This window comes from Thermus brockianus, from assembly GCF_021462505.1.
Classification (GTDB): domain Bacteria; phylum Deinococcota; class Deinococci; order Deinococcales; family Thermaceae; genus Thermus; species Thermus hydrothermalis.
The window spans coordinates 1-57,316 of the sequence record NZ_JAKEDV010000008.1 but is presented as its reverse complement, the minus strand read 5'-3'; the positions used below and the strand labels follow the sequence as shown (position 1 = coordinate 57,316).

General features: G+C 67.0%; 47 protein-coding genes (1 of these 47 cut by a window edge). 28 read left to right on the top strand and 19 right to left on the bottom strand.

Annotated features, from left to right (window positions below; genetic code table 11):
• Both LXN00_RS10085 and LXN00_RS10080 read right to left on the bottom strand, forming a co-directional pair.
• A protein-coding gene (locus LXN00_RS10085; RefSeq protein WP_234507881.1) for a hypothetical protein crosses the window boundary here: on the bottom strand, window positions 1-582 show its beginning. It extends 597 nt beyond the left edge of the window; the window shows 582 of its 1,179 coding nt (coding positions 1-582); it begins with the start codon at window positions 580-582; its stop codon lies beyond the left edge, outside the window.
• 106 nt (window positions 583-688) lie between these two features.
• Entirely contained in the window at window positions 689-2,194 is a 1,506-nt protein-coding gene (locus tag LXN00_RS10080; protein WP_234507879.1) for an alkaline phosphatase, read from the bottom strand.
• A gap of 170 nt (window positions 2,195-2,364) precedes the next feature.
• Between LXN00_RS10080 and LXN00_RS10075 the strand changes: the two genes are divergently transcribed.
• The 8 genes from LXN00_RS10075 (at window position 2,365) to LXN00_RS10040 (ending at window position 10,423) form a co-directional block, all read left to right on the top strand.
• A complete protein-coding gene (locus LXN00_RS10075; RefSeq protein WP_234507878.1) occupies window positions 2,365-3,171 on the top strand; it encodes a carbohydrate ABC transporter permease in 807 nt (268 codons plus the stop codon).
• A 31-nt stretch (window positions 3,172-3,202) separates the two neighbouring features.
• On the top strand, window positions 3,203-4,018 hold the full coding sequence (locus LXN00_RS10070; RefSeq protein ID WP_326491138.1) for a carbohydrate ABC transporter permease: 816 nt from the start codon (window positions 3,203-3,205) through the stop codon (window positions 4,016-4,018).
• 12 nt (window positions 4,019-4,030) lie between these two features.
• The gene (locus LXN00_RS10065) at window positions 4,031-5,311 is read left to right on the top strand and encodes an ABC transporter substrate-binding protein (RefSeq protein WP_234507874.1); all 1,281 of its coding nucleotides are present in this window, start codon (window positions 4,031-4,033) and stop codon (window positions 5,309-5,311) included.
• A 76-nt stretch (window positions 5,312-5,387) separates the two neighbouring features.
• The gene (locus LXN00_RS10060; protein WP_234507872.1) at window positions 5,388-6,332 is read left to right on the top strand and encodes an ABC transporter substrate-binding protein; all 945 of its coding nucleotides are present in this window, start codon (window positions 5,388-5,390) and stop codon (window positions 6,330-6,332) included.
• Between the two features lie 2 nt (window positions 6,333-6,334).
• Window positions 6,335-7,297, top strand: coding sequence for an extracellular solute-binding protein (locus tag LXN00_RS10055; RefSeq protein WP_234507870.1), 963 nt, complete (start codon window positions 6,335-6,337; stop codon window positions 7,295-7,297).
• On the top strand, window positions 7,294-8,751 hold the full coding sequence (locus tag LXN00_RS10050; RefSeq protein WP_234507868.1) for an ABC transporter permease: 1,458 nt from the start codon (window positions 7,294-7,296) through the stop codon (window positions 8,749-8,751). Before LXN00_RS10055 ends, LXN00_RS10050 begins: the two co-directional genes overlap by 4 nt.
• Window positions 8,745-9,674 carry an ABC transporter ATP-binding protein gene (locus LXN00_RS10045; protein ID WP_234507865.1) on the top strand — a complete coding sequence of 310 codons (930 nt, stop codon included), beginning with the start codon at window positions 8,745-8,747 and terminating at the stop codon, window positions 9,672-9,674. Before LXN00_RS10050 ends, LXN00_RS10045 begins: the two co-directional genes overlap by 7 nt.
• Window positions 9,675-9,697: 23 nt before the next feature.
• Complete coding sequence (locus tag LXN00_RS10040; RefSeq protein ID WP_234507863.1) at window positions 9,698-10,423, top strand: MIP/aquaporin family protein; 726 nt, start codon at window positions 9,698-9,700, stop codon at window positions 10,421-10,423.
• A gap of 15 nt (window positions 10,424-10,438) precedes the next feature.
• Here LXN00_RS10040 and LXN00_RS10035 read toward each other — a convergent pair whose 3' ends face one another.
• Genes LXN00_RS10035 through LXN00_RS10025 form a run of 3 tightly spaced genes read right to left on the bottom strand, consistent with a single transcriptional unit; the run spans window position 10,439 to window position 12,748 of the window.
• Window positions 10,439-11,323: a complex I NDUFA9 subunit family protein gene (locus LXN00_RS10035; protein WP_234507861.1), complete on the bottom strand. Its 885-nt coding sequence runs from the start codon at window positions 11,321-11,323 to the stop codon at window positions 10,439-10,441.
• 1 nt (window position 11,324) lies between these two features.
• The gene (locus LXN00_RS10030; protein ID WP_234507857.1) at window positions 11,325-11,912 is read right to left on the bottom strand and encodes a helix-turn-helix domain-containing protein; all 588 of its coding nucleotides are present in this window, start codon (window positions 11,910-11,912) and stop codon (window positions 11,325-11,327) included.
• Window positions 11,909-12,748, bottom strand: coding sequence for a MerR family transcriptional regulator (locus LXN00_RS10025; RefSeq protein WP_234507855.1), 840 nt, complete (start codon window positions 12,746-12,748; stop codon window positions 11,909-11,911). The genes LXN00_RS10030 and LXN00_RS10025 overlap by 4 nt, the downstream gene beginning before the upstream one ends.
• Window positions 12,749-13,954: 1,206 nt before the next feature.
• On the opposite strand from LXN00_RS10025, the gene LXN00_RS10020 reads away from it, so the two are divergent.
• The 15 genes from LXN00_RS10020 (at window position 13,955) to LXN00_RS09945 (ending at window position 37,215) form a co-directional block, all read left to right on the top strand.
• Window positions 13,955-14,785, top strand: a complete 831-nt coding sequence (locus LXN00_RS10020) for a phytoene/squalene synthase family protein (RefSeq protein WP_234507854.1) — start codon at window positions 13,955-13,957, stop codon at window positions 14,783-14,785.
• Complete coding sequence (phr, locus tag LXN00_RS10015) at window positions 14,785-16,041, top strand: deoxyribodipyrimidine photo-lyase (protein ID WP_234507851.1); 1,257 nt, start codon at window positions 14,785-14,787, stop codon at window positions 16,039-16,041. Before LXN00_RS10020 ends, phr begins: the two co-directional genes overlap by 1 nt.
• 43 nt (window positions 16,042-16,084) lie before the next feature.
• Window positions 16,085-17,248 (top strand): cytochrome P450, encoded by a 1,164-nt coding sequence (locus tag LXN00_RS10010; protein ID WP_234507850.1) that lies wholly within the window; start codon window positions 16,085-16,087, stop codon window positions 17,246-17,248.
• Complete coding sequence (locus LXN00_RS10005) at window positions 17,245-17,943, top strand: lycopene cyclase domain-containing protein (RefSeq protein WP_234507848.1); 699 nt, start codon at window positions 17,245-17,247, stop codon at window positions 17,941-17,943. The genes LXN00_RS10010 and LXN00_RS10005 overlap by 4 nt, the downstream gene beginning before the upstream one ends.
• Window positions 17,943-18,602: a lysophospholipid acyltransferase family protein gene (locus LXN00_RS10000; protein WP_234507846.1), complete on the top strand. Its 660-nt coding sequence runs from the start codon at window positions 17,943-17,945 to the stop codon at window positions 18,600-18,602. The genes LXN00_RS10005 and LXN00_RS10000 overlap by 1 nt, the downstream gene beginning before the upstream one ends.
• A complete protein-coding gene (locus tag LXN00_RS09995; RefSeq protein ID WP_234507844.1) occupies window positions 18,599-19,630 on the top strand; it encodes a glycosyltransferase in 1,032 nt (343 codons plus the stop codon). The genes LXN00_RS10000 and LXN00_RS09995 overlap by 4 nt, the downstream gene beginning before the upstream one ends.
• A 90-nt stretch (window positions 19,631-19,720) precedes the next feature.
• A complete protein-coding gene (locus tag LXN00_RS09990; protein ID WP_234507842.1) occupies window positions 19,721-19,951 on the top strand; it encodes an AbrB/MazE/SpoVT family DNA-binding domain-containing protein in 231 nt (76 codons plus the stop codon).
• Between the two features lie 87 nt (window positions 19,952-20,038).
• Complete coding sequence (locus LXN00_RS09985; protein ID WP_234507840.1) at window positions 20,039-20,269, top strand: type II toxin-antitoxin system PemK/MazF family toxin; 231 nt, start codon at window positions 20,039-20,041, stop codon at window positions 20,267-20,269.
• 43 nt (window positions 20,270-20,312) lie between these two features.
• Window positions 20,313-21,881, top strand: a complete 1,569-nt coding sequence (crtI, locus tag LXN00_RS09980) for a phytoene desaturase family protein (protein ID WP_234507838.1) — start codon at window positions 20,313-20,315, stop codon at window positions 21,879-21,881.
• Window positions 21,878-22,876 (top strand): type 2 isopentenyl-diphosphate Delta-isomerase, encoded by a 999-nt coding sequence (fni, locus tag LXN00_RS09975; RefSeq protein WP_234507836.1) that lies wholly within the window; start codon window positions 21,878-21,880, stop codon window positions 22,874-22,876. The genes crtI and fni overlap by 4 nt, the downstream gene beginning before the upstream one ends.
• 88 nt (window positions 22,877-22,964) lie before the next feature.
• Window positions 22,965-23,453 carry a hypothetical protein gene (locus tag LXN00_RS09970; protein WP_234507834.1) on the top strand — a complete coding sequence of 163 codons (489 nt, stop codon included), beginning with the start codon at window positions 22,965-22,967 and terminating at the stop codon, window positions 23,451-23,453.
• A gap of 13 nt (window positions 23,454-23,466) precedes the next feature.
• On the top strand, window positions 23,467-26,106 hold the full coding sequence (locus tag LXN00_RS09965; protein WP_418952992.1) for a hypothetical protein: 2,640 nt from the start codon (window positions 23,467-23,469) through the stop codon (window positions 26,104-26,106).
• A gap of 47 nt (window positions 26,107-26,153) precedes the next feature.
• Window positions 26,154-28,832 carry a hypothetical protein gene (locus LXN00_RS12645; RefSeq protein ID WP_267962790.1) on the top strand — a complete coding sequence of 893 codons (2,679 nt, stop codon included), beginning with the start codon at window positions 26,154-26,156 and terminating at the stop codon, window positions 28,830-28,832.
• Window positions 28,829-34,222 carry a hypothetical protein gene (locus tag LXN00_RS09950; protein WP_234507832.1) on the top strand — a complete coding sequence of 1,798 codons (5,394 nt, stop codon included), beginning with the start codon at window positions 28,829-28,831 and terminating at the stop codon, window positions 34,220-34,222. Before LXN00_RS12645 ends, LXN00_RS09950 begins: the two co-directional genes overlap by 4 nt.
• Before the next feature lie 1,475 nt (window positions 34,223-35,697).
• A complete protein-coding gene (locus LXN00_RS09945) occupies window positions 35,698-37,215 on the top strand; it encodes a hypothetical protein (RefSeq protein WP_234507830.1) in 1,518 nt (505 codons plus the stop codon).
• Here LXN00_RS09945 and LXN00_RS09940 read toward each other — a convergent pair.
• From LXN00_RS09940 to LXN00_RS09930, 3 genes are all read right to left on the bottom strand, one after another.
• Window positions 37,212-38,156 carry a YbgA family protein gene (locus tag LXN00_RS09940; protein ID WP_234507828.1) on the bottom strand — a complete coding sequence of 315 codons (945 nt, stop codon included), beginning with the start codon at window positions 38,154-38,156 and terminating at the stop codon, window positions 37,212-37,214. The two genes, LXN00_RS09945 and LXN00_RS09940, sit on opposite strands and share 4 nt — an antisense overlap.
• A gap of 88 nt (window positions 38,157-38,244) precedes the next feature.
• Window positions 38,245-40,830: an arsenate reductase (azurin) large subunit gene (locus tag LXN00_RS09935; protein WP_234507826.1), complete on the bottom strand. Its 2,586-nt coding sequence runs from the start codon at window positions 40,828-40,830 to the stop codon at window positions 38,245-38,247.
• A gap of 10 nt (window positions 40,831-40,840) precedes the next feature.
• Window positions 40,841-41,323, bottom strand: coding sequence for an arsenate reductase (azurin) small subunit (locus tag LXN00_RS09930; RefSeq protein WP_234507824.1), 483 nt, complete (start codon window positions 41,321-41,323; stop codon window positions 40,841-40,843).
• A 186-nt stretch (window positions 41,324-41,509) separates the two neighbouring features.
• Here LXN00_RS09930 and LXN00_RS09925 point away from each other — a divergent pair, with 186 nt between their 5' ends.
• Window positions 41,510-41,857, top strand: coding sequence for an ArsR/SmtB family transcription factor (locus LXN00_RS09925; protein ID WP_234507823.1), 348 nt, complete (start codon window positions 41,510-41,512; stop codon window positions 41,855-41,857).
• Window positions 41,858-41,901: 44 nt separating this feature from the next.
• Here LXN00_RS09925 and LXN00_RS09920 read toward each other — a convergent pair whose 3' ends face one another.
• The 10 genes from LXN00_RS09920 to LXN00_RS09875 all read right to left on the bottom strand — a co-directional run bounded on the left by LXN00_RS09920 (window position 41,902) and on the right by LXN00_RS09875 (window position 50,412).
• Window positions 41,902-42,747: a hypothetical protein gene (locus tag LXN00_RS09920; RefSeq protein WP_234507821.1), complete on the bottom strand. Its 846-nt coding sequence runs from the start codon at window positions 42,745-42,747 to the stop codon at window positions 41,902-41,904.
• Window positions 42,748-42,752: 5 nt separating this feature from the next.
• Window positions 42,753-44,285, bottom strand: coding sequence for a hypothetical protein (locus tag LXN00_RS09915; protein WP_234507819.1), 1,533 nt, complete (start codon window positions 44,283-44,285; stop codon window positions 42,753-42,755).
• A 110-nt stretch (window positions 44,286-44,395) separates the two neighbouring features.
• The gene (locus LXN00_RS09910) at window positions 44,396-44,881 is read right to left on the bottom strand and encodes a YbjN domain-containing protein (RefSeq protein WP_234507817.1); all 486 of its coding nucleotides are present in this window, start codon (window positions 44,879-44,881) and stop codon (window positions 44,396-44,398) included.
• Between the two features lie 160 nt (window positions 44,882-45,041).
• On the bottom strand, window positions 45,042-45,596 hold the full coding sequence (locus LXN00_RS09905; protein ID WP_234507815.1) for a hypothetical protein: 555 nt from the start codon (window positions 45,594-45,596) through the stop codon (window positions 45,042-45,044).
• A 39-nt stretch (window positions 45,597-45,635) separates the two neighbouring features.
• Window positions 45,636-46,058 (bottom strand): hypothetical protein, encoded by a 423-nt coding sequence (locus LXN00_RS09900; RefSeq protein WP_234507814.1) that lies wholly within the window; start codon window positions 46,056-46,058, stop codon window positions 45,636-45,638.
• A complete protein-coding gene (locus LXN00_RS09895; RefSeq protein ID WP_234507812.1) occupies window positions 46,028-46,432 on the bottom strand; it encodes a hypothetical protein in 405 nt (134 codons plus the stop codon). The genes LXN00_RS09900 and LXN00_RS09895 overlap by 31 nt, the downstream gene beginning before the upstream one ends.
• Before the next feature lie 357 nt (window positions 46,433-46,789).
• Complete coding sequence (locus LXN00_RS09890) at window positions 46,790-47,287, bottom strand: SixA phosphatase family protein (RefSeq protein ID WP_234507810.1); 498 nt, start codon at window positions 47,285-47,287, stop codon at window positions 46,790-46,792.
• A gap of 8 nt (window positions 47,288-47,295) precedes the next feature.
• Window positions 47,296-47,481, bottom strand: coding sequence for a polyphosphate kinase (locus tag LXN00_RS09885; protein ID WP_234507808.1), 186 nt, complete (start codon window positions 47,479-47,481; stop codon window positions 47,296-47,298).
• Window positions 47,474-48,637 (bottom strand): RNA-guided endonuclease InsQ/TnpB family protein, encoded by a 1,164-nt coding sequence (locus tag LXN00_RS09880; protein ID WP_234507806.1) that lies wholly within the window; start codon window positions 48,635-48,637, stop codon window positions 47,474-47,476. Before LXN00_RS09880 ends, LXN00_RS09885 begins: the two co-directional genes overlap by 8 nt.
• Window positions 48,526-50,412 carry a phospholipase D-like domain-containing protein gene (locus tag LXN00_RS09875; RefSeq protein WP_234507804.1) on the bottom strand — a complete coding sequence of 629 codons (1,887 nt, stop codon included), beginning with the start codon at window positions 50,410-50,412 and terminating at the stop codon, window positions 48,526-48,528. Before LXN00_RS09875 ends, LXN00_RS09880 begins: the two co-directional genes overlap by 112 nt.
• Here LXN00_RS09875 and LXN00_RS09870 point away from each other — a divergent pair, their 5' ends adjacent.
• The 3 genes from LXN00_RS09870 (at window position 50,413) to LXN00_RS09860 (ending at window position 53,058) form a co-directional block, all read left to right on the top strand.
• On the top strand, window positions 50,413-51,945 hold the full coding sequence (locus LXN00_RS09870) for a Ppx/GppA family phosphatase (protein WP_234507803.1): 1,533 nt from the start codon (window positions 50,413-50,415) through the stop codon (window positions 51,943-51,945). It abuts the gene before it with no gap.
• A gap of 356 nt (window positions 51,946-52,301) precedes the next feature.
• Entirely contained in the window at window positions 52,302-52,550 is a 249-nt protein-coding gene (locus tag LXN00_RS09865; RefSeq protein ID WP_326491141.1) for a type II toxin-antitoxin system HicA family toxin, read from the top strand.
• Between the two features lie 67 nt (window positions 52,551-52,617).
• Complete coding sequence (locus LXN00_RS09860; RefSeq protein WP_234507801.1) at window positions 52,618-53,058, top strand: type II toxin-antitoxin system HicB family antitoxin; 441 nt, start codon at window positions 52,618-52,620, stop codon at window positions 53,056-53,058.
• 503 nt (window positions 53,059-53,561) lie between these two features.
• Here LXN00_RS09860 and LXN00_RS09855 read toward each other — a convergent pair.
• Window positions 53,562-53,750 carry a hypothetical protein gene (locus LXN00_RS09855; protein ID WP_234507800.1) on the bottom strand — a complete coding sequence of 63 codons (189 nt, stop codon included), beginning with the start codon at window positions 53,748-53,750 and terminating at the stop codon, window positions 53,562-53,564.
• Between the two features lie 139 nt (window positions 53,751-53,889).
• On the opposite strand from LXN00_RS09855, the gene LXN00_RS09850 reads away from it, so the two are divergent.
• Complete coding sequence (locus LXN00_RS09850; protein WP_234507799.1) at window positions 53,890-57,279, top strand: helicase-related protein; 3,390 nt, start codon at window positions 53,890-53,892, stop codon at window positions 57,277-57,279.
• Window positions 57,280-57,316: the final 37 nt, after the last annotated feature.

The window sequence follows — 57,316 nt, the reverse complement described above, 5'->3', positions numbered from 1 at the left end:
GACCACCTGCCCCCGGGCCAAGAGGGTGAGGTACGTACCTTCCGGGGCCTCCACCACGTGGTAGTGGTCGGGGTTGGGGAGCCTCAGGGTCTCCGCCTGGAAGGCCGCCTTCGGGTCCAAAGCCTCCTCATCAAAACGGAAGGCCAGGGCGTCCCGCTCGGCGAAGGCGAGGAGCTTGCCCCCCAAGGTGTAGGCCTCCGAGCCGTGGCCGATGTTCCACCCCCGTCCCAGAAGGAAGCTCTTGGCGATCACGGGCCGGCTCCAACGCCCCTCCTCCTTCCCCGTCCAGACCACGGTGAGCCACTGCCGGTCCGTATCCCGACCCCGGGACACCAGAAGGTAGCGGCCCGAGGGCGTGGCCACCAGGCTCATGCCCCGGGGAGGCAGGGAGAGCTCCGCCACCGCCTGGCCCCCGGGCAGGTCCAAGGCGAGGAGACGGCTATACCCCGGCCGGTTGTCCAGGACGAAGAGCCGGGCCTCCGCCTCAAAGGCCTCCGGCCTCTCAGGTACGGCGGCGTGGCCCAGGGCCTGGGAGAGGAAAAGGAGGGTAAACCCGAGGAAGATCTTGGTCCACTCGCGCACGGCGCACCTCCTCAAGTGACTGATATTGACAATGCAATCTCAAAAAGTCAAGCCCCAGAGAAGGACCCGCCCCCTGCGGGGGCGGGCGGAAGGAGGAGCCCCTCGCCTAGGCCCAAACGTCCTCAGGGTGACGCACGCTTTGGGGCCGCGCCTTAAGCGCCTCCAAGGCCTCTTCCTCGCTCATCACCGGGTTCTGGTAGCGGATGCCCAGGGCCTCCCCCATGAGGCGGAAAACGTGGGTGTTGTCCACAAGCCCCAGGTTCAAGAAGCGGAGGCCCTGCCCGTAGAGGGCGAGAACCACGGGGCTTGCCGTGTGCTGCCCAGAGCTATAGCCGATGTTGGGCCGGTCAGGCTTAGCTGCGTTGCGCTGAACCATGGCCCAAGCCATGGTGTTGTCCGGCTGCACCCCTTGGCGCACGCCCTCCGGCCAGTAGACCCGTTCGCGGATGGCCCGCACCACCCGTTCCGCCTCCTCGTCCGTGAGGGCCACGCCCTTCATGGACCGGTAGGCTTCCTTCACCTGGGCGGCGTCGGGGTTGTTGCCAAGCTGGCGACGCATGTGCTCAAAGCTCGCCTTTTGTGCCTCGAGGAGGTCAATCCCGGTGGAGCTCTCCAAATAGCTCCGCCCCGCCCCGTAAAGCGCCCCGACCCCGGTGGCGTGGTCGGAAACCAAGAGGAGGAGGGTGTCGGGGTTGCGGTCCACGAAGGCGGTGAGAAGCTCTAGCGTTTCATCGGCGGCAAGGACATCCCAGAGGGTAGCCGCGGCATCGTTCAGATGGTTGGCGTGGTCAATCCGGCCCGCCTCCACCTGGAGGACGAAGCCGTTGCGATAGGAGGCCAAGCGGGGCAAGGCCGCCTGGACCATCTCCTTTAGGCTCGGCACCCGCACCCCCTGGAAGCGCCGGTCCACCTCGTAAGGGACGTGGCTATCGGAAAAGACCCCAAGAAGCTTGCTGGCGTTGGTGCGGGCGAGCTCCTCCGGGGTCTTCACCACCCCGTAACCCGCCTGGGCGAAGGCGGCGTAGAGGTCCTTTTTGTCCTGTCGCCTTTCCGGGTTGAAGAACCGGTCCCCACCGCCCAGGTAAACCTCGGCCCCAAACGCCAAGTACTGCTCGGCAATCCGCTCCTCGGCGTTGCGGTCGGGGTTGGACACCACAAACCCTGCGGGTGTGGCGTGGGTGACGGTGGTGGTGGTGACCAGGCCCACCGCCTTCCCCGCCTCCTTGGCGGCGGCGAAGAAGGGCTTGAGGGGCGTGCCATCCGCATGGATGGCCAGGCCCCCGTTTACGGTCTTCACCCCGCAGGACATGGCGTTGGCCGCGGCGCTGGACTCGGTGACGTAACTGGTGAGGCTATAGGTGTTCACCAAGCCGTTAGGGTAGCGGGCAAGAAGCCTTTCCAGGGCGAGGACCCGCCCCTGGCGCCTTCTGGCGTAGGCCTGGGCCACGGCGTAGTCCTCCCAGGAAAAGCCATCGTAGACGAAGACGATGAGGTTCCGGTACCGCCGCCCTAGGGAAGGAGCGTTCTGGGGAGCCCCCTGGGCCCTTCCCCTGGGCATAAGGGCCAGGGCCCCCGCCATGAGGCCGCCTTTTAAAAGGTCACGCCTTTTCACGGCATATCACCTCCAGGACCAAAACTATAGGTGCCTTTTCAGGAGCGTGTCATGGCCGGGCCCTAACGCCGGTTTTCCCCTCCGCTACCGCCGGAAGGCCGCAAGGTACCCACCAGGCCCAACCCGAGCTGACCCTGTCCTGACAGGACGCAGGTAACGTCTTCTCAGGCATGAAGGGACCCTGGGCTTTGCTCCTCCTCCCCACCCTCATCTTTCTGGCAGCCTTTACTTACCTCCCCTTTGCGGTGGCGGCTAAGGAGGGCATTCCCGCACTCCCTAAGCTGCTTGCCCCGGAGAACCTCAACGCCCTCAGGGTTACCGCCCTTTACACGCTCCTCACGGTACCCTTGTCCGTAGCCTTGGGCCTGTTGGCCGCCGTGGCGGTGGAGGGGGACGGCCGGCTAAGGCTGCTTGCCCGGCTTCTTATCTTTCACCCCGTCATCCTGCCCACGGTGGCCTTTGCCGCTGTCTTCCTCTACCTGCTCAACCCCTTGGGTCCCCTTCGCAACCTCCTCCAGGCACTAGGGCTACAAAACCCCTTAGGGGAACCCCTTAGCGCCTTCTTGAGCGTGGCCCTGGTGGGCATCCTGAAGGATGCGGGCCTGTACATGCTCTACTACCTGGCTGGGCTCCAGGCAATTCCCAGGGAGCTCCTCGAGGCCGCCCGGGTTGACGGGGCCGGGCGGGTCGCCACCTTCTTGCGGATTTCCCTGCCCCTGCTCTCCCCCACCACCTTTTTCGTGGGGGTAATGGCCGTGCTGGGGGCCCTGAGGAACGTGGACCACATCTTCGTGCTCACGAAAGGGGGCCCTATGGGCGCCACGGACCATCTTCTTTACCGCATTTACACCCTAGGATTTGAGTACTTTGACTTTTCCCAAGCGGGGGCCCTGAGCCTTGTCCTGCTCACTGCTCTCACCCTCCTCGCCCTCACCGCTCTACCCCGCTTGGAGCGAGGTGTACACTATGACGCTTAGCCCTGTGCATCCTAAGGTCTTCCTCCGCCGCGTGCGGCGTATTTCTTGGGAGGGTGCCCGCCAGCTACCCGCCCTCCTCTTCGCCTTGCCCTACGCCCTTATCGCAGGGTATACCCTCCTCGCCGCCTTCACCCCTACCGCAGACCTCAACCGCGGGGAGCTAGGCAGGTTCACCTTGGAAAACCTCAAGCTTGCGTGGAGTTCCGCCGACTTCCCTCGGCTTTACCTCAACACCCTGGCCTTCACCCTTGGCCTCCTTCTAGTGCAAGTCTTGACCGTGACCACCGCCGGTTTTGCCCTTGCTCATCTAAAGGGACGGGGGAATAACACCCTCTTCTACCTGATCCTCCTCCAACTTTTCCTCCCGGCCTCCGCGCTTATCCTGCCCAACTTCATCCTCGTTCAAAGGCTCGGCCTAGCCGATACCCTAACCGCCCTGGCCCTACCCTATGTCGCCTCGGCCACGGGCGCCTTCCTGCTGCGCCAGGGCTTTCTGCAAATACCCAAGGAACTCGTGGAGGCCGCTTACGTGGATGGGGCCACGCCCTGGCAGGTCCTCTGGCGGGTTCTCCTGCCCCTAGTTCGCCCCCAGCTCGCTGCCTTTGCCTTGGTCAGCCTGGTCTATCACTGGAACGAGTTCCTGTGGCCCCTTGTGGTCATCCAAAGCCCCGAAAAGCGCGTGCTCTCTTTGGGCTTTGCCAGCTTCGCCCGTTCCGCTGAGAGCGGGATGGAGTGGGGCCTGATCGCTGCGGGAGCCTTACTGGTGGCCCTACCCATGGTCACCGCCTTTCTGCTCTTCCAGCGAAGCTTCGTGGAAGCCTTTGCCCGGAGTGGGCTAAAAGGCTAGGGAGGTGAAGGGATGAGGACAGGAAAGATAGCCGGCCTTTGGGTTCTGTTGGGGATTGGCCTAGCGCAGAGCACCACCATCACCTTCTACTACCCGGTGGGGGTGGCGGGCCCTCTGGCCCGCTTTATTGAAGGCTACGTCCGCGAGTTTGAGGCCAAGAACCCGGACATCAGGGTAAACACGGTTTTCGGGGGCAACTATGAGGAAAACCAGGCCAAGGTGGTGGCGGCCATAAAGGCGGGAAACCCACCGGATACGGCCATCTTGCTTTCGCAACAACTCTACACCCTCCTCTCGTTGGATGCCATAGAGCCCTTGGACGCCTACATCGCCAGGGACCCCGAGCTAAAGCAGGCGGTAAACGACTTCTTTCCCGCCTTCATGATGAACTCCACCCTGGATGGAAAGGTCTATAGCCTCCCCTTCCAGCGCTCCACGCCCATCCTCTACTACAACAAAGAGGCTTTCCGAGAAGCAGGGCTAGACCCGGAAAAACCCCCCGCCACCTGGGACGAGCTGGTGGAGTACGCCAAGCGCCTCACCAAGCGGGACGCCCAAGGGCGCATCGTACGCTACGGAGTAGCCATTCCCACCGAGGACCGTTCCACGTGGCTCCTTGAAGCCCTCACCATCCAAGCAGGGGGTCTGCTTTACGACCCCGCAGGAAAGGGGTGCAAGGTCCTGGTGGACACGGAACCGGTGCGTAAAGGGATGCAGTTCAAAGCCGATCTCGCCCGGAAGCACGGGGTAAGCCCCGAGGGGGTGGTGGCCTGGGGGACCACCCCGGGAGACTTCACCGCCGGCAAGGTGGCTATGATCTACCACTCCACGGGCTCCTTGGGCTTTATCCGAACCAACGCCCGCTTCCCCTTCGGCACCGCTTTCCTTCCCAAACTGGTGCGGTACGGGACCCCCACGGGCGGAGCCAACTTCTACCTCTTCAAGGGCTCCGATCCCAAGAAGCGGGAAGCCACCCTCCGATTTATCAAATTCATGACAAGCCCGGAACTCCAAGCACGGTGGGCTTTGGACTCGGGGTATGTGGCCGCCCGCCGTTCCAGTTGGAACCTCCCCATCATGCAGAGGTACCTCCAGGAGTGGCCCCAGGCCAAGACAGCTCGCGACCAACTGGCCTACGCCCGGGCTGAGCTTCCCGTCTACAACCTCCAGCAGGTCAAGGACATCATCGCGGAGGCGGAACAGGCGGTGGTCCTGGGCCGGAAGGACGTGCGGGAGGCCACGAAGGAGGACCAAAGGCGGGTGGAGGAGGCCTTAAGGCCCTTCTGCCGCTGATCTTTAGGACAAAGGTTGGGGGGGCCCAGGCCCCCCTGACCAATTCCTGACACGGAGAACATAGGGTATAGGGGCCATGAAGGGGACCATACTCCTTGCCCTCTCGGCCCTCCTCTTTGGAGGCGCTTGGGCGCAAACCCTCACCCTCTACACCTCGGAGGTCCTGGCGGACGTCAACGCCCTGGTGGAAGCCTTCCGGGCCCGGAACCCTGGGGTCCAGGTGCGCATCTTCCGCTCAGGAACAGGCGAAGTGGTGGCCAAGGTGCGAACGGAGTTAGAGACGGGCAACCCTCAAGCGGACATCCTATGGTTTGCCAACGAGGCGTTCCTCAAGGAGCTGGCCGAGCGGAGGTTGTTGCGCCGGGTGCCTCCCTCGGTCCCGGGGTACCCGGTGCAGTACGCTCCTGGAGGTGGGCTCTACCACGAGGTACGCCTCCTCTACAACGTCATCGCTGTTAACACCCAACGCCTGACCACTCTCCCCCAAAGTTGGCGGGACCTCCTAAAACCCGCATACCGGGGCCTTATCGCCATGCCCGACCCTAATTTCTCAGGGGCTGCCCTAGCCACGGTGGGGACCCTCACCTCACGGTTCGGGCAACGCTTCTGGGAGAACCTGCGGGAGCAGGGTCTGGGCATTGAACAGTCCAACCCCGTTCTCCAGCAAAAGCTTGCCCGGGGAGAGTACGCTCTGGCCATCACCACAGACTTTGGGGTACGGCAAGAGGCGGCCAAGGGAGCTCCCCTGGTGGCCATCTACCCCCGGGATGGGGCCATCCTGGTGCCCACGCCCCTGGCCATCCCCATCTGGAGCCGCAACCCACAACTCGCCGAGCGCTTCCTACGCTTCCTCCTGTCGCCCGAAGCTCAGGCCATCTTCGCCGAAAGGGGCTACTACCCGGTCATGCCCCAAGCCCCCAAGCCTAAGGGTGCCCCGGAAAGGGTCGCGACCATTCGGGCTCAATTTGCCGACCAGGAAACCTTAGAGAGGTTCAACACCCTCTTCGGCCTCAGGAGGTAAAAGTGAGGATAATAGGCTATTTTCGCTTGTCTTTGGCCTTCCTCGCCTCACCGCTAGCCTGGGGCCAGGATGCCGGAACCCTAACCCTCTATGTCTCCGGAGCCCAACTGCCCGACGTTCAGGCCATCGTCAAAGGTTTTAATCAAATCTATCCCCAAGTGGAGGTGCGGGTATTTCGCTCGGGAGCAGGGGAAGTGGCGGCCAAAATCCGTGCCGAACTGGAAGCGGGCAATCCCCAACCGGACCTCATCTGGAGCGTTGGCACCGAGCTTTTCCATGAACTCCGGCAAAAGGGCCTTCTGCGGCGCGTCACCCCGACCTTTCCCTCTTTACCCCCCCAATACGTCTACGAGGGAGGCTACTATTATGAGGTACGGCTCCTCCACAACATCATCGCTGTGAACCCCAAAAGGGTCCCCACACCCCCTACCGCCTGGGCAGACTTAGCAAGGCCGGGCTACAAGAACCTTGTGGTCATGGCCGATCCCAATTTCTCCGGACCTGCCCTCGTAGAGCTAGGGTATCTAACGGAGCGCTATGGATTCTCCTTTTGGCAAAAGCTTAAGGAGAACGGCTTAGCCATAGAAGCCTCAAATCCGGTACTTCAACAGAAGCTAGCCCGAGGCGAATACGGGCTTGCCATCACCAACGATTACGGGGTCCGACAGCTCCTGGCGGAAGGGGCCCCCCTGACCCTCGTATATCCCAAAGATGGAGCGGTCTACGCCCCTACCCCCGTCGGCATACCCACGTGGAGCCGCAAACCAGACCTGGCAGAAAAATTTCTTCGCTTCCTTCTCTCCGAACGGGGCCAGCAAATCTTCTCCGAAAGGGGTTACTACCCCGTTATTCCCGGTTCTCCTCCGCCCAAAGGAAGCCCCCAACGCCTGGCCAGCGTGCGCGGGTCGGAGGCTAGCCGGGAGGTCCTAGAGCGCTTCAATGCCCTTTTTGGCCTGCGGAGATGACCCTACTCCGGCACCTCTATCCGCCCATCCCCTTCGCCCTCACCCTCCTCGTTGCCTCGCCCTTAATCGCCCTTCTCCCTAGAGGCCTGCCCCATCTCCTTCCCCCAAAGGACTTAGACGTGCTAATCCTTAGCTTGGGGCTCGCCGCCTCTGGAACCCTCCTGGCGCTTGGTTTGGGCCTCGCCCTGGCCTACCTGGCCCTAATGGGTGGCGTGAGCCGCTTCTGGGAGGGTGTGTTTCTCCTCTCCTACCTGGTCCCTCCGTTCGTCACCGGGATGGGCCTCCTCTTTACCCTCCAAGGGCTGGGACTAAAGGCGTATGGGGTGCCGGGCATCCTGCTCGCCTGGACCCTGCACTACACGCCCTTGGCCTACCTCCTCCTCAAGCCCCAGGTCCAAGCAGCCCTACCCCTGCTGCAAGCGGCCGGGGTCCACGGGGTGACGGGCTGGAGGCGCCTTTACGCCTTCCTACCCGCCCTCCTGCCCTCCCTCCTCGTGACGGGGGGTGCGCTCTACCTGGCCCTTCTCGGAAACTTCGGCGTGCCGGCAGTCCTAGGCTTGCCCGAGCGGGTCTACACCCTCCCCACCCTGGCCTACGCCCGCCTGACAAGCCCTTTAGCCCAGGACCCCATTGGCGAAGCCGCCGCCCTCGGGCTCTGGCTGGGGCTTTTAGCCCTTCCCGCGGTCTTCCTTTCCCGCCCACCTATCCTAGAGGCTCGCCAAGCCCTACCCGCGCAGAAACGGGGGAGCTTCCGCCTACTCTTCGCCTCCTACAGTCTCTTGGCCCTCGGCCTTGGCCTCCTTGGCCTACTCCGGGAAGCCCTCCTCAACCCCTACACCGGGGGCTGGGACCCCGCCTTCGCCCGCGCTTGGGAGCTCCCTCTTGTCCGCCAGGGGCTCCTCAACTCCGTCCTTTTGGCCCTGGTGGCCACAGGGGTACTCCTAGGCCTCGCCCTCCTCCTTCGCCCGTTTCCCAAGGCCACTCGGCCCCTGCGGGGAGCGTTGGACCTCGCCTATCTGATGCCGGGTACCCTCCTCGGTATCGGGCTCATCCTCGTCCTAGCCCCTACGCCCCTCTATGGTACCCCTGGCCTTCTCCTCCTGGCCTACCTTTGGAACTTCGCCAGTCTGGCCCTCCGGGCCGTGGAGGGAGGGGTAAAGGTGGAGGGGATGGTCCTCGCCGGCCGGATACACGGGCTCTCCCCAGCAAAGGCCTGGCTTCGGGTGGGGTACCCCCTTCTCCTCCCCTCCGCTTTCGCCGGGGCTTTCCTCATCTTTCCCTTGGCCTTCTCCGAGATTACCCTCTCCTCCCTTCTCTACGCCCCTGGGACAGAGACCGTAGGGGTGGCCGTCCTCTCCGCCCTCAATGGGGGGCTTTACCGGGAAGCAGCGAGCCTAGGGCTCATCCTCCTTGCCCTATCCGCCCTGGGCCTCTTGGGGAGGCCGAAATGGTGAGGCTTGAGGGGGTATGCAAGCGCTTCCCCACGGGCGGGGGCGTGGAAGGGGTGGACCTCGAGGTGCAGGAGGGGGAGGTGTTCGTACTCCTAGGGGCCTCGGGGAGCGGCAAGTCCACCCTCCTGAACCTGGTGGCAGGCCTCATCCCGCTGGACCGGGGCCGCGTGTGGATCGGGGGAAGGGATGTGACCCACCTGCCCCCGGAGCGGCGCCAACTGGCCTACGTGTTCCAGGACCAAGGGCTATGGCCCCACCTCACCGCCCTGGAGCACCTCCTCCTGGTGATGCCCAAGCCGGACCCTAAGGAGGCCCGGACCCTCCTGGAGCAGGTGGGCCTCTTGGAGCACGCCCATAAACGGCCCCACCAGCTCTCCGGAGGGCAACGGCAACGGGTGGCCCTGGCCCGGGCCCTCGCCCGCAAGCCCCGGGTCATCCTGCTGGACGAGCCCTACAGCGCCCTGGACCCGGTCCTTAGGGAGGGGTTGCGCCTCGAGGTCCGAACCCTCCTCAAGGAGATGGGAATAACCGCCATCCACGTCACCCACGATCCGGACGAGGCCATGCTCCTGGCCGACCGTGTAGGGGTGTTGGCCAGAGGCCGGCTCCTCCAGGTGGGCAGCCCCCAGGAGGTGTACCGCCACCCCAACTCCTTGGAGGCCTTCCTCGCCTTCGGACGGGCCAACCTCCTCGCCACCGAAGGGGGTGTCCTCGCCTTCCGCCACGAGTGGGTGCGCCCGGGTGGGGAGTGGGAGGGTGTGGTGCTGGAACGCCGGGATCTGCGAGGGGACGTCCTCTGCCGGGTGCGCCTGCCCGGGGGAGAGGCCTGGGTCCGCTGGGAGGGGAGCCCCGGAGAGCGGGTTAGGATAAGGATAGAGCCCCTCCTGTGCTTTTCCCCCACGACCCTTCCCCACCCGGCGGGCTAGGCAAGGAGGATTGGGGGTGTCCAATGAAAGGCCAAATCCTGAGGCAGAGGGCTTTCTTGGGCGAGTTGCTGGGCACCTTCCTCCTGGTGCTCCTCACGGTGGGGAGCGCCGCCAACGCCGTCCTCGAGCCCCGCCTGTCCCCAGGGGCCTACGGGTACGACGCCGTGGCCCTGGGCTCGGGGCTTGCGGTGCTGGTGGGCGTTTTGGCGAGCCGGGAGCTCTCCGGGGCCCACCTGAACCCCGCCGTGACCCTGGGATTGGCCCTGGGGGGTCTCTTCCCCTGGCGCCTCGTGCCCACCTACCTCCTGGCCCAGTTTCTGGGAGGCTTCCTGGGGGCTTTGGGAGCCTACCTGGCCTACCGGGATGGCCTTTTAGCCCGGGGCCTTCCCAACGTGTTTAGCACGGGGCCGGGCTTCCTCCGCACCGCCCCCGAGGCCCTCTACGGCTGGTCAGGGCCCATGGTGGCCGAGGTCCTCGGCACCTTTGCCCTCATGGCGGTGATCCTCTTTGCCGGACGGGACGGGCGCCTCCTCCCCCTCTGGCTCGCCCTCACCGTGGCGGCGGTGGGCTATGGGCTCGGGGGGCCTGGGGGCTTCGCCCTGAACCCCGCCCGGGACCTCTCCCCCAGGCTCCTCGCCTGGCTCCTTGGTGTGGAGGGGGCGGCGAGCCCTTACGCCTGGGTACCGGCCCTTGGCCCGGTCCTCGGGGCCTTCCTCGCCGTGGCGCTCCACCGCTACCACCGGGCGTAACGGATCCCTGCGGCGCTAGGCCCTGGCGGGGTTTTGGGAACAGGCCAAGTAGCTGGGCAGGACCTCCTCCAGGGGCGTCAGGGTGGGCAGGAGGTCCCTTAGCGGTTGGGCCAGGGGTGCGGTGTTCCCCCCTTTGAGCATGAGGTACTGGTCGCGGGTGATGGGGGCGAAGGGCAAGGGGGAAAGGAGGGGCACCAGGAGGTCCACGAGGGGCAAGGGGATGGGCAGAAAGGGCTTTTTACGGCCTACCGTGGCCATGACGAGCTCCAAAAGCTCCCGGAAGGTGTACTCCTTGGGCCCCACCAGGTCAAGGGTGCCCAAGACCTCCCCCTCGAGGGCCCGGGCAAAAGCCTCCGCCACGTCCCCCACGTACACGGGCCGGAAGGGGAAACGCCCATCCCCGATGAGGGGCACGAAGGGCAGGGGGGCGCACACGAGGCCCCGGAGGATCTTCCCGAAGAACTCGTCCCCCGGGCCGAAGATGAGGCTTGGGCGGAAGATGGTCCACTTGAGGCCGCTTTGGCGGACGAGCTCCTCCGCCTCCGCCTTGGTCTCGTAATAGCGGCTCCCCGTGCCCCGCCTGGCCCCCAGGGCGGACATGTGGAGAAGCCGCTCCACGCCGGCCTCGCGCATGGCGGTGAGGAGGTTTTTCACCCCCTCCACGTGCACCGCCCGAAAGGACTGGCCCCGTTCCCGGATGATGCCCGCCAGGTAGATGGCGGCCTCCGCCCCCTGGAGGTCCGGCACCTCCCGGGCGATATCCCCCGCCACGAAGACCGTCCCTTGGGGGAGATGGCGGGAAGACCGGGCGAGGACGATGGGGGTGTGCCCCCCCTCCAGGAGGCGGCGCACCACGTGCCGCCCCACGAAACCCGTGCCGCCGACAATAAAAACCCGCATTCTAGGCCGCTTCCAAGACCCCTTGGGCCTCCGCCTCGAGGGCCTCCAGGTCCAACAGGTAGACCTTGCGGTAAGCGGTGGCGATGAGCCCCTCCCGGCGCAGGTCAGAGAGGAGCTTGGACACCGACTCCCGGGTGGAGGCGGTGGCGTCGGCAATCTCCTCGTGGGAGACGGTCACGTAAAGCCCCCCCTCGTCCCGGAAGGAGGCGGGGGTGTCGGCGAGGAAGAGGAGGTAGCGGGCAATCCTGGCCCGTAGCTCCCCCGTCTGCAGGTGGGTTTCGTAGGCCAGGACCCGCCGCATCTGCCGCGCCAGGTTCCGGGCCACCTGGTGGAGGGCCTCGTGGTCCATAGCCCTAGGGTCAAACCCCTGCACCACCGCCTCCGTCATGGCCTCGGCAGCGTACCGGTGCCGCTTCCCCTCCAAGGCCTCCTCCCCGAAGTAGTCCCCGGGGAGCACGTGCCTGAGGGTCAGGGTGCGCCCATCGGGTAGGAGCTCCACGATGCGCACCAAGCCCGACTCCAACCGGTAAAGGGTGTGGGCGGGGTCCCCCGCCAGGTAGATGACCTGCTTGCGTCCAATCCGCTTCATGCTGCCTCCTCCCAAAACACCTGGGGGAGTCTCCCCAGGTCTTCCACATAAAGCGCGCCAAGCCGCCTGGCCTCCTCCGCCGTGGCCCCGACGCCCCCCAGGACCACCCGGGGGGCCAGGCCCCCCAAGGCCCCATCCGGTAGGGCCCTGAGGCTTTCGGCGAGAAGGGCGGAGAGCACCACCCCCCGGGCCCCCAGGCCCTGGGCCAGGGCCCTGAGGTCGGGTAGCGGGGTGTCGGGCCCCAGGTAGAGGGCGGGAAGCCCCTGGCGGCGGAGGTGATAGGCGGCCAGCATGGCCCCGATCTCGTGCCGCTCCCCGGGGGGCGTGGTGACCAGGATGGGGGCGCCCTTGGGGTGGCCCGTGAGGTCCAGAAGCTCCTGGAGCCGGGCCCGGAGGAAGGTGGAGGCCAGGTGTTCCTGGGCCACGGACACCTCCCCCCGGTGCCAGGCGTCCCCGATCTCCCGTAGGACCGGCAGGACCACCTCCCGCGCCGCGCCTTCTGGCCCCAAAAGGCGCACCGCCCGCCGGAACAGGGCCTCCGCCCCCGCAAGCTCGGCGGCGAGGAGGAGCCCTTTCATCTCCTCGGCCAGGGACTCCGGCCTGGTCTGCTCCGCAAGGACCCGGCGGATGGCTGCCTGCGGGGTAGCCCCTTCCTCCAGGAGGCGGCGGACGCGCTTTAGGGCCTCCACCTCCTCCTCCCGGTAGAGGCGGTGCCCCCCGGGGGTGCGCTCGGGCCGGGGAAAGCCGTAGCGGCGCTCCCATTGGCGGAGGACGTGGGCCGAAAGACCGGTGAGGGCCTCCACCTCGGCGATGGTGTACGCCCCGCTTCGGGTCATGCCCTTAGGGTAGCAGGGTGTCTAGGCTTTGTCAAGTTGTCGTCTAGGTTTGACAACAAAGCTGGGTTAAGCTTAGTCTCTTAAGTTAGGAGGTATGGCAATGAAGCTAAACGCCAGGCTATTGGTTTGGCTCTCTGCCGCACTCTTAGCTACGGGTGTAGCCCAACAGCCCCCTTCAAACAAAGCGGTCGTGGCGGGCCTAAACCTCACCCTGCAAGCATGTAATTTGAGTGGGGATGTTCTGACCTGCACCGTAGAGGTGCAGAACCCGCAGGACAAGACGATCACTCTTAGCATTAACGCCAACTCTGTCCAAGCTTTGACCGCTTCCGGGTGGCTCTACCTGGGGCAGGCCTCTGCCAGTTCGCTCAAGCTCGCCCCTAAAGGGAAGGCGACTTTGAAGCTCACCTTCCGGGGGGTGAATACTCCCTCCGCTCTGTTCGCCATGATCCAGGTGGGGGACGCTCGCTTCCGTGGAGTGGTGGTCCCTGGATCGCTTCAGCTAGCTGCGAAGGAAGGGTATTGTTTATTTTACCAGGGATGGTCGGACGGATTAGTTTGTCACCTAGCTCGCGCCAACGAAACAGATACGGATATCACACTACGGGTTGACCCTAGAGAGTCTTTCGTAATTAGCGATGTGGGAGCGAGGTACATGGGAACAAGAGTGGTCCTGGGACAAACATTATATGACTATAACGCTACGGTAGACCTTACTGTTCCGGCCCACACCACAACCCGCGTAGGCGTTATGTTCGTAGAAGGCGGCTTGTCAAAGCTTAGCTATCGCCCGGAACAAGTCCAGATGGTTCGCTTTAAGGTAAGTGGAGGATTTTTGGAACTTCGGAACGTGCCTGTTCGCTACTGCGGCACAGACGCCAACGAAGCATGTACTAGCCTTCAACCCTTCTAGCTCTTTGCCAAATACCCAACCAGTTGAGCTCCCGGTGGTCATCCACCGGGATAAGTTTTTCAAAACCCACGAGGCAGATCGGAGACAGGGAACCCGCTATTTCCATTAGCGCCTTTTAGCCCTATTTTCTTCTCGCCAAACAAGAGCTTGGCTTTCATCGTAGCAAAGAAACAATACAAGGGTGAGCAAGCATGGAGACTGGCCCTCTCCCCAAGTTCCGCCCAAACCTTACTCCCTAAAGTGTGGCAGGGACAAACGTCCTGTCCTTCTTGTAAACTAAGGTAAGGTTTCGTATGGAACCCGATTGGAAACGCCTAGCGAGCCTCGTCCGCATCCACTCCTCCACCTTCTATTTGGGAAGCCTCCTCTTTCCCCCGGTGGAGCGGAAGGGGGCCTGGGCCGTCTACGCCGCCTGCCGCCTGGGGGACGAGGCGGTGGACGGCCCCGGGGGCGGGTGGGAGGCCCTTTCCGCCTGGTGGGATGGGGTGGAGCGGGCCTACGAGGGGAGGCCCCGGAGGGACTGGGAGGTGGGCCTCGCCTGGGCCCTGGAGCGCTGGCCCATACCCTTTGAAGCTTTCCGCCATATGAAGGAGGGCTTTCTCACCGACCTGGGCCCCGTGCGCCTGAAAACGGAGGCGGAGCTCCTCCGCTACTGCTACCAGGTGGGGGGCACCGTGGGGCGGATGATCCTGGCGGTGGCGGGAGGGGAAAGGGCCGAAGAGGAGGCCATCGCCCTAGGGCAGGCCATGCAGCTCACCAACATCCTCCGGGACGTGGGGGAGGACCTCGCAAGGAACCGGGTCTACCTGCCCGAAGACCTTCTCGCCCGGTATGGGGTGCGGGTGGAGGACCTCCACGCCGGTAGGGCCACCCCAGGCTACCGGGCCCTCATGGCCTACCTCGAGGCCCAGGCCCGCGCCCTCTACCGGGAGGGCCTAAAGGGCATCCCCCGGCTCCGGGTGGGCAAAGCGGCCATCGCCCTCGCCGCCCTGCAGTACCAGGGAATTTTGGATAAACTCAGGCTCATGGGTTACGAGAACCTGGCCAGGCGGGCCCACCTGAAGCCCTGGGAAAGGCTTTGGCTCATCCCCCAGGCCTACCGCCTGGCCCGCATGGCGGAGTGATGCGCCTCGTCTGGCACCGGGCGGACCTCCGCCTGCACGACCACCCGGCCCTCCTGAAGGCCCTGGAGGAAGGCCCCGTGGTGGGCCTCGTGGTCCTGGACCCCAACAACCTCAAGACCACCCCTCGGCGCCGGGCCTGGTTTCTGGAAAACGTCCGGGCCCTGCGGGAGGCCTACCGGAGGCGGGGCGGGGCGCTTTGGGTCCTGGAAGGCCCCCCTTGGGAGAGGGTGCCCGAGGCGGCGAGGGCGCTCCGGGCGCAGGCGGTCTACGCCCTAAAGAGCTACACCCCCTACGGCCGCCACCGGGACGAGCGGGTGCGGGAGGCCTTAGGCGTTCCCCTTCACCTCCTCCCCGCTCCCCACCTCATCCCCCCCGACCTTCCCCGGGGTTACCGGGTCTACACCCCCTTCCGGCGGCACTTCCAAGGGGTGGGCCTTCCCCTGCCCGCCCCCGAGGCCCTGCCAAAGGCCCCGGAGGAGGGGGACCTCCCCAGGGAAACCCCCAACGTGCCCCTTCCCGAGCCCGGGGAAGAGGCGGCCCTTGGCCGGCTCCAGGCCTTCTTGGAGGAAAAGCTTCCCCGCTACGCCGAGGAGCGGGACCGGCTGGACGGGGAAGGAGGCTCGAGGCTCTCCCCCTACTTCACCCTGGGGGTCCTCTCCCCCCGCCTCGCCGCCTGGGAGGCCCTAAGGCGGGGGGGAAGGGGGGCGGAGAAGTGGGTGGACGAGCTCCTTTGGCGGGACTTCTCCTACCACCTCCTCTACCACTTCCCCGAGATGCGGGAAAGGGCCCTAGACTCCCGGTGGGAGGCCCTCCCCTGGAACGAGGACGAGGCGCTCTTTGCCGCCTGGCTAGAGGGACGGACGGGCGTCCCCCTGGTGGACGCCGCCATGCGGGAACTCAGGGCCACGGGCTTCCTCTCCAATCGGGCCCGGATGTGCGTGGCCCAGTTTGCCGTGAAGTACCTCCTCCTCCCCTGGCGGAAGGCGGAGGCCGCCTTCAAGGCCCTCCTCCTGGACGGGGACACGGCCCAAAACCTCCAGGGCTGGCAGTGGGCCGGGGGGCTTGGGGTGGACGCCGCCCCCTACTTCCGGGTCTTCAACCTGGTGGAACAGGGAAAGCGGCACGACCCCGAGGGGGCTTGGCTCCGCCGCTTCGCCCCCGAGTACGCCTCCTACGAGCCCAAGGACCCCGTGGTGGACCTTGTGGCGGCCAGGCGCCGCTACCTCTCCTTGGCCCAGGCCTTGGCGAAAGGGTAGCCCAGGCGGGAGAAGGCCCCCCTTCCCCGGGTATTCTCTAACCATGACCGCCACCTTGGACCTGAAGGAGGCCCTCCCCGACCTAAGGCGCCTCCGGGACGACCCCCTGGAAACCCTCCTCGCCTGGGGGGAGCGGCACCCCCGCCTAAGGCTTCCCCTCCCCGGCATGCCCCTCCACCTGGTCTTTGACCCCGAGGGGGTAGAGGCGGTCCTCCTGGGCCTGGAGAGCAAGGCCACCTTCCAGTACCGGGAGCTCGCCCGCCTCACGGGGCAGGGCCTCCTCGCGGACTTCGGCCCTTCCTGGAAGGAGGCCCGGAAAACCCTGAAAGACCCCTTCCTCCCCAGGGCGGTCCGGGCCTACGCCCCCCTCTTTCAGGAGGAGGCGGAAGCCTTCTTCGCCCGCTGGCGGCCGGGGGAGATGCGGGACCTGGCCCGGGAGATGCTATCCCTCTCCCTGCGCCTTCTGGGAAGGGCCCTTTGGGATAGGCCCCTGCCGGAAACCCTGGCGGAGGCCGCCCTGCGGGCCCTGGAGCGGGTGGTGGCCAGGATGCGAAACCCCTTTACCCGGCTTAACCTCCTGGTGGAAGGGGCCTTCCTCCGGCACAAGCGGGCCCTGGAGCGGGAGGCGGAAGGGCTCATCCAACACCCTCCCCTCGCCCGCCTGCCCCGGGAGAGGGCCCTGGCGGAGGCCAAGACCCTCCTCATCGCCGGGCACGAGACCACGGCCAGCGCCCTCACCTGGGCCCTCTACCTCCTCTCGCAACACCCCTCGGACCAGGCCCGGGTGGCGGAGGACCCCGCCTTTGCCCTCTCCGCCTTCCAGGAGGCCCTTAGGCTCTACCCCCCCGCCTGGGTCCTCACCCGCAAGGCGGAAGCTCCCTTAGACCTCTTGGGGGAAAGGGTGGAGGCGGGGACCACGGTGGTCCTCTCCCCCTACGTGACCCACCGCCTCCACTTCCCCGAGGGGGAAGCCTTCCGGCCTGGCCGCTTCCTGGAAACCCCAGGCACCCCAAGCGGCCGCTACTTCCCCTTTGGCTTTGGGCAAAGGCTCTGCCTGGGGCGGGACTTCGCCCTCCTGGAGGGGGAGGTGACGCTAGGGGTCTTCTTCCGCCGCTTCCGCCTAGGCCCCCTTCCCAAGCCCCGGGTCCACGCCGGGGTGACCCTCTGGCCCGAGGGAGGGCTTCCCGCCCGCCTGGAGGCGGCATGACCTACCTGGAGTTCCACCTGGTCTTCATCCTGCCCCCCCTCCTCCTTCTCCTCCTTGGGGCGAGGCCCAGGCCGCCCAGGCTATGGGCCTACCTCCTCCTGCCCGCAATCGCCCTCCTCTACACCACCCCTTGGGACAACTACCTGGTCTGGCGGGGGGTGTGGGGCTACCCCGAGGGGCGGGTCCTCCTTCGGATCGGGTACGTGCCCCTGGAGGAGTACCTCTTCTTCGTCCTCCAGCCCCTCCTCACCGGGGCCTTCCTCCTCCGGGTGGCCGGGCCTCCCCCACCCCCGGGGCCGGGGGTCTTCCGGGTAGTAGGGGGCGGGGCCTTTCTCCTCCTTACGGCCCTCGGCGTCCTCCTCCTCGCCCTTGGGGGGAAGGCCCTGTACCTAGGCCTCATCCTGGCCTACTTCGCCCCCGTCTTCCTCCTGCAGTGGGCCTTTGGGGGGGACCTCCTCTTCGGGTGGCGGCGGGCCCTCCTCCTTGGGGTGGGCCTCCCCACCCTCTACCTTTGGCTCGCCGACCTCTACGCCATCCGGGCCGGCATCTGGTGGATCGCCCCCGAGTACACCCTGGGGCCCAAGGCCTTCGGCCTCCCCTTGGAGGAGATGGTCTTCTTCCTCGCCACCAACCTGGCGGTGGTGCAGGGCCTCCTCCTGGCCTGGCACCCCGAGGCCCTGAGGCGCCTACGGTGATGGACCCCGAGCGCCCCTTCGCCCGGCTCCTCAAGGCCTTCGTGGAAGGCTTCCTCCTCCTGAGCCTCAAGGGAAGCCTCCGGGGGGTGTACCTGAAGGGGCACCTCCCCGAGGAGCCCCTGGTCCTGGCCATGAACCACCACAGCTTCTTTGACGGGCACCTGGTCTGGCTCCTGGGAAGGCTTGGGGGGAGGCCCACAAGCCTCCTGGTGGCGGAGGAGAACCTGAAGGCCTTCCCTGTTCTGGCCCTGGCGGGGGCCCTTCCGGCGGGCCGGGTGCGGGAGGCCCTAAGGCGGCTTGGGCAGGGGGCGTGGGTGGGGGTCTTCCCCGAGGGGGCCCTGCGCTATCCCGGGCCCCTGGGCCCCTTGCGCCCAGGGGCCGCATGGCTTGCCCGGAAGGCGGGGGTGCGGCTCCTCCCCGTGGCCGCCCGGGTGGCCTTGAGGGGGTTTGAGCACCCCGAGGCCTTCCTCCTCGTGGGAAGCCCCTTGCCCCCGGAAGGGGACCTCCCAGGGGCCTTGGGCGGGCTTTTGGCGGAGCTGGACGGGATCCTGGCCAGTACGCACCCCCGGGCGGTGCCGGAGGGCTTCCGGGAGGTCTTGAGGGGGAGAAGGAGCCTGGAGGAGCGGGTGCGCCCCCTGGTGGAGGCCCTAAGGCGATGACGGGGGACTTCTTCTTCGGGGTCTTCCTCTTCCTCCTCCTGAGGTGGCTTGCCCTCGTCTACAACCTCCTTGCCTTCCCCAGGCTTTCCCCCAGGCCCACCCCCAAAAGGCCCACCGCCTCCCTCCTGGTCCCGGCCCGGAACGAGGCGGAAAACCTAAGGCGCACCCTCCCCGCCCTCCTCCGGCAGGGGGCCCTCGAGGTCCTGGTCTTGGACGACGGCTCCGAGGACGGCACGGCGGAGGTGGCCCTGGCCCTAGCCGGGGACCGCCTGGGCTTCCGCCTCCTCCAGGGGGAGCCCCCGCCCCCGGGCTGGACGGGGAAGAACTGGGCCTGCTGGCAACTGGCCCAGGCGGCGCGGGGGGAGGTCCTGGTCTTCACCGATGCCGACGTGCGCTGGGAGGAAGGAGCCCTGGGGGGGCTCCTCGCCGCCCTCGAGGGGCGGGAGGCGGTCTCGGCCCTGCCCCGGCAGGAGGCCGGGCAAAACCCCCTAGTCCTCGCCACGGTACCCTTCGTCATGGGGGGGCTCTTCTCCTTCCTGCCCCACCCCGGGCTCGAGGCCCTGCGGGTGGCGAACGGCCAGGTCCTGGCCTTCCGCCGGGAGGCCTACTTCGCCCTTGGGGGGCATGAAGGGGTGCGGGCCGAGGTCCTGGAGGACGTGGCCCTGGCCCGGAGGGCGAGGCGCTACGGGCTCTTCCTGGGGGTGGAGCTCTTCTCCGCCCGGATGTACCGGGGCTACGGGGAGGTGGTGGCGGGGTTTGGCAAGAACTTCCTGGAAATCCACCTGAAAAACCCCGCCATCCTCCTCGGGTCCTGGTTCTACCACCTGGCCCTTTACACCCTTCCCTGGGCCTTTGGGCGCATTGAGCTTGGCCTTTTAGGGCTTCTGGAAAGGACCCTGGTCCAGGCGGCCACCAAGGGCCCCCTCCTCGCCGCCCTCCTCGCCCCCCTGGCCCCCCTCCTCCTCCTCCCCGCCTACCTCCGGGCTCTCCTGCCGGGGAAGCGGTGGAAGGGGCGGGTCTTGCCCTAGGAGGAGGGGATAAAGGGCGGCAAGGCAACCCCATCGGGCGGCGTGAGGGGTTCACCGCCCAGAAATACCGCTTCCTGCTACCATGGAGCCATGGCAGTCATCGCGCGGATCTCCTCCAAGGGCCAGGCCACGATACCCAAAACCCTGCGGCAGGCCTTGGGCCTAAAACCAGGGGATCTGCTCCTTATGGAGCTGGAAGCGGACGGCTCTCTTCGTCTACGCAAGCTTTCTCCTTCGGACCTGGCTTACCTCAGGTCCCTGGAGGCCACCCTTAGCGAGTGGGCTAGCCCCGAGGACGAGGAAGCCTATCGTGACCTTTGAACGCTACACGGTGGTCCGGGTCCCCTTCCCGTTTACCGATCAGAGAAGGGCCAAACATCGGCCGGCTTTGGTGCTGTCCCAACCTGGATGGTTCCAAACGCCTCGGTCATGGCGATGATCACCAGCAAGCGCCACGCCCCATGGCCCCTAGACTGGCCCATCCAAGACCTAGAAGCGGCGGGCTTGCCGGTTCCCTCGGTGGTCCGCTTTAAGCTCTTCACCCTGGACCACGGCCTGGTGCGGGGCGCTCTAGGCAAGCTGGCCCCGGAGGATGCCCTCCAGGTGGAGCTACGCCTACGCCGTCTCCTTGGCCTGTAGCCCGCCCCGCAATCCTCCCCTTCCCATGGGGTAAGCTCCTCCCATGCGCGCCGTGGTTATCGGTAGCGGGGTGGGGGGTCTGGCCTGCGCCATCCGCCTCGCCGCCATGGGTCTAGAGGTGCTCGTCCTGGAAAAGCTGGACGGTCCTGGAGGCCGGGCCCGGGTGCACCGGGCGGAGGGCTTCACCTTTGACATGGGGCCCACGGTGATCACCGTGCCCCCTTTCCTGGAGGACCTCTTCGCCACGGGCCCCGGCAACCCCCGCCTCTACCCCGATTTCCCCGAGGAGGAGGGCCTTAAGGCCACGGAGCGCTACGTGAAGCTCGCCCCCCTGGACCCTTTTTACCGCATCCACTTCCCCGACGGGACCCACTTTGACTACAAGGACGACCGGGAGCACCTCCTCTCGGAGATCCGGCGCCTGGCCCCCGAGGACCTCGAGGGCTACCTCCGCTTTGAGCGGGACGCCAAGGCCATCTTCCAGAGGGGCTTCCTGGAGCTCGGCTTCACCCACTTTGGAAGCCTCCTGGACCTCCTCCGGGTGGCCCCGGACCTCCTCCGGTTGGACGCCGTGCGTCCCCTCTTCTCCTTCGTCAAGAAGTACTTCCGAAACCCCAAGATGCGGCGGGTCTTCTCCTTTGAGAGCCTCCTCATCGGGGGAAACCCCCTCTCGGTGCCCGCCATCTACGCCATGATCCACTTCGTGGAGCGCACCTGGGGGGTGCACTTCGCCCTGGGGGGGACAGGGGCCCTGGTGCGAGGGATGGTGCGGAAGCTGGAGGAGCTCGGGGGTAGGGTCCGCTACCAAGCCCCCGTGCGCCGCATCCTCACCCGGAAGGGGCGGGCGGTGGGGGTGGTCCTCGAGGGCGGCGAAAGGATAGACGCCGACCTCGTGGTGTCCAACGCCGACTACGTGCACACCTACGGCGAACTCTTAGCCCCCGAGGATCGGCGCCTCCACGGGGACTGGCGGCTAAAGCGCACCCGGCTCTCCATGAGCCTCTTCGTGGCCTACTTCGGCTTCCGGGCGAGGGGGGACGAAGGGGAAAAGCTCAGGCACCACAACGTCCTCCTCAGCGAGCGCTACGAGGGCCTTCTCAAGGACATCTTTCTCCGCAAGGTGCTCCCCGAGGACTTCGCCCACTACCTCCACCTCCCCACCCTCACCGACCCCTCCCTGGCCCCCCCAGGCCACCACGCCGCCTACACCCTGGTGCCCGTCCCCCACAACGGGAGCGGCCTGGACTGGCGGGAACTGGGCCCGAGCTACTTGGAAAAGACCCTGCGCTACCTGGACGAGGAGGGCTTCCTCCCCGGGCTCATGGACCGGCTGGTCTACACCCACTTCGTCACCCCAGACTACTTCCAGTGGACCCTGAATAGCCACCTGGGGAACGCCTTCGGCCCCGAGCCCGTGCTCTGGCAGACGGCGAGCTTTAGGCCCCATAACCGCTCGGAGGACGTGAGGGGGCTCTACTTGGTGGGCCAGAGCTACCAGCCCGGGGCCGGCCTGCCCAGCGTCCTCATGTCCGCCAAGATGACGGCAAGGCTCATCGCCCACGACCTGGGGCTGGAAAGGGCCCCTAAAGGCCTCCTGGAGGCCCGGGTGTGAGCACCCTGGAGAGGAAGCGGAAGCACCTCCAGGCCTGCCTGGAGGGGGACGTGGCCTTCCAAAAGACCACCACGGGCCTAGAGCGCTTCCGCCTCCGCTACCAGGCCCTGGCGGGGCTCGCCCTCTCCGAGGTGGACCTCACCACCCCCTTCCTGGGCAAGGTCTTGCAGGCTCCCTTCCTCATCGGGGCCATGACCGGGGGGGAGGAAAACGGGGAGAGGATCAACCTGGCCCTGGCGGAGGCGGCGGAGGCCCTGGGGGTGGGCATGATGCTGGGCTCGGGGCGCATCCTCCTGGAAAGGCCCGAGGCCCTGCCCAGCTTCCGCGTGCGCCGGGTAGCCCCCAAGGTCCTCCTCATCGCCAACCTGGGCCTGGCGCAACTCCGCCGCTACGGGCGGGACGACCTCATCCGCCTCGTGGAGCTCCTCGAGGCGGACGCCCTGGCCCTCCACGTCAACCCCCTCCAAGAGGCGGTGCAGAGGGGGGACACGGACTTTAGCGGCCTCCTGGACCGCCTAGCCGGCCTCCTCCCCCTTCCCTTCCCCGTCCTCATCAAGGAGGTGGGGCACGGCCTTTCCCGGGAGGCGGCCCTGGCCCTAAGGGGCCTCCCCCTGGCGGCGGTGGACGTGGCGGGGGCCGGGGGGACGAGCTGGGCCCGGGTGGAGGAGTGGGTGCGCTTCGGCGAGGTGCGCCACCCCGAGCTCTGCGAGATCGGCATCCCCACGGCCCAGGCCATCCTGGAGGTCCGGGAGGTCCTGCCGGATATTCCCCTCATCGCCTCGGGCGGGGTCTACACCGGGACGGACGCCGTGAAGGCCTTGGCTTTGGGGGCGGACCTGGTGGCGGTCGCTAGGCCCCTCCTGAGGCCTGCCCTCGAGGGCAAGGAGGCGGTGGCGCGCTGGATTGGGGACTACCTGGGCGAGATGCGCATGGCCCTCTTCGCCATCGGGGCGAGGCGGCCTGGGGAAGCCAAGGGTCGGATAGCTACCCTCTAGGAGCATCCCCAAAAGGGCGGGGAGGTTTCTTCCCCCCTTTCACAAGTCTTTCACATGGACCCCCTACCCTGCCGTACGGGGGTGGTATATGCGGCGACCCTGGATCTGGCTCGGTTTCCTGGCCCTCCTGATAGCCCTCGCTCAGGCCCTCAGCCTGGACCTGCGGCCCTACATGGTACGGGTAGTGGAAGGCAAGGAGGTCTACGAGGAAAACCCCGTGGCCGTCAAACCCGGGGACGTCCTGGAGTGGCGCTTGGCGGCGGAGAACCGCTCCCAAGGCCCTTTGCGCCAGGTGGCCCTGGTCATCCCTGTCCCCAAGGAGACCTACTACCTGGACGGGAGCGCCAGGCCCCTCGCCCTGAACGGGTCCACCATCCGCCCGGAGTTCAGCTTTGACGGGGGCAAGACCTTCGGCTTCCCACCCCTGAAGAAGCGGGTCCGGGTGGTGGAAAACGGCAAGGAGGTGGAAAAGGAGGTGGAAGTGAGGCCAGAAGAGTACACGCACGTGCGGTGGCTCCTACCCGAGCTACCCAAAGGCGCAAAGGTTCAGGTGTCCATGCGCACCGCGGTCAAGTGAAGGAGGTTTAACGATGATAAGAGGACGCTATCTTGTGGCTACCCTGCTCATGGCCCTGGGCCTTGCCTTGGCCATGACCCCCGCCGGGACGGCCATCACCAACCAGGCCTCGGCCAGCTATGTGGACTCGGCGGGCCAGCCCAGGACCACCACGTCCAACCTGGTCACCACCATCGTCCAGCAGGTTTACGCCTTCACCATTACCCCAAACGGGGCTAACGAAGGAACTCCGGGCCAAACCCGCTCCAACCTGCCCGGAGGCCAGGTGCTCTTCCAGTACACGGTCACCAACAACGGCAACGGCACCGACACCATCAGCCTGATCACGGTCCAGGGGACGCAGGACAACTTTGACCTGCAAAACGTCCGCATCTACCTGGACGCCAACTGCAACGGCAACGTGGATGCGGGCGAAGTCCAGGTGACGAGCGTCACCCTGGCCATGGGCGCCCAGGCCTGCGTGATCGTGGCAGCCACCATTCCCACCACAGCCCAAAACGGGCAGTACGGCAACCTCAACCTGACCGGGCAGTCCCAGGGGAACACCAACGTCACGGACGCGGACAACTGGGCCCGGGCCTCAGCCACCACCGCCGCCGCCCTCACCGCCTTCAAGAGCGCCTCGCCCTCCGGCAACGTGGCCCCCGGCGCCACCATCACCTACACCATCTCCGGCGCCAACACCGGCGGTAGCGCCGCATACGGCGTGAGCGTCACGGTGGACGGCCAGGCCAGGACGGGCATCCTGGTGGAGGACACCATCCCCAATGGCCTCACTGTGAGCGCCATGCCCACAGGCACCGCTGGGGCGGGCACAGTGCGCTACGTCTACTACAACGGCACCGCTTGGGTCACGCTCACCAACTCCCTCCTCCCCATCACGGGAGATGGCACCAAGAAAATCGGCATGCTCCTTGAGGACACCGGCGCCTTCTTCCCGCAAGGGGCCCAGTACAGCTTCAGCTTCGCCGCCCAGGTGCCGTCCAACGCTCCGGCGGGTGCCAGCTACGCCAACAGCGCCACCGTCCGGTTCAACGATGGAACCCAGGACCGGAGCGTGACCACCAACACCACCACCAACACCGTAGCGGCCCAGTACCAGCCCTTGGTAGGGTACCCTGGCAACGTCACCTTGGGCAACGAAACCCAGGTGGTGCCGAGCGCCTACGCTGGGCAAACGGTGACCTTCACCAACGTGGTGCGAAACAACGGCAACGCTCCAGATAGCTTCGCGCTGACGCTTCAAAACTCCACTTTCCCCACGGGCACCGCGTGCCAACTCTACGCCGCAGACGGCACTACTCCTATCTCTGGACCCGTGGGGCCCTTGGCGCCCAACGCCGACCTCAACGTGGTGGTTAAGTGCCAGCTTCCCGCTGGGTACTACGAAAACCCGGCCGACGGCGCCACCACCACCTATAAGGTGGAGCTCAAGGCCACAAGCGTCAACGACCCCAGCAAATCCGACATCACCACGGATCGGGTGACCGATATCCTCCCTGGCTACGCCGTGGACTTGGCTGCCAAGGGGTACAGCGGGGATAACAACGCCAACAACGACAACCCCGCCGCCCAAACCGCCGACCCCGAGCAGACCGTGTACTTCCCCCTGGAGGTGTACAACGCAGGGGCTAACCCCGACGTTTACAACCTCACAGCCGCAGTTCCCCAGGGGTGGAGCGTGGTCTTCTACCCCGACCCGGACTGCAACGGCACGCCCGATGGGGCGCCCATCACGAACACCAACCTGCTGAACCCTGGAGCTAAGCAGTGCGTGGTGGCCGCCGTAACGGTGCCCGCCGGGACTGCGCCTGGCGCCAACTCCGTGTCCTTCACCGCCACGAGCACCACCCTGTCGGGAGTGTCGGATACCGTCGCCAGCCAGGTGAACGTCAACCTGGTAGCCCAGGTCAGCCTGGACCCCGACCGCTCCGGCACCGTCACGAGCCCAGGCACCATCGTCTACACCCACACCCTCCTCAACAACTCCAACGCCCCCGCCTACTGCGACATCTCCGGTAGCGGCGGCGCCTACGGCTGGACCTACCAGTACTCCACCGACGGCACCACCTGGTACGGCGGCCTGGCAGACGTGTACGTGGGGCCGAACGACGGCACGGCGACCATTTACGTGCGCGTCACGGTGCCGGCGGGCGAGCCCGTGGGCCGGGTGGACGTGAAGACGGTCAGGGCCAACTGCGACGTCACCACCGGCACGCCCGACAACGCCTACGAGGCCACGGACACCGCCACCGAAACCACCACCATCGTGGGCGGGGAGCTCAGGCTCAACAAGTCCGTGGACAAGGCGGACGCCGTCCCGGGCGAGACCCTCACCTACACCATCAGGGCCGAGAACATCGGCACCGGGAACCTCAAAAAGGTGATCATCTCCGACCCCATCCCCGCCTACACCACCTTCCAGAGCGTCTCGGCGACCATCTCCGGCTTTAGCGGCGCCGTGCTCTACTCCACGGACGGCACCACCTGGAGCCAGACGGCACCCACCAGCGTGCCCACCGGCGGTACCGTCTACGTGGGGGTGGACACGAACGGGGACGGCGACATCACCGACGCCGACGTCATGCCCCCAGGGGCCNCGGGGGGGGGGGGCCCCCTTATGGGGCGCCGACAAAAGGAGAAAGCCTTTTGAGAAGGGATTTTTGACGCGATTTTCACAGGGAGAGGGGAGGCTTAGGGATGATGCGGCGAGACGTGAAGGCCAGGAGAAGGATTGCCCCAGGGCTCTGGGTGGGGCTCCTCTGGCTCCTCTCCCTGGCCTTCGCCCTGACCCCTGCCGGCACCGTGATCCGCAACCAGGCGGTGGCCTGGGTGGGGGAGGAGCGCCACCTCTCCAACGTGGCGGAAACGGTGGTGCGCCCCCTCTGCCTTCCCCAGCTCTCCCCCGACGGCACCCAGGAAAGCCCTGGGCAGGTAGCCTCCATCAGCCCAGGGGGGTACGCCTACCTGCCCTATGTCCTCACCAACGGGGGGAACGACCGCTTCACCTTTGGCCTGGGGTATGCCTTAGGCCCCCGGGACTTTGACCCCGAAGAGGTGGCCCTCTTTCCCGACCCAAACGGGGACGCTCTTCCCGACGGCCATCCCATCACGGAGGCTACCCTGGACATGGGGGAAAGCCTTAGGCTGGTGGTCCGGGTAAAAGCCCCCCTGGCGGCCACAGGAAGCCTTCTCCTTAGCCCCATCGCCCGCTGCTCCGATGGGGCGGAGGACAGGGAGAACTGGGCCCGCCTCGAGGCCCGCCAAGGCCCCGCCCTCTCCTTGGAGAAGGCCATGCCGCAAACCGCCCGTCCTGGGGAGGAGGTCCCGGTGGTGCTCCGGGTGCGCAACCTGGGGGAGTCGGAAGCCCAGGGGGTGGCGGTGGCGGACCTCCCCCTCCCCCTCCCCTTCGTCCCCGGCTCCGCCCAGGCCCCCAAGGGCCAGGTGGAGTACTTTGACGGCCAGGCCTGGACCTCCCAGGAACCCCCCGCCGTCCGAGGGGTGCGCCTCCTCCTCCCCCGCCTCCTCCCCGGGGAGGAGGCCACGCTCACCTTCCGCCTCCGGGTGCCCCCCGCCACGCCTCCGGGCCTCGTGGAGAACCGGGCCGTGGCCACGGGACCCGGGGGGCCTGCGGAGGGACGGGCGGTCTTGAGGGTACTCCCCTTCTACGCCCACCACCTGGGCCCCGGAGGGAACCCCAGGGCCCTCCCCGGGGGAGAAGACTCCCAGGACGACCGCCAGGCGGGCAGGGCCTTGGCGGGGCAACCCCTCTGCTTCCTCCACACCCTGGAGAACGCCGGCACCGTGGGGGATAGCTACGCCCTGCGGGTGGAGGGGGTGCCTTTAGGGGTGGACGTCTGGCTGGAAGACCCAGCGGGCACCCCCCTCCCGAACCCCCTGGCCCTGGGCCCCGGGGAGCGGCGGGACCTCAAGGTCTGCTACCGGGCGCAAGGGGCAGCAGCCTTCGCCGCCAAGGTGGTGGCCCGCTCCCTGGCCACGGGGGCGGAAAACGCCACCTGGGATGACCTCGAGGCGGTGGGGGAGGAGGCCCTCGTCCTCCTCAAGGAGGCAGACCCCCCCGCCGGCACCACCCTCCGCCCGGGCCAGGAGGTGGTCTACACCCTCAGGGTGCGGAACGCCTTCGGGCCCCTTGCCCAAGCGGTGGTGGAGGACGCCCTAAGCCCGCACCTGGAGTTCCTGAGCGCTTCCCACGGCGGGGTGTACAACCCCCAAGGCCACAAGGTGGTCTGGACCTTGGACCCCTTGCCCCTTGGGGAAACGGTCCTCACCCTCCGGGCCCGGGTCAAGGCGGACACCCCGGACGACGCCCTCTTGGAAAACGCCTTCACCCTCCGGGCGCGGGAGGCCCCGAACCCCGTGGCCTCCAACCCCGTGCGGCACCCCGTTTTCGGCGCGAACCTCCTCCTGCGGAAGGAGGTGAGCCCCAGGGTGGCGCGCATTGGAGACCTCCTCACCTACCGCCTCACCCTGGAAAACCCCTCCTCCGCCCCCCTCGCCGTGCGCCTCACCGACACCCCACCCCCCGGCACCCGGTACGAGCCCGGCACCGCCCGGCTCTGCGAGGGGAGCACGCCCCTGGAGCCCCAGGTGGTGGAGGGGAAGCTGGTGTGGGAGGGGCTTAGCCTTCCCGCCAAGGGCAAGCTCTGCCTCACCTACGCCCTCCGCCTCCTGCCCCAGGCCCCCAAGGAGCTCATCAACACCGCCGAGGCCCTGGGCCTGAGCGGCCAAGGGGCGGTGGTGGCGAGCGGCCAAGCCCAGGCCCTGGCCCAGGTGGACCCCGGGCCCTTCGCCCTCGGGGGGGTGCTCCTGGGCCGGGTCTTCCTGGACCTGGACGGGGACGGCGTCTATGGCCGCGGGGACATCCCCCTCCCCGGGGCCCGGGTGCTCCTTGCCAACGGGGTCCAGGCCCTCACGGATAGCCAGGGCCGCTACGCCTTCCGCGACCTTTCCGGCCTCCATCAGGTAATGCTGGACCCCGCCTCCGCCCCCTTCCCGCCCCGTCCGCTTCCGGAAGACCTAGGCGAAGGGTACCGGAAGCGGGTTCTGGTGCAGGGGGCCACGGTGGCGGACTTCCCCCTGGTGCCCCCGAAAGGGTGGGTGCGGGTGGAAAGGAGCACGGTCCTCCGCATGGGGCCCCTCGTGGTGGAGAAGAGGCTTCTCCGCATGGGAGAAAAGGTGCTTGTGGAGCTCAAGTTGCGAAGCGGCGAAACCCTCCCCGATTTCACCCTCACCGATCCCTTGCCCGAGGGCGGGGAGAAGGCCTTCCACTACCCCGAGTTCGCTGGGGAGGAAACCCTGGTCTACGAGGTGGGCCAGGCCTTCCTCACCGACCCCGAGGTGCGTTGGAGGTACCCATGAGGCGTCTACTGGCCCTATTCCTCACCTTTTCCCTGGCCATGGCCCAGGTGGCGCTCAAGGCCACCCTGGTGGGCACCGGCCTTTCCTGGGAGATGGACCGCCTCGAGGCCTGGCTCCTCCCCCAAGGGGAGGAGGGGCGGATCGTCCTCTATTCCCCGGGCTTTGACCCCCAGGACTACCGGAGCGCCCTAAGGGGCCAGGAGGAGCTTGGGGACGAGCGCTACGATGGCGGGCAGGGCGAACTCAAGGCAGTCTACGAGCTCTACCGGGGCGAAACCCTCCTGAGGCGGTTGGAAGTCGGGGTGGAGCCCCATCGGGAGGTCCTCTTCTTTGAAGGGAAGCTAGAGAAGGAAACCCCCTACCGCCTGGTGGCCCGCTTTGAGGGGCTTGGCAAGAACGCCTTCCTCCTGAAGGCGGAGGGGTTCGCCGTGCAACTGGACCCCATGACCCTGGCGGTGGACGCGCGGGGCCAAGGGGCTGGCCTCACCCTACGGCAACGCCCCGGGGAACGGGGCCGGTTCGTGGAGCTTTTCGCCCTCGAGGCCTCCCCTTCCCTCCTCCCCCTCCCCGTGCGCTTTTACGACGAAGACGGGCCGGAAGAGCTCTTGGCCCAGGTGGCGCTCCCCGATGGCCGCCTGGAGGAGCGCCCCGTTTCGGGGGATAGGGCCTGGGCGGAGTACGCCGTGCGCCTCCCTGGCCTCACCCGCTTCCTCTTCGCCCAACCCCCCACCGCCAAGCAGTACTCCAACACCCTGGCCTTCCAGGTGAAGGCCTGCTTGGAGGTGGCCCAGGACCGCTTCCGGGCGGTTCCCCCCGGGCCCCGGCGGGTGGCGGTGGTGGACAACGCCGGGAACCCCCTGGACCTGAAGCCCACCCTCACGGAGGACGGCCTGGCCTTCCTGGACCTACCCCAAGGCTACCGCCTCCTGGAGGTTAGGGCCCAGGGGGCGGTGGTGGTGGAGGGTGGAAGGGTCCGCTTCGGCTGCCCCGGGGGCGAGGCCGTCTTCGTGGTGGCCCCGCCCGAGGCGAAGCTTAAGGTGCGCCTCCTCCTGGACCTGCCTGGGGGCGAGCGCCCGGGAGAGGGAACCCTCCTCCTCGGCAAAGAGCGCCGCAGGGTGAGCGGGGAAGCCTTCTTCTCCCTCACCCCCGGCACCTACCCCCTGGCCCTCGAGGCGGAAGGTGCCGCCGTGGAGGGCCCCAAGGAGGTCCGCCTCCTCCCCGGCGAGGAGCGGGAGGTGGTCTTCCGGGTGCGGCCCGAGGTGAGCCTCGCCCTCACCCCCGAAACCCAGCGCCGCCCCGAAGGGGAAGCGGCCCGCCTCGTCCTCCGCGCCACCACCCCCTACCCAGGCCTCCTCCCGGCAGAGCTCGCCCTGGACCTCCCCCCCGAACTGGAGCCCCTGGGGCCCACCCGCCTCACCGCCCCCTTGAGCAAGGACCGCCCCCTGGAGCTCGCCGTGGAGGTCAAGGGGCCCCTGGGAGGCTACCAGGTGCGGGGGAGGCTTCTTCCCTTTGGCCTGGAAAAGGGGGCCGAGGTCGCCTTCTTCCGCCCCGCCACCTTCACCCTCAAGAAGGAGGCCCTGACCCCAAGGGTGGCCAAGGGCGAGGAGGCCCGCTTCCGCCTCACCGTGGTGAACGAGGGGGACGAGGCGGGGCAGGTCCGGCTCAGGGACCTGGGAGGGGTGGGCCTCGAGGGGCCCGGCCTGGACCAGGAGGTCTACCTGGAACCCCGCCAAGGGAAGAGCTACGAGGTGGCCTTCCGCGTGGTGGGGGAAGGCCTTTTGGTAAACCGGGCGGAACTCCTACACCAAGGCGAGGTCTTGGCCCGGGCGGAAGCGGGGGTGGAGGTCCGCCTCCCCAAACCCGCCCTCGCCCGGGAAACCCCGCATCGGCGCTACTTGCCGGGCGAGGTGGTAACCCACCGCCTGGTGGTGAAAAACCAAGGGGAAGCCCCCTTGCGCTACGTCCTGGAGGACGCCTGCCCGGACATCCTGGAGCCCGCCAACGCCCGCTTTGAGGGGACCCTGGCCCCCGGGGCCGAGCGGGTCCACACCTACGAGGCCCGGGTGCGCTTCGGGGAAGAGCGGGAAGGCCTCTGCCAAGCCACCTTGCGGTACGAAGGAGGCGCTTTGCAGGCGGAAAGCCCCATAGCCCGCGCCCTCCTCAAGCTCACCAAGGAAGCCCTGGCCCCCAGGGTCCTGGAAGGGACAGAGGCCACCTTCCTCCTCCGGGTGGAGAACCCCGCCGACCACCCCGTGCGCCTCCGGCTCCTGGACACCCCCTCCAAGGGGCTTCCCATGGAGGGGCTGGACGTGGAGCTCACCCTCGCCCCCGGGGAGGCGCGCACCTTCACCCTGAAGGCGAAGGAGGTTCCCCCCGGGGCCCACGTGAACCGGGCGAGCGCCTTCCTGGGGGAAACCCCGGCGGCCTTTCCAGCGGAGGCCAGCGTGGTGGCCCTGCCCCTCCTCATCCCAGAAAGGCTTTCCGAGGTGCGCCTGCCCTTCCGGGTGGAAGGGGAAGGCGAGGGCCTCCTCCTCGCCTTCAGCGTCCCGGAAGGGGCCACCTACGTGCCGGGAAGCGCCCGCCTGGCGGAGGGGGATAGGCTTCTACCCCTCGAGGACCCCCTCCTCCTGGAAGGCCGTCTCCTTTGGCGCCTCCCTTTCCGGAAGGAGGGCGAGGTGCGCTTTAGCCTCCGCCACGAGCGGGCCCTCCCCCCCTTGGCCGAACCCAGCCTGACCCTCCTCGCCGGGGGGCGGGAGGTGTACCTGCAGGGGAAGGTGACCCTGGAGGACTACCGGAAGGCCAAGCCCTTCCAAGGGGAGCGGCAGGGGGTCATTCGGGAGCCCAGGGACGGGGAGGTCTTCCGGGACCGGGACGCCATCCGGGTGGTCCTGGAAGCCCCCTTGGGCCCCCTCACCCTCAAGGTGAACGGGAGGCCCATAGGCCAAGACCGCCTGGGGAAGGCCGAGCTGGACGAGGGGCGGGGCTGGCAACGCCTGGAGTACTACGGGGTGCCCCTGGAGGTGGGCTTAAACGTTCTGGAGGTGGAAGGGGTGGCCCAGGACCGCCTCGAGGTCTTCCGCGCCGGGAACCCCACCCGCCTGAGGCTCTCCCTCCTGGAGGCCAAGGCGGACGGGCGCACGCCCCTTAAGGTCCTGGTGGAGGCCCTGGACGAAAACGGCCTCCAGACAGGCTTTGGCCCCGTTTCGGTGGAAACCGACCTGGAGCCCCTAAGCCCCGATGCCTTCCTGGAGCTCTCCGGCTACCAGATCCTCCTCAAGGACGGCCGGGCCGAGCTTCTCCTCAAGCCCCTCGCCGCCCCCAAGGAGTTCCGGGTCAAGGCCCGCTTCAACCAGCTAGAGGGTGAGGCCCGCCTCTTCGCCGGGGAGCGCAAGGAGGCCCTCTGGCTCGGCCAGGGGAGCGTGGGGGTGGCCCTGGGGCCGAGCCTCTCCCGGCTTTCCCTGGAAAACCTACGCCTCTTTGGCCTCGCCCGGGCCTACGCGGAGGGCCCCGTCCTGGGCGGGCAGGGGCAGATTGCCCTGGACACCGCCGGAGGCCTCGGGACCAAGCTCTCCACGGACCGCTTCCCCCTCACCGGGGCCGCCACGGAGGCGAAGCGCCCCCTCACCTCCGATGACCCCGTGGCCTTCCGCTACGACCAGCCGGAGTTCTCCCTGAGCTACGAGAGGGCCCCCTTGGGAGCAGGCCTTCCCGAGGCCACCGCCCTCCGCCTTAGCACCCGGGGCGAAGGGCGCCTGGAAGCCTTCCTCGCCCTCCTCCCCCGGGACACGGTGGAGGAGGTCATCCGGCCCGACGGCACCTCCTTCTACCGCCTCTCCCGTAGGCCCAAGCCTGGCACCCTCACCCTCACCCTGGTGGAAGGGTCCAGGGAAACCCGCCTGGTGCCCGGCAAGGACTACGTGGTGGACGACCTGGGGAACCTCCAGCTTTCCCGGCCCCTCTTCCCCACCACCCCGGACCTGAGCCCCGTTTACCTCCTGGCGGCCTACGCCCCCGAGGAGGCCCCCAGGGACCTCCTGGGCTACGGCGTGTCCGGGGTCTACGAGGCCCAAGGCCTCCGCTTCGGCCTATCCGCCGCCTACTTGGGGGCTTGGCGTTACGGGGCCGAGGCAACCTACGAGGCCGGGAGTCAGCGCCTGAGCCTCAGGGCCACCTACCAGGAGGGCCGCTTCGGCCTCTCCTTCGGGGCGGACGCCCGGTTTGGGGCCATCCGCCTGCGGGGGGACTTGCGGGCGGAGGACCTCGCCCAGGGTGTTTCCGCCCTCCAAGGAGGGGCCCGCCTGGCATACGAGGGAGGCCCCTTGGGCGTGGCCCTGGAGCACGCCACCCCGGCCCAGACCGCCCTCCTCTTGGAGTACCGGCCCCGCCCCTTCACCCTAGGCGCTGGCCTCGGCTACATGTGGGACGAGGGGGCCTGGGCCCTCCTGGGCCGGGCGGGGTACGAGGAGGGAGAGGCCCGGGCCCTCCTCACCCACGCCCAGCCCTTCAGCGCCGCTAAGGCCGTCACCCGGCTGGACGCCGCCTGGCCCCTGGACCCGAACCTCCGCCTGGAAGGGGGCCTGGCCTACACCTGGGGCGAGGGGGTTTCCGGCACCCTGGGCCTCCGCCAGCGCCTGGGGGACGCCAACCTAGCCCTCGCCTACGAGCTCCCCACGGCAAGCGGCGAGGGGAACCGGGCCCGCTTCGGCCTCGAGGCCCCCTTCCCCCTCACGGACCGCCTGAGCCTGAACCTCTCGGCGGGGCTTGAGCGCCGCTTCCAGACCGGGGAAACCCTCACCGCTTTCGGCCTCGCCGCCCGCTACAAGGTGGCGGACTTCGTGGCCACCCTAGGGGCGGAAACCTCCCTGGGCCAGGAAACCAAGCTTGTCCTCAAAGGGGGAGCGGCGGGAAGCCTGGACGAGGAGAACACCCTGTCCGCCGACCTCGCCTACCAGGTCCTGCCCGAGCCAAGGGCCCGCTTCACCGTGGCCTACGCCCTCTTCGCCTCCCAGGTGAACCTCCTCACCTACCACCGCCTCACCTGGGAGGCGGAGCCTGTCCTGGAGGGAGAGGCCCTCCTCGCCTACCACCGCCCCGGCTTCCAGCTCCGCCCGGGCTTCGCCTACCGGGTGAAGCCCCAAGACCCCTTGGCCAACACCTACCAACTGGGCCTGGGCGGCAACCTCTATCTCACGGAGCGGTTTGGCCTAGGGGGTGCCCTCTACTACCTCTTCCAACCCGGCACGGGCCAGGACCGCCTGGCCTACAACGTGGAGGGAAGCCTCAGGGTGCTGGACGGGCTCTGGTTCAACCTGGGCTACGGCTTCGGGGAAACCCTCTTCCAGCCCGAAGGTTTCTACCTGCGCCTAGACTTCTTTGGAGGTAGCCGATGAAAAAGGCCTACTCTTCCAAACTAGCCTGGCTAATCTTATCCTTAGGTTTTTCCCAGATGTGCCCTCTTCAGGACGGCATCGTCGCAGGCACCCAGATTCTCAACAGCTACTATGGCGGAAGTGCGGTTCCGTCCTACCTACCCGCAGGGACGACCACGATCCAGCTCTCTGGTTCACCAGAGCCCACGGGCGCCCCTCCCATCCAGCCTGGAGACCTCATCCTCATCATCCAGATGCAGGGAGCCACTATCAACTGCGAAAACAACAACCGCTACGGGGACGGGCAGGGTAACGGGGGCACGGGAGGTACCCGCACGGAGGACTATGCGGGGGGCCTTATGGGCACACCTCAGGCCGGGCAGTACGAGTTTCGAACCGTGGTTTCGGTTTCTGGAGGAACCCTCACCCTGAACTCCCCGTTGCGATACACGTACAGAAACCAAGAGGTCACTAATCCCGGTTGCACCAACGGCCAGGGTAGTGGACGGTTTGCCTACCAGATTGTGCGTGTACCTCGGTACCGCAACCTCACTATATCCGGCACCGTGAAAGCCTTTCCCTGGAATGGAACCGTGGGCGGGATTATAGCCCTGGATGTGTGGGGCACCACAACCTTTAGCGGGGCCGGGCCACACTTAGATGCCACGGGAGCGGGGTTTAGAGGAGGGCACAACCTGGCTAGAGGGACGGTAAACGGGTCCACCCTCTACACTAGAGCTTCCGATGACGGGGCTTATGGAGCCCATAAAGGCGAGGGCGTCGTTGGAACCCCTAGGAGACTATGGGACGGAAGCCAAGCCATCACTAATACCAGCCAGGGATACCCTGGTGGCGACCACGGGAGGGGTGCCCCGGGCAACGCAGGGGGGTCTGGAATAGGGCACAACTCCGGTGGCGGCGGGGGAGGCAACGGTGGCCGTGGAGGCAGCGGAGGCTACACCTGGGTCGGAGATACCGGTGGCGCGCGAGACATGGGTGGCTTTGGCGGAGGGGTCTGGAACTTCTACCCTGAGCGTCTGGTAATGGGAGGGGGCGGGGGAGCAGGAGACGCCAACAACAACGCCAATCCGTATGGGGGACGGGGTGGGGGCATCGTCTTCTTCGCCAGCGGAAAGGTCAGCGGCCCAGGCCTGATACAGGCTGACGGCGCACCTGGAGGAAACGCTTACCAGGACGCCTCCGGCGGAGGAGGGGCCGGGGGAACCATTGTGACCTTGCTGGGCGAAACTCCTCAGAGCACCCTATCCCTTTCGGCACGCGGGGGCCGGGGTGGCGATGCCGTTTACGGCTCATCCTCCGCACCAGACCCCCACGGAGCAGGGGGAGGAGGCGGCGGAGGTATCGTCCTTAGGAACTTCTCCTCCGGGGCTAGCGTTGACGTGAGTGGCGGGGCCGGAGGTGCCTACCGCCCCTGCACTGGATGTTCTCCGTTTTCGGCCAATCACCAAGGTGAACCCGGCGCATCAGGGGTAAATATGACCGTATCGGAAAGCGCCTTTGCCCCTTGGCCCTCCTACAGGAGTTGCTTCTCGGTGTCTGGGACCGTTTATCACGACCGGGAGCCCAACGGCCTCAAGGGCCCAGGGGAGGACTGGACGGACGGCGCCACGGTCTACGTCAAGCTCTTCTCGGGGACGAACCTGGTGGCCTCCGCCCAGGTGAACCCGGGAAGCGGGGCCTTCACCTTCCAGGGAATAGCCCCAGGGAGCTACACCCTGGTGCTGGACACGAACAGCAACGCCGCCGACACCACCCCCACGCCTCCGGCGGGCTGGCTCTTCATCAACCCCGCCACGGGGAGCCTGGCCGTGAACGTGAGCGGCGACACGCAAGGCCTCCTCTTCGGCCTCTTCCGCGGCTTCGTGGTGGAGGGCCGGGTCTTCCTGGACAATGGCCTTTCGGGCGGGAGCGCCAACGACGCCCTCCAAAACGGGGGCGAAAGGGGTGTGGGGAACGTGGAGGTGCGGGCCACGGATGGGAGCAACACCCGCACCACGCTCACGGACGGAAACGGCTACTATCGGCTCTACATTCCCGCCGCCTGGGGCAACGTCACCCTTTCCCACCCCTTGCGCCCCGCCACGGGCTGGAACGACGGGAGCACGGCGCAGAAGGTAACGGGCTGGCAGGACGCCACGGGCGCCGCCTCCTCCGGGGCGGTTGCGGTCCTGGGAAGCGCCGCAAGCCTCGCCGGCACCACCCTCAGCCGCAACTTCGGGGTGGTGCGGGATAGCCGCTTCTACCCGGACGGGTCAGGCCAGACCACCTCCCCCGGCACCCACACCTTCGCCCACACCTACACCCCGGGCACCCTGGGTACGGTGACCCTGAGCGCCGCCAACGCCCCCCGCTACGCCTACCAGGTGCGCCTGGACGCCAACTGCGACGGGGTCTTCGGCCCCGGGGAGGACTGGCAAGCCCTGCCCTACACCTTCGGCGTGGGGCCTTCCTGGCCCCGGGAGGCGGACGGGAGCCTGAAGGCGTGCGCCCTCGAGGTCCGGGCCCTCGTCCCCGCCGGGGAGCCCGCCGGGGCGGTGGACATCCTCCTCCTGCGCTCCGCCCTCGCCTGGAGCAACAACCCGGCCGTGGCGGAGCCCGACGGGGTCACGGACACCCTGCAGGTGACGGGGGGCGAGGTGCGGCTTACCAAGCGGGTGCGGAACGTGACCCAAAACGGCTCCTTCGGGAACACGGCCCAGGGTAGGCCTGGGGACGTTCTGGAGTACTGCATCGCCTACCAGAACCTGGGGACGGCACCCGTCACGGGCTTTACCCTCACGGACCCCGTGCCCTTCTTCACCGATGCGCTTCCCAACGTGCCGGACTACAGCAACCGGGCCATCCGCTGGGCCCACGGGGCAAGCACCCTCCACCTCACCGCCCAGAGCGGGGACGATGCGGGGGAGGTCCAAGGGGGGTTGGTGCGCGTCCAGGTGGGGAACGTGGGCCCGGGGGAAGGGGGGGAGGTCTGCTACCGGGCGAGGATCCGCTAGGAGCTCGCCAGGCTCATGAGGGCCTCGGGGTAGGGCGCAAAGAGGGCCTGGTCCAGGAGGTAGCGCTCGTCTTGGCGCAGGGCCCAGGAGCGGAGGAGGGCGAGGGGGGCCTCGAGGGGCACCCGCTCCTCCCGGAAGCCGGAAAGGAGCCCGAGGAAGTGCGCCTTTTCCTTGGGGGTCAAGGCCTTCTTGAAGTAGCCAAAGGCGTGGAGGAGGGCGTCCGCCATGGGGCCCAAGCGGAAGGGAAGCCGCGTGGCGAGGAGGAAGCCCTCCTCGTAGGCCCGGAGCACCTCGGAAAAGGGCCTCCCCTTGGCCTCGGCAAGGAGCCGCCCGAGACGGCGCGCCCCGCCTTGGTGGTAGGCGAGGAGGAGCAGCTTGTAGCGGGCGTGGAAGGCCATGAGGCCCGCCAGGTCCGCCATCCGGCGGAGCCTCGCCAGGGCGAAGATGCGGGTGAAGAAGTGGGCGCGGATGCGGGCGCTGGAAAGCCGCCCCTCGTCCTCCTTGGGCAGGAGGGGGAAGGCCTTCTCCACCGCCTCAGCAAAGAGGCCCGGGCCCCGGCCCACCACCCCGCCCTCCTCCGCCCGGGCATAGACCTTAGCGTCCTTCAGGGCGCAGGTGGGGGAGCGGTTTTTCAGAATAAACCCCTCCACCGGACCCAAGCCCCCAAGGAAGCGCTCGCTGAAGGCCCGCATCCTCTCCGTGAGGTCCTCCCCCGTCCGGGGCTGGACCATCCTCGAGCCCCCCTCCCCCCGCACCAGGCGCACCGTGGGCCTCGGCACCCCGAGGCCGATCTCCACCTCCGGGCAGACGGGAACGAAGTCCACATGCTCCCTCAGGGCCGCCACCACCTTGTCGGGGATGAGCTCCCCGGAGTAGCGCACGGCGGCGAAGCCCAGGCAGGCGCTCACCACCAGGCGGGGCTTGGGCCAAGAACCTTCCACAGACCCATCCTAGCCCGCCCCAAGCCCCTTCCCTGTAGGGGGGAAAACAAACCCTGCCCCCTTTTGGGGGGCAGGGGTTTCCCGCAGGCTAGTCAAACTTGTTCTGCTGCAGGAAGCTCGCCGTCTGCTGCACCGAGGGGATGGCCCCCGCCACCTTGCGGATGGCGGCCCGGGTGCCCTTGTACCAGGGGATAGTGGTCTTGGGATCGGTGTAGCCGGAAACTAGGGAGTTGGAGGTGCCCCGCCAGTGGTACATGACGAGGAAGAGCATCCCCGGCTTCACGGCATCCGTGACGTACACAACGAAGGTCCCGTTCCCCTCCTCGTTGTAGACCTCCACCAGGTCCCCGGACTGGAGGCCTAGGCGCTTGGCGTCCTCGGGGTTCACCTCCACGTAGGGGAGGGGCAGGGCCATGGCCTTCTCCGGCAGGTGCCGATCGTGGTAGGCGGTCTGCCAGATGGTCTGGGCCCGGCCGGTGGTGACCCAGAAGGGGTACTTCTGCGCCTTCTCCCCTTCCAGGTACTTGGCCACCTCCTGCGGGTAGCCCTCCCAGTCGTCCGTGCCGTACCACTTGAACTTGCCGTCTTCGGTGCCGAACTTGTAGGTGTAGCGGCGCACCGTGCCCACGAGCTTCCCGGTCTTGGGGTCGCGGCGCACGGGGGTCTGGATGCCCTTTTGGCCCAGCTCCTTCAGGAGCTTGTAGGTGACGCCCTTGTAGTTCTCCGCCTCCAGCTTGGCCTCGTCCTCCTCGCTCACGCGGTTGTCGGCAAACTCCTCGGCCCCCGCCAGGAAGACGTCCTCGTCCGTCCGCCAGTTCTTGCCGAACTCAAACTTGGCAGCCTCCTGGTGCTTACCCTCCGCCCGGTAGAGCTCGGCGATGCGCAGGCCCACCCACTTGAAGATCTCCCAGTCGGGCTTGGCCTCCCCGGGCGGGTCCATGAACTTCTCGTAGAGGCGGAGGAGGCGGCTATTGCAGTTGATGGAGGTTTCGTTGGCCTCGCCCCAGCCGGCGGCGGGCAGGATGAGGTGGGCGTCCCGGGCGGTTTCCGTCATGTAGATGTCCTGGACCACCAGGAAGAGGGCGTCGGGATCCTTGTAGAGGATATCCAGGATCTTCTGCACCCTTTCCTGGATGGTCCCGGGCTCCCCGCCCTCGCCCAGGGCCTTGGTGAGCTTCTCCGTGCGCTCGTGGATCCGCTTGCGGAAGACCTGGTTGTTGGGCGTGGAGAGGTAGGGGTCGTTGGCGATCACCCAGTAGAACTTGCCTTTACCGTCGGTGAGGAACTTGTCCACGTTCACCGGGGGCCCGCCGCGGTAGATGGAGCCGGGCGTGGGGGCGGGAGGACGCACGTACCCCTCCTGGTGCCCGCCCTGACGGCCGCACCCGGTGCCGGGGCGGCCGATGTTGTGGGTGAGGACGGCGAGCTGCACGATGGCCGCCACCTGGTCGTAGTTCTTCATGTTCCAGATGATGCCCTTCTCGTAGATGGTGAGGGTGCGGCGCTTGAACCGGCCCGCCTTGGGCTTGGCAATCCAGTCGGCGGCCTTCTCAATCTGGGCACGGGGCACACCCGTGATGCGCTCCACCTCCCGCATGAACTCGGCGTAGGGTACCCCGAGCTTGAGGCTTTTTTGCTTGTACTCCTCAAAGAGGGCCATGTCCGTGCGGGCCTGGAGGTAAGCCATATCGTAATAGCCCCGTTCCCAGACCACGCGGGCGATGGCGTTGGCCAGGATGTAATCCGTGCCCAGGTTGGGCTGGAGGAGCATGACCCGGTCGGGAGCCACCTGGGCCGCCAGGGTGTAGGAGCTCGTCTTCCTGGGGTCAATGACGATCATGTACCCGGGCTCGGCGGGCTCCCCCCGCTCAAAAGCCGCCTGTTTCTCCGCCACCGTGGCCCCTTGCAGGTTGGGGAGCATGTGCTCCACGTAGAAGACTGTGGCGGTTTCGTAGGAGTTGGCCCCCCAGAGGACGATGGTGTCGGCCAGGCGGGCGTCCTCGTAGGTGTAGTTGAGCTCGTGCACGCCCCGCTCCCGGCTACCCCAGACCTCGGAGTTGTAGGCCGGGCGGTTGTGGATGGCGATGTGCTTCACGGACAGGGCGGAGAAGAAGAGCTTGCCGGCGGCGTAGTTGTCCTCAAAGCCCTGGCCTGAGCCCCCGTGGTCGTAGCACTTCACGGCGATGTTGTCGTCGTTGCCGTCCCGATCGCGAATGCCCTTGATGACCCCGGCCATGAGGGTGAGGGCGTCCTGCCAGGTGATGGCCTGGAACTGGTCCCCCACCCGGAGGAGAGGATAGGTGAGGCGGTCTTGGGTGCCCCGGTCCAGGCTCCACACCGTGAGGGCGTTGGTACCGCCCCGGATGGAGTAGTCGCCCCGGTTGATGGGGCTGTCCTTGGCGGGGACGATGACCACGTGGTACTGGCGGCCGTCCTTGCCCACGGTGATGGCGTGCATGGTTTCGGTGTAGCTCTGCCCGGCGAGGGGCGGCTGGGGGCTCGTGAAGTCCAGGCCAAAGGCGTTCTGGTTGGGCTTAGGGCCGCCCTGCTCGCCCACGGGCCAGACGTACACCTTGTAGCCGCACCCCACATTGCAGTACTGGCAGACCTGGTTGTAGACCTTGGCGTTTTTCGGGGGAATGGGGAGCTGGTCCTTGCGAGGGATAAGCGCCATCCTTCACCTCCTAGACATTCTTCACCCGGCCCCAGATGAGGCCTTGCACCGCCACGGCGTAGATGTCCCCCTTGCCGTCAATGCGCAAGGGGATCTGCGGGAGCCAGGAGCTGGCCAGGCCCTGGTAGGTCTGGCCCGCCTTGGCGGGGTCAAACATGGAGTAGTGGCACCGGCAGATAAAGCGCCCCTTCTCGTACTGCACGGGGCAGCCCATGTGGGTGCAAAGGGCGGAGAAGGCCACGATGTCCCGGTCCTTCCCTACCCCGCCCAAGGCCGGCCGGCCCAGCTTCACCAGGATGGCGGGGGCCGAGGCGTCCGGGTAGTTGAAGGTGATGGGCTCCCCCGTCCGCACCTGGGCGACGTTGGCCACCTTCACCGCCGGGTAGGTGAGGCTTGGGGCGTACCAGAGCTGGGCCTTGCCCCCGGCGGCGAAAAGGGCGGTGGCTGCCGCCGAGAGCTGCACAAACCGCCTACGGGTTAATGTTTGCGTCATATGGCTTACCTCCTCCCTTGCTTTTTGCGATTGAACGATATCAAACGGATGGGACATTTGTCAATAGGACGGCCCCATTCCGAAATACCCACCAGGGGTATGCCTTATGCCCGTCTGGGGGCTACCGGCACTTTGGTTGCCCCCATGCTTATGGGAGGCACAGGACCTTGCTAAACTATGAACAGTATGCGCAAGAAGGATCTCTTGGAAAGCCGCCTATTGGCCCTAGCCCACCCGGCGCGGGTGGCCATGGTACGGCTGCTCGCCGAGCTTCCGGACGAGCACACCGCCCGCGACCCCCGGTGCGGCACTGCCTTTGGCGTTTGCTTCTGCCACCTGAAGGAGAGGACGGGCCTTTCTGGGCCCACGGTGAGCCACCACCTGAAGATCCTGCGGGAAGCGGGCCTGGTGGAGGGGATACGGGTGGGCCGCTGGACCTATTTCCGCCTGCGGCCGGGGGCCCTCGAGGGCCTCGCCCAGGAACTCCTGGCCCTGGCGCGCCAGGCGGAACGGACGCTGGAGCGGGCGGTGTAGGGGACTCCCTCCCCTTCCACCCAGCCTGCCCTGCGCAAAAACGCCTAGGGGTGCTTCCCCCAGAGGGGGTTGTAGGCTACCGCCCAGCCTGGCCGGCCCCGGCCCACGTTGAAGGCGGCAAAAAAGGCCCAGCCGCCCACGAAAAGGCCCAAAAGGACCAGAAGGGCCCCAACCCCAAGGGCCGGTATCGGGAGGGCCACCTCCCCGGACCCCTCCACCCTAGCCCAAACCGGGGCTAGGGCCCAGAGGCCCACGCCAAACCCCACCGCCATCAGCCCCACGCCCGCCCAGATCCAGGCCCAGGCCCTTTGGTAGCGCCTCCGGGCCTCTTGCCACCCCTCGAGGGCCTCCTCCGGAGGGTAGAGGAGGCCGTTGAGCCAGGCGGGGCCGCTGGCCGTGGCGAGGTAGCGGGATAGCCCCGGGTGTTCCCGCCAGGAAAGGCCCAGGTGTCTAAGGAGCCGGTCCCACCCGGGAAGGTCCAGGGGCAAGGGGAGGGCCCCGGTGCGGAAGCGCAGGCGGAAGAGGGGCCCCTTCTGCCAGGGAGGGGCCAGGTGGAGCCTAAAGCGCTGGAGAGCCTGGGGCCGCTCCTCCAGCCAGGTCCAGGAGCCCAAGGGGTCCTCGAGGCCCAAAAACTCCCCCTTGGGGTAGAAGGCCCCGCCCACCCGCACCCCATCCGGCAGAAGCTCCACCCGGAGGCGCCTCCGCCTTAGGGGCTCCCACCCGGTGCGGAGGAGGTAAAAGGCGCCCACTCCCGCCCCCAGGAGGGCGAGGAGGGCGAGGAAGCCCCCGCCCGCAAGCCCCGCCCAAAGGAGGAGGGCCAAGCCCAGGATGCCGCCCAAGAGGCGAAGAAGGGCCGCCCGGATTTGCCAGGGGTGGTAGGCGAGCACCATCCCCCTTAGCGCCTCCAGGTGCCGGGAAGGCCGGAAAGGCTTTCCTCTAGCTGCCGCCAACCCTCCTGGCGGAGAAGCTCCTCCAGCCGGCTTCCCCGGTCCACCGCCCCCACCAGGCCGCCGAAGACCGGTTCCCGCCAGAAGGTCCCCGTGCGGAAGGACTCCTTGTAGACCTTGAACACCTCCCCGGTGCTCGGATCCCGCACGTAGGTTTGGTCCGAAAGGAGGTTGGTCCAGCTACGCCGCATCCAGGCGTTGAACTCTTCCCCCTGGCGCACCATGGCCAAAACCCTCCGGGTTTCCTCATCGCTCGCCTGGCGGGCCCTCAGGGCCTCGAGCCAGGGCCACTCCGGATGGGCCCGGATCCCCAGGAGAAAGCCATGGAACGCGGGAAGGTTCTGGGCCAGGGCGGAAGGGGTTCCCTCCCGCAGGATGACCTCCAGCCGCACCTGGCACAACCCGCTCGCCGCCCCCCAGTCCGCCTGCTGGCTCGCCAGGACATCGCCCCGGAAGTAGGCCTCGCGGGAAAGCCCCCCTGACCGCGCCTCCAGGATGTGGTCCCACCTGGCTCGGACCCACTGGCCCCCGCGCGGCATCTGCATGAGATAGCTGTCCATCTGCGCCTCCTCCGCCGCCCTAAGCTCCTCGAGGCGGCGGGCGATGCGGCCACTGGGTGAGGGGGAAGGCTCTAGCTTCACCACCTGCCAAGCCTGGCCTCGTTCCTGCCCCCAGAGCTGCACCAAGAGTTGCGCCACCTCCTCGGGCCTCGTGGGGCAGAGGAAGCCAGAAAGGAGACCCTTCTGCCAATTCCAGCCCAAAATGGTGGAAGCGTTGCCCCCCATGCCCGTCTGCACGCCGGACGCCACCAGGAAGAGCACGTCCTTCCGATGCAGAACCCCAGGACCCTGGAGGGTGTAGGCCAGCTGGCGGAGGGAAGGCCCCTCGCCCGTGGGCACCAGCGCTCCCTGAAAGGTATAGCCCTTGGGGACCTTCACCGAGAAGGCCTCCATGCCCAAAAGGGGGTCGTAAACCTTCTGCACCCCGTAGGCCATGCGGGCATCCGGAGGGAGAAACTCCAAGGAGCGTAGAACCTGGTAAGCGCGGCTTCGCACCCCAGGGCTTGCGCCCGCGGGAAGGTAAACGCTAACCGCTAGGACCTGCCGGTCGCCGGGCAAGAGGAGGTGGGCCGCCTCGTAGGTGAGGCCGCCGAAAAAAGGGTCCCGGAAGGCCTCAAGGGGTAGGTTGGGGGCCAGGCGGTAGGGGTAGGCCAGGCCCTGCGCCAAAAGGAGAAGCCCCCCTGGCACGCCCTTGAAGAAAAGGCGGGGCTTGCCCTTCGCCATGGCCTGCGCCTCCTGCAAAAGGGGGGCCACCGCCTCCCGGGGGGCCTTTAGGGGCATTCCCCGGACGAGGAGGAAGGCCTCGAGGTCCCCCACCACTAGGCCATAGTCCCGCACGCTCACGCTGTAGCCCGTAGGCAGGAAAAGGGAAAACCCATGCAGAGCATCCCGGAAGGTTTCGCCTCCCTGACCCCGCGCCAAGCCTCCCCACAGGCCTACAAACAGAAGCAGCCCAAGGAACCTCAAACCCTGCAAGCCCTTCCACCAAAGGAAGGGCGCCGCTAGGCGGGTATAGGGGCAAGCGGGCCACCTCATCTCTCCTCCCCACTCAGACCGCCACCCATGTAGGCGTAAAACTCCTGCCAGCTTTCCAGGAACATGAGCAGGAACGCCACGATGGCCCTGTCCGTCACACCTCCTTCCAGCAGCAGGTCCGCCTCCAGCACGGGGTAAAACCCCTCGTCCAGGTAGGCCCGGCTGAAGCGGTACTCCCGGTTCCACGCCAGGACCTTGGCGATGTGGTTCAAGGAAGGACCCTCGGCCAAATCGGGCCGGACCTTGAGGAGAAGGCTTTGGCAACGGGGCTCCCTCCCCTGGCAGTCCGCCAGGAAAAGGCGGAACTTCTGCCCCTCCACCTCCACCTCGTACTCCACGGAAACTCCCCAGTTGAAGACCTGCTGGTACTTCCAGCCCAAAGACCCGAGAAGCCCCTCCATGCCCTGGGGGGTGATTTCCGTGCGCACCTCCTGGCCCAGGACAGGGGCCAGGAGGGCCATTCCGGCCAGGGCCCACCGCATCAGCGCACCTCCAATAGTGGGATAGCGCGTACAGGGGTTTTGCCGCTTCGTATAGGACGCAAGGTTTGGGTAGGCCAGACCCACTCAAGGAGCTGAAGCGACTGCGCCAAGGCCGGTTTCAGCAAAGCCTTTACATCGTCAAAGGGCCTCATCTGCCCACCTAGGGGCGTACAGTACCGGAGAGGTGCAAGCGGAAGACCTCGGCCCGGTAGCGGATGGTAGCCTCTTGGCTGCTGGCGGCGTCCCCGCTAATCTGGGCACCCACGTAGAAGCGCCTGCTCGCCACCGCCTGAACCTGCTCGGGACTCAGGTTGGCCTGGCCCTCCACGCACACCCCTCCGCTGGTGAGCCCCGCCACGTCCTTGGTACCCTGGGCGACCAAGTTCTCCTGTCTGAAGAAGCCTGCCTCGTTTCCTCCGAGGTAAGCGGCGTAGGTCAGCGAGCCGCTGAAGGTTGCCCCAGGTGTCTCCGAGGTGAAGCAGACCCGGTACTCGAGGCTCGCCCCCGAAAGGCTAACCCGGCTATCCGGGGTATACGAAACGGGATGGGGCCCGATGGTTTTGGGGTTCGGGTCAATGCCCCCAGCCCGCACCTGAAACGTGCCCTCCAAAAAGTCTCCCGGCAATCCCTGTTCCAACAGGTTGAGGGTGTAGTTGAAGGGGAAGCTGCAGGCCCCAAGGGCCATAGCCAAAAGCCAAACCGCTTTCCTCCACATCGGATACCTCCTTTCACCCCTCACCCTAGCTGCCTGCCCTTACACAATCCTTAAACGCCAAACGCCCCCCTCCCCCCTCCGGGCCTCCGCCAGAGGGTTGTACCGGACCGCCCATCCCCGATGGCCGCCCAGGCCGAAGAGCCTGTGCCAAAGGAAAAGCCAAGCCAAAAGGGAAAGGGCGAGGCAGAAGAGACCCAGGTAGCCCAAGGGAGAGTTGGCGTCCCACGCCACCAGCGCCACCCCCAGGAGGAAGATGGCAGTTACCCCCCAGAGCCACCCCATTTCCCGCCGGTACTGCGCCCGGGCTTGCTCCCACACCGGCAGGACCTCCTCCGGGGGGTGGAGGAGGCCGTTGAGCCAGCCCATCCCCCGGGCCTCGCTCAGGTAAAGGGCAAGCCCCGGGTGCTCGGTCCAGTCCTGGCCCAGGTGCTTTAGGAGCCGGTCCCAACCCGGGAGGTCCAAGGGAAGAGGAAGCTTCTCCCCGAAGTCCAGCCGGAAGGGATGGAGGGGGCCCCAGGGCTTGGTGGGGCCAAAAGGGCCCACAAGGCCCCGGAAGGCCCCCTTGGGGTAGTACCGTAGTACCGCCCCCAGTACCGGATCCCCTCGGGCTCCAGGACCACCTCGAGGCCCGCCCGAAGCAGGGGAGCCACCCCTGTCCGGTAGACGTAAAGGGGCGCGAAGACGAGAACCCCCACCCCAAGGGCCCAGGCCCAAGCCTCCCCTTCCCGTACCAAGAGCCAAACGAGCCAAAGCACCCAAAGGGCGGCCCCGCCCCCGAGGAGGAGCCGGAGGAGGGCCGCCCGCACCTGCCAGGGATGGTACCGCAGGGTTTCCATCAGGGCCTCCTCCGTTTGGGTCTAGCACGCACGTCAAAAAGCACTTCCCGTTCCGGACCCCTAGAGAGGGGGAAGAGGGAAGGCGCGGCAAAGGTCTAGAACGGACAATCCCCCCAAGCCAAGTGGCCCCTCCCCTTTCCCTGACCCCTAGGGGTCCTCAAGCGCTATCCTGCCCAGGGCGGCTTACATATCCCTTAAACGCCCTGGGCCCTGTGCCTCTTTCGCCTCGAGGGCTCCACGGGAAGGGGGCTGCTCTCTAGATAGACCTTCCTAACCCTTACTTCCTAGAAAGGGGGTTGGAACGGCCGAGGGCAGGCTCGAGGCCACCCAGTAGCGGGATTTGACCGCCCCGCCCCCCTACACCCGGAAGACCTTGGGCGGCAAAAACGCCCGGAGGACTAGCCCGCCGGGCCTGGCCTCCCCCTTTAGCCAAGCCACCCCACCCTTCTTAAAGGCCAAGCGCTCGTAAACCATCTCCTCCACGGAAGCCCCCATGAGGTCCCCGAAGAGGAGCAGGGCCAACAGGGCCGAGAGGAAGGGCTCGTGCCCCACCAAAGCCACCCTCCCCTCCTGGGGCAACTCGTCCAGAAGCGCCCGGCCAGGAGGGCCCAGGAGGTGCGGCGTGAGGCGGACCTCTCCGCCAAGGCCTTCGGCGAGGAGGCTTGCGGTTTCCAAGGCCCGCCGCTTGGGGCTCGTGAGGATCAGGTTCAGGGAAACCCCAAGCGCCTTCAAGCCCCGGACCACCTTGCGAAAGCGCCGCACGCCTTTGGGGGCTAGGGGCCGCTCGTCGTCCGCCTTTTCCCCTTCCCCTTCAGGCGGCAAGGCCAGGGCGTGGCGGACCAGGAAAAGCTCCATGCCCCAATCTACCCGAGCGGGCGCTGGGCATCGTGGCGGCCTCCCCAAAGGATGCGCTCCCCCTCAGGAAGGAGGAGGAAGCCGTTGCGGTCGTCCCTTATCTGCCGCTTCAGGACCTTGAGCACCTTGCGTTTCGCCTCCTTGTCCAATACGGGGAAAAGGAGCTCAAATCGGTTGTAAACTACCCTAACCAAGCGCTTTTGCGCTCTGGTTAGGGCTTTCCGAGGAAAGCCGATGGAGAGACGATACCCTCAGAATCTGGGCCGGTTTACAACGGCCCATGCCCTTCGAGCCTGCTCTCCGGGCAATGTTGTGCGCCGCCACCCAGTCGGCGTTGTGCTGGAAGCCACACCGCTGACACCGGAAAAGGGCCTGGCTCCTGCGGTTCTCCCTGGCCGTGTGGCCGCACCGGGGGCATTCCTGGCTGGTATACTTGGGATCAACGGCTACCACCTGAACTCCCTTGAGCGCCGCCTTATACTCCAAAAGGGAGCGCAGGCGGGCATAGGGCCAGAGGTTATGCAGGTGCCTTTCCTTAGCCCCTCGCTTGGTAGTTCGTTCTCTGAGACCCGTCAGGTCTTCTATCGCCAGGATGTCCCCAGGCTCCAGGCTGTCCACGATCCGCCTCGTCAGGGTGTGCAGGGCATGTTTTACAAAGCGGGCCTCCCTTCCCGTAAGCCGTGCCCAAAGGCGCTTCACCCCTTTGGTGCGTTCGGAAGGGCAATCCAGCTTGCTCCGTACTTCGGCCCGCTTCTCCAGGTAGTGCAAGCGCTTCCCCTTGAGGAAGCCGCCGGAAAACTGCACCCCGGTGGAGAGGGTAGCGAGCGCCTTCTGTCCCAGGTCAACCCCTACCACCTTGCCCTCACCGCTAGGGGGCTCAGGGGTTTCTATGCGGAGATAAAGGTGGATGTACCATTTACCCCTCGGCCCTTTGGTGAGCACCCCGCCTTGGACGCTCTTAGCCCGTTGCAGAAGGTCCCGCTGGTAGTTGCCCAGCTTCATCGGGATGACCATCCGGCCAGATACCGTGGTCAGCGAAACCGACTCACCCCGCAGGGACAGGGTGCGCTGGTCAAAGGTACAGGAGGTGGGTCGGTAGAACTTGGCCCGACTACCCTTCTTTCGGGCCACACGGAAGATAGCTTGTATCGCCAGGTTGGCCGAGAGTCCCATCGCCCGGAGGTCCCGGTAAACCAGACGTTGCAACCTGAACTTGCGAAACTCCCCCTTCTCTTTAGCTATCCTAAGGGCATGGTTGCAACCCTTAGTAAACAGTTGCACCGTGGCCTCCAATGCCGCCTCTTGTGCGGCGGTAGGCTTGAGGGTGCAACGAAGGGTGAGGGTCTGCACAAACAAAGTATAGCAAGGTGAGTGGGTTTAGCCGCCTTGCGGCGGCTTGGGGCTCTACCTCCCCGACCAACCACTACCGCAGTATGGTCGGGGACTCTTGCCCCAGACCCCGGTTGTTGAAAGTTCCGGGGCATGGCGTCGGCGCTGGTGAGGTAGACCTTCCAGGCGCCCCCCGCCCGGAAAGCGGCCACCCGGGCGTGTTCCAGGAAGCGGGCCACCAGGCTTTTGGCGTGGAAAGCGGGGTGGAGTAGGGTCAGGGTGCTCCGCACCAGAAGGTCCACCCGGGCCCCCGCCTCCGCCGCCTCCACCAGGGCGGAGAGCACCTCGGGGTCGGTAAGGTGGTTGAACTTGAGGATTACCCGGCCCTTGGGATGGGCCTCCGCCAGGATGGACTCCACCAGGAGGGTCCGGATGGCCTCCCCCGTGCGCAACAGGGCGAGGCCGGGGAAACTCCCCTCCCGCACAGCACGGAAGAAGGCGTGGACGTCCCGCACCACCTCCTCCCGGGCGGTGAAGAGGGAAAAGTCCGTGTAGAGCCGCCCATTCTGCGGGTTGTAGTTGCCGGTGCCCAGATGGACGAAGCCCCCTTCCCGGGTCAAGAGGAGCAGGGCCTTGGCGTGAACCTTGCGCTCGGAAAGGGGTAGCACCTCCACCCCCGCCCTCAGGAAACGCAGGTACCACCGGAGGTTCTGCAACTCGTCAAACCGGGCCCGTCCTTCCAGGAGCACATGCACCCGCTTTCCCCGCCGGGCCGCTTCCAGGAGGGCCTCCGCCAAGGGGTTTTCCTCCCCGATGCGGTAAAGGGTGGCGTAGACCTCCACCACCCCGGGGAGGAGGGCCGCCTCGGCGAACCGTTCCACGGCGCCGTAGTCCTCAAAGGGGTGGTAGAGGAGGAGGTCTTCTTGCCGCAATCGCCCTAGGGGGTTTTTCAGGAAGGCCTTGGGGCGGGCAGGCTTAAGGGGAGGAAAACGCCACCCTGAAGGCCCCGCCTCCACTAGGGTTTCCACCAGGGTGAGGTTCAGGGGCGGGGGAAGCCGGAACACCTCCTCGGGGAGAAGGTCCAGGCCCTGGCGTAGGCCCTCGAGCCAGGCCTCCGGGAAGCCCTCCTCGGCCACCAGGAGGGTGGGCACCCCCTCCTGCCGCCCCTCGAGGGCCTGGGCCAACTCATCCCAGTCCGCCCGGGCCCGCTCGCTTTCCAAAAGGCGCAAGACCCGGAACTCGTACAAGGGCGCCTCCTCGGGCAGGAAGAGGTCGCTCCGCGCCCGCACCAAGGCCCCAAGCCGCACGAAGGTACCCTCCCTTCCCGGCACCGGGAGGAGGCGGGGCAGGTCCTGGGGAAGCCGCACCAAGTGCTTGGGCGAGGCGAAGTAAAGGGCCCCGTGGGAGAGGTCGCCCACCGCCTCCCACGGGATGAGGTCCGTGCGGGGGGCCACCACCTCCGCCAGATAGACGCGGAAGTACATCCAGTCCAGCTCGTCCAGGGCCTCGGCGGCGAGGACCTGGAGCGTTGGGGCCGCTTCCTTGAGAAGGGCGCAGTAGCGCTTCGCCGCATAGAGGGACTGGGCCCTCGCCTCTTCCAAAAGGGCCAGGTGGGCCGCATCCCCGCGCCCCTTCAGAAAGATCTTGGCGATGCGGGCTGCGAAGAACTCGTCCAGGTTGCGGTTCCAGATGGCAAGAAAGCGAAATCTCTCCAGAAGGGGAAAGTCGGGTCGCTCGCTTTGCCGGAGCACCCTCCGGTTAAACTGGAGCCAGCTCGCTTCGGGGAGGAGGCGCATTTGCTACAGATTACGCCAGCTTTAGATCAGGAGGAGGTCAAGGAGCGTTCCTTGGCGGTCTTGGACCTGGGCTCGGGAACCTTTCGCCTGGTGGTCTACCGCTACCGGCCTGGGGCGTACTACCTCCTGGCGGACGAGCTAAGGGAGGCGGTGGCCTTGGGGGAAGGGCTTGCGGGGGGGCGCATCGTGGAAGAGGCCCTAGCCCGGGGCCGGAAGGCCCTCCGGGCCTTCGCCGATTTCCTCCGGGCCTCCCCCGTGGACGAGGTGGTGGTCCTGGCCACGAGCGCCATCCGGGACGCCGAAAACGGGCACCTGGTCCTGGAGGAGGCTTGGCGGTTGGGCCTCCGGGCCCAGGTGGTGCCGGGGGAGGAGGAGGCCCGCCTGGGGGTCCTGGCGGTGGCCAACGGCCTTTTCCTGGAGGACGCCCTGGTGGTGGACCAAGGGGGAGGAAGCGCCCAGGTTTCCCGCATGGAAGGCCGCCGCTTCCGCCAGGGGAAGGCCTTACCCTTCGGGGCCCTCCGGCTCACGGAGGCCTTCCTCCATAGCGACCCGCCAAGCCACAAGGAGGTGCGCGCTTTGGAGAAGGCGGTGGCCAAGGCGCTTCGGGGCTTGGGGCTACCGGAGGGTTTACCCCTCGTGGGCCTAGGCGGCAACCTCCGGGCCATCGCCCGCCTCCACGCCAAGGGGCGGGACTACCCCTGGGAACACCTCCACGGCTACTTCCTGCCCCGGGAGGGGTTGGAAGCGCTTTACGAGAAGGTCCTGCGCCTTCCCCTAAAGGACCGGGCCGAGCTTCCCGGCCTCCAGCCCGACCGGGCCCGCACCCTGCCCGCCTCCTTGGCCTTCCTCCGGGCGCTCCTCGCCTATTTCCAAGCCCCGGGGCTTTGGGTCAGCGGGATGGGCATCCGGGAAGGGGCCTTCTTCACCCGGTTCCTGCCGCCACCCCACCTCCTTCCCAACCCCCGGGCCTTCGCCGTGGAAAGCCTCTTCCGCCGCTACCCCTTCTCCGAAGCCCACCGGGACCGGGTGAAGGCCCTGGCCCTGGCGCTTTTCGCCGGGCTTGCCCCCTTGCACCGCCTGGGAGAGGAGGAAAAGCGCCTCCTTTCGGAAGCCGCCCATCTGCACGATATCGGCATGCACCTGGGCTACCACGACCACCACAAGCACGGGGCCTACCTGGTCTTCTCTGAGCCCCTTTTGGGCTTCCGGCACCGGGAGCAGGCCCTCCTGGGCCTCCTGGTGCGCTACCACCGCCGGGGCGACCCCTCTCCCGGGGCCCTAAAGCCCCTCCTGGAGCGGGGAGACGCCAAGCGCCTCCTAAGGCTTTCCGCCCTGTTGCGCCTCGCCGAGATGCTGGAGCGCACCCGCTCGGGCCGGGTGCGGGGGGTGAGGGTGGAGCTTGGGGAAAGGGTTCGCCTTCTCCTCGAGGCCGCGGAGGACCCTTGGGTGGAGCGGGTAGAGGCGGAAAAGCAGGCGGGGCTTTTTCAGAAGGCCTTTGGCTTGGCCTTGGAGGTGCGGTGGGCGGGGGAGTGAAGGGGTCTCGGCCCTTTGAGCTCTCATCCCCTTCCCTACCCCTGTGCCAGTTGCCGGGGAAGACTTCCAAGCACCCGCACCGCCACGCCCCGCAAAGAAGGAGGCCAAGTGGGTGCGCCCGGGTTTCCTGAGGGGCCGGAAGACCGTGTGGACCCAGGTGGTGGTAGCCTGGAGGAGAGGGTTGTGGGTTCGCATACCTTACACAACCCCCCTCTTTGTTTCCCTTTGTCAAGCCCCTACGGACCAAAGTGATTAGAGCTCAGGGGAGGCACCCCTAGACAAATGTTCTCAAATTTGCTAACCTATGGTGTCCCGGAGGTCCCACCCCCCCGGGATTCGGGAAAAGGAGGTAGAGGATTAGCGGGAAGCTTGTCCCTCCTCGGTACCGGGAAATCCGGCGGGTTTTGCGGCGGGAAGGCTTTGTCCCGATGCCCAAGCGGGGCAAGGGGGACCACGAGGTTTGGAAACACCCAGATGGCCGCCTCGTGGTCCTGGATCCCGGCAAGGATCCACCCCCTTTGGGGACGTTCAAGCGGATTTTGCAGATGGCGGGGCTATCGGAGGACCTCTTCCGGAAGGGCGGCGGCCAAAGGGGCAAAGGGTAGGGGAGAGGGGGGCTTCGGCCCCCCTTTTGGGAGAAGGATGAGAAGAGAAGGCGCATATCCGTGCTTTTTGGAAAGGGATGGGACGGGAAGGTGGGCAGGGTTCGCCTTGGACCTGCCCGTGGCCGTGTGGGGGAAGGTTTCCCCTGAGGAGGTGGAGCGGAGCCTAGCCCGGGGCTTGGCCCTGGCCCTTGTGGAGCTCAAGGAGGAGGGGAGGGCTCTTCCTCCGCCCGGGCGCGCCCTGCGCCCCGAAGAGGAGGCGGAGCGGGAGCGGGAAGGCTACTTCTTGAGCTACGTGACCCCTGCCCCCGTGAACCCCGTGAGCCTGGAACTGAGGCGGTCCCTGAAGGCCTCGGGCCTCACCGCCCGGGAGGTGGCCCGGCGCATGGGGACCACCCCTTCTGCGGTGTCCCGCCTGCTGGATCCCTTCTACTTCGGGCACAGCCTGGACACGCTCCGCCGCTTCGCCGAGGCCGTGGGGGGAGAGGTGGAGGTGCGGGTACGAGTTTAGAGTTTAGGGGCGTGGGCCCACCCAAGCGGGATAACCCTAGGGCATGGGAGATACCCAAAGCCGTCGCCGCTAAGAAACAGGCCTGGAAGCGGTGGGGGGCGAGAAAACAGGGTCCCTACTCCGGTGGAGGCCTTATGCGGCCCTTACGAGGAAAGGTCTCCGCCTGCGCCGGGGTCTCCGTCCCCCGGGCCTACGACAGGGAGAAATCCCCTGGAGGGCCTGGAGGCTTGTACCCCCCTTTACCCCCTGGGGGTAGCTCACTGCGTCCAATACCTCAAAGCCTCTTCAAAAGGGGACTAGGGTAGTGTCCACCCAGAAGCACCAAGTCCTCTCCCAAGTGGCGCTCCCGATTTGCCTCTGCACGTAGACCTCGTACCCTGCCCCCGGGGTCGGGGGCTCGTGGGGGATGATTACAAGGGCGCTGCAGCCCTTTCTCAAAACTTGCACCCCTCGTATATCCCGCATAAACGCTCATCTCCCACACCTATCCCCAGAGAGGAAGGCTAGAGCCTGAGAAGCGAGAACTCCCGCGTGGAGACCCGTGCCACCAGCTCAGGAAAGACCCCCCTCACCGCCTCCCTCTCCGCCTGGCCGTGGCCCTGGGGGAGGAGGGCTTTGAGGGATGCCCCCAGGTGAGGGCTTGGCGGGATGGCCATGGGTAGGGGTTGGGCTGGGGGTATAGCACCCGTCATCAGAGCCTTTTTCAAGGGGTCACGGCAGATAAGTATCCCCCTGGGTGCACAAGTGGATGGTTTTGAGGTCCGCAACGGCGTACCGGCCGCTATTGTTTCAAGTCCAGGGAGAGGTGGCAACTTGGGCTAAACTAAACCCGTGGATCCCATTCCCCTCCTCCACAGGGTGCGTCCTGGGCATCGCCTTAAGGGACTGGTGCCCGGGGAAAGCGTTCATGTGGAGCACGTGCGCCCCCTCGAGGGCGCCCTGCAGATCACCTACCGCAACGCCCAAGGCGAGCTGGGCGAGGCCCTCCTCTACCCCGAGGACCTCGCCCAGCTCGTGGTGGAGGAGGCGCCCCGCTTCCCCCTAGACGCCCCCGGGGACCTCTTCCGCCTGGCGGCGGAGGCCAAGCGGATCCGCCTGGCCTACCTCTTTGACCCCTTCATGGCCGTCCACAGCTCCCTGGTGGAGCCCTTGCCCCACCAGATAGAGGCGGTTTATGGCCACATGCTCCCCAAAAACCCCTTGCGCTTCCTCCTCGCCGACGACCCGGGAGCGGGGAAGACCATCATGGCGGGGCTCTTCATGCGGGAACTGGCCCTACGGGGGGCTTTGGAGCGGGCCCTCGTGGTGGCCCCGGGGGCCTTGGTCTTGCAGTGGCAGGAAGAGCTTTGGGAAAAGTTCCGCCTGCCGTTTGAGGTCCTCTCCCGCCAACGCCTGGAAACCGCCCGCGAGAACCCTTTCCGGGAGCACGGCTACTGGATCGCCCGCATGGACCAGCTGGCCCGCTTTCCCGAGGTGGCGGAAAAGGCCCTCGAGGTGGACTGGGACCTGGTGGTGGTGGACGAGGCCCACAAGATGGCCGCCACCTACTACGGCCTCGAGGTCAAGGCCACGCGCCGGTACCGCCTGGGCGAGCGCCTCTCCGAAAAGGCCCGCCACTTCCTCCTCCTCACCGCCACCCCCCACCGGGGAAAGGAGGAGGACTTCCGGCTTTTCCTCTCCCTTTTGGATCCCGACCGCTTTAGGGGCAAGCCTCGGCCCAATAGCCCCGCCTTGAACACCGAAGGGCTTTGGCTAAGGCGACAGAAGGAAGACCTGGTCCGCTTTGACGGCACCCCCCTCTTCCCCGAGCGGCGAGCCTACACCGTGGGCTACGCCCTCTCCCCCCAGGAGATGGAGCTCTACGAGGCGGTGACCGCCTACGTCCGGGAGGAGATGAACCGGGCCGAAGCGCTGGAGGAAGGGCAGCGCCGCACCGTGGGCTTCGCCCTCACCCTGCTCCAGCGCCGCCTGGCCAGCAGCCCCCTGGCCATCGCCCGCTCCCTAAGCCGGCGCCGGAAGCGCCTCGAGGCCCGCCGGGAAGAGGTGAAGCAGGGTCTCGCCCTGCGGTTCCCAGTCCTGGAGGAGGAGGACCTGGAGGAGCTGGAGGAGTTCCCCAGCGAGGAGCTGGAAGGGGCTCCTGCGGTCCTGGACCAGGCCACCGCCGCCCGCACCCTGGCCGAGCTGGAGATGGAAATCGCTACCCTCAAGCGCCTGGAGGCCATGGCCCAAGCCCTTCTCAGGGAGGAACAGGACCGCAAGTGGCAGGAGCTTAGAAGCCTCCTGGAAACCGACCGCATCCGGGGGCACAAGCTCATCCTCTTTACGGAACACAAGGACACCCTGGACTACCTGGAAAAGAGGCTCGCCCGCTACCTGGGCCGTCCCGAGGCCCTCGTGAGCATCCACGGGGGGCTTTCCCGGGAGGAGCGCCGCCTGCGGCAGGCCCGCTTCACCCAGGACCGGGAAGCCCTCATCCTCATCGCCACGGACGCCGCTGGGGAAGGGGTGAACCTCCAACAGGCCCACCTCCTCATCAACTACGACCTGCCTTGGAACCCGGCCCGCCTGGAGCAACGCTTTGGCCGCATCCACCGCATCGGGCAGACCGAGGTCTGCCACATGTGGAACCTGGTGGCGGAGAACACCCGGGAAGGCGAGGTCTACCTGCGCCTCCTGCGCAAACTGGAGGAGGCGAGCGCCGCCCTAGGGGGCAAGGTCTTTGACGTGCTGGGCAAGCTCTTCCAGGAAACGCCCCTCCGGGACCTCCTCCTCGAGGCCATCCGCTACGGGGAAGACCCCGAGGTGCGGGCCCGCCTATTCCAGAAGGTGGAGGGGGCCGTGGACCCGAAACACCTGGAAACCCTCCTGGAAAACGCCCTGGCCACAGAGGTGCTGGACCCTAGGCGGCTTGCGGAACTCCGGCTGGAGATGGAGCGGGCCGAGGCCCGCAAGCTCCAGCCCCACTACCTCTCCAGCTTCTTCCAGGAGGCCCTCACCCGCTTGGGGGGCACCGTCCACCGCCGGGAGGGGGCCCGGATGGAGGTGAGCTTCGTCCCGGCACGGGTGCGCCAGGCCCGGCCCGGGATCCTGCGGAGCTACACCCGGGTGACCTTCCACAAGGACCAGGTGGCCTGGCCCGGAAAGCCCGTGGCCGACTTCCTCACCCCGGGGCATCCCCTCCTCGAGGCCCTCCTGGACGCCGCCTTGGCCGAGTGGGGCGGGTACCTGGAGCGGGGCACCGTCCTGGTGGACGAAAACGCCACCACCCCCCGCCTCATCCTGGCCTTGGAGCACGAGGTGCAGGACGCCAAGGGGCCCGTATCCCGCCGCTTCCTCTACCTGAGCCTGACCCCAGGGGGCGAGGTGCGAGAAGAAGGCCCCGCCCCTTACCTGGACCTGCGCCCGGCCTCGGAGGAGGAGCGGGAGAACGCCTTGTCCCTCCTGGAGAAGTTTGACCTTGCCTCCCTCTTGGAGAAGGCCGAGGCGTACGCCGCAGGCCACCTTGCCCGCAAGCACCTGGAAGAGGTTCGCCGCTTCCGCCAGGTGGAGGTGGACCGCACGCTAAAGGCGGTGAAGGATAGGCTCTTGTCGGAAATCTACCACTTGGACCAGCGGGCCCATGAAGAACACGAGCGGGCCCAAAAGGGGAAAGCTGGCGCTGCCGGCCGGGCGGAAGCGTTCCGGCGCATGGCGGATGAGTTGCGGGAGCGGCTACGCCGAAGGGAGGAGGAGTTGGAAAAAGCCCGCCACCTGCGCTCCCTCCCCCCTCGGCTCTCCCAGGCCATCCTGGTGGTGCCGCCCTTCTCCCAGGCCCTGCAAGCCCCTGAGGAAGACGTCCGCCAACACCTGGAGCGCATCGCCGTGGAGGCGGTCCTTTGGGCCGAGCGAAGCATGGGGCACGAGCCGGAGGAGATGCCCCCAGGCTACCCGGGCTACGACGTGGAGTCCCGCACCCCGGACGGGCACCTGCGCCTCCTGGAGGTGAAGGCCAAGGGCCCCGGCTCAGAAGTGGTCACCCTCTCCCGCACCCAGATCCTCACCGCCCTCAACAAGCGGGAAAACTGGTACCTGGTGGTGGTGGAAACGGATGGGCAGAGGGCCTTGCGCATCCACTACGTCCCTCCCTTCATGGGTGAGCCCGACTTCGCCGCAACCAGCGTCTCCTACGACCTCAAACAGGTCCTGGGTCGGGCGGTGCGGGTGGTGGAGGTGGCGAAATGATACGCCCGTATAGCAGGCTCCGAGCTTGTTATACAAA

What these genes read in the sequence shown, in the direction of transcription:
- LXN00_RS09875 (WP_234507804.1), bottom strand. Translation starts at nt 50,412, where the DNA reads ATGCGCCTCCTCCCCGAAGCGAGCTGGCTCCAGTTTAACCGGAGGGTG.
- LXN00_RS10050 (WP_234507868.1), top strand. Translation starts at nt 7,294, where the DNA reads ATGACCCTACTCCGGCACCTCTATCCGCCCATCCCCTTCGCCCTCACC.
- LXN00_RS09855 (WP_234507800.1), bottom strand. Translation starts at nt 53,750, where the DNA reads ATGACGGGTGCTATACCCCCAGCCCAACCCCTACCCATGGCCATCCCG.
- LXN00_RS09905 (WP_234507815.1), bottom strand. Translation starts at nt 45,596, where the DNA reads ATGTGGAGGAAAGCGGTTTGGCTTTTGGCTATGGCCCTTGGGGCCTGC.
- LXN00_RS09930 (WP_234507824.1), bottom strand. Translation starts at nt 41,323, where the DNA reads ATGACGCAAACATTAACCCGTAGGCGGTTTGTGCAGCTCTCGGCGGCA.
- LXN00_RS09985 (WP_234507840.1), top strand. Translation starts at nt 20,039, where the DNA reads ATGGTTCCAAACGCCTCGGTCATGGCGATGATCACCAGCAAGCGCCAC.
- LXN00_RS10040 (WP_234507863.1), top strand. Translation starts at nt 9,698, where the DNA reads ATGAAAGGCCAAATCCTGAGGCAGAGGGCTTTCTTGGGCGAGTTGCTG.
- LXN00_RS09935 (WP_234507826.1), bottom strand. Translation starts at nt 40,830, where the DNA reads ATGGCGCTTATCCCTCGCAAGGACCAGCTCCCCATTCCCCCGAAAAAC.
- LXN00_RS09910 (WP_234507817.1), bottom strand. Translation starts at nt 44,881, where the DNA reads ATGCGGTGGGCCCTGGCCGGAATGGCCCTCCTGGCCCCTGTCCTGGGC.
- crtI (WP_234507838.1), top strand. Translation starts at nt 20,313, where the DNA reads ATGCGCGCCGTGGTTATCGGTAGCGGGGTGGGGGGTCTGGCCTGCGCC.
- LXN00_RS10035 (WP_234507861.1), bottom strand. Translation starts at nt 11,323, where the DNA reads ATGCGGGTTTTTATTGTCGGCGGCACGGGTTTCGTGGGGCGGCACGTG.
- LXN00_RS09925 (WP_234507823.1), top strand. Translation starts at nt 41,510, where the DNA reads ATGCGCAAGAAGGATCTCTTGGAAAGCCGCCTATTGGCCCTAGCCCAC.
- LXN00_RS09945 (WP_234507830.1), top strand. Translation starts at nt 35,698, where the DNA reads ATGACCGTATCGGAAAGCGCCTTTGCCCCTTGGCCCTCCTACAGGAGT.
- LXN00_RS09970 (WP_234507834.1), top strand. Translation starts at nt 22,965, where the DNA reads ATGCGGCGACCCTGGATCTGGCTCGGTTTCCTGGCCCTCCTGATAGCC.
- LXN00_RS09995 (WP_234507844.1), top strand. Translation starts at nt 18,599, where the DNA reads ATGACGGGGGACTTCTTCTTCGGGGTCTTCCTCTTCCTCCTCCTGAGG.
- LXN00_RS09920 (WP_234507821.1), bottom strand. Translation starts at nt 42,747, where the DNA reads ATGGTGCTCGCCTACCACCCCTGGCAAATCCGGGCGGCCCTTCTTCGC.
- LXN00_RS10005 (WP_234507848.1), top strand. Translation starts at nt 17,245, where the DNA reads ATGACCTACCTGGAGTTCCACCTGGTCTTCATCCTGCCCCCCCTCCTC.
- LXN00_RS10025 (WP_234507855.1), bottom strand. Translation starts at nt 12,748, where the DNA reads ATGACCCGAAGCGGGGCGTACACCATCGCCGAGGTGGAGGCCCTCACC.
- phr (WP_234507851.1), top strand. Translation starts at nt 14,785, where the DNA reads ATGCGCCTCGTCTGGCACCGGGCGGACCTCCGCCTGCACGACCACCCG.
- LXN00_RS10045 (WP_234507865.1), top strand. Translation starts at nt 8,745, where the DNA reads ATGGTGAGGCTTGAGGGGGTATGCAAGCGCTTCCCCACGGGCGGGGGC.
- LXN00_RS09990 (WP_234507842.1), top strand. Translation starts at nt 19,721, where the DNA reads ATGGCAGTCATCGCGCGGATCTCCTCCAAGGGCCAGGCCACGATACCC.
- LXN00_RS10010 (WP_234507850.1), top strand. Translation starts at nt 16,085, where the DNA reads ATGACCGCCACCTTGGACCTGAAGGAGGCCCTCCCCGACCTAAGGCGC.
- LXN00_RS10030 (WP_234507857.1), bottom strand. Translation starts at nt 11,912, where the DNA reads ATGAAGCGGATTGGACGCAAGCAGGTCATCTACCTGGCGGGGGACCCC.
- LXN00_RS09890 (WP_234507810.1), bottom strand. Translation starts at nt 47,287, where the DNA reads ATGGAGCTTTTCCTGGTCCGCCACGCCCTGGCCTTGCCGCCTGAAGGG.
- LXN00_RS10020 (WP_234507854.1), top strand. Translation starts at nt 13,955, where the DNA reads ATGGAACCCGATTGGAAACGCCTAGCGAGCCTCGTCCGCATCCACTCC.
- LXN00_RS09950 (WP_234507832.1), top strand. Translation starts at nt 28,829, where the DNA reads ATGAGGCGTCTACTGGCCCTATTCCTCACCTTTTCCCTGGCCATGGCC.
- LXN00_RS10065 (WP_234507874.1), top strand. Translation starts at nt 4,031, where the DNA reads ATGAGGACAGGAAAGATAGCCGGCCTTTGGGTTCTGTTGGGGATTGGC.
- LXN00_RS10060 (WP_234507872.1), top strand. Translation starts at nt 5,388, where the DNA reads ATGAAGGGGACCATACTCCTTGCCCTCTCGGCCCTCCTCTTTGGAGGC.
- LXN00_RS12645 (WP_267962790.1), top strand. Translation starts at nt 26,154, where the DNA reads ATGATGCGGCGAGACGTGAAGGCCAGGAGAAGGATTGCCCCAGGGCTC.
- LXN00_RS09895 (WP_234507812.1), bottom strand. Translation starts at nt 46,432, where the DNA reads ATGGAAACCCTGCGGTACCATCCCTGGCAGGTGCGGGCGGCCCTCCTC.
- LXN00_RS10075 (WP_234507878.1), top strand. Translation starts at nt 2,365, where the DNA reads ATGAAGGGACCCTGGGCTTTGCTCCTCCTCCCCACCCTCATCTTTCTG.
- LXN00_RS10000 (WP_234507846.1), top strand. Translation starts at nt 17,943, where the DNA reads ATGGACCCCGAGCGCCCCTTCGCCCGGCTCCTCAAGGCCTTCGTGGAA.